Genomic DNA, 54708 nt, shown 5'->3' with positions numbered 1-54708 from the left:
GCGGGCGGCACGGATGCGCTGCAGGTACGCGGCAACCTGGCGCTGGTGGTCAAGGCGGGCACGCCGGCTCCGGTCATCGACCGGCTCTACAAGGAAGTGAAGGCCAGCGTTCAGGAAGCGGACTTTGCCGCGCGCCTGCAGACGCTTGCCTATGAGCCGGTCCTTTCCACCCCCGAGCAGGCCCGCCGCTTCCTGCAGGCGGAAACGATCCGCTACGGCGCCATTGCGCGCGCGGTCGATCTCGAATCCAACTGAACCCTTCACGCTGTCGGAGCCAGTCCATGCGTTTTGTCATTGCCCTGATGCGGCATGAAACCAATACCTTTTCGCCGATTACCACGCCATTGAGCGCGTTCAACCGCGGCAGCACCGCTGGCCCGCTCTACGGCGACGACGCGGTGCGTGCGTGCCAGGGCACCAACAGTGCCGCGGCCGCGTTCATCGACCTGGTACGCCGCCAGGGCGACGAGTTCGTGATGCCCCTGATGGCGAGCGCGGTGCCCAGTGGCATGGTGACCGCACAGGCATTCGAGTCGATGGCGGCCAGCATTGTCGAGGCGGTGCGCGCGGGCTGCGATGCCGTGATGCTGGACCTGCACGGCGCCATGGTGGCCGAGGGCTATCCGGATGCCGAAGGCGAACTGCTGGCACGCATCCGTGCCGCCGCGCCCGAGGTGCCGATCGCGGTATCGCTGGATTTCCACGCCAACTTCAGCGTTGCGCTGGTTGACAATGCGACCGTGATCGCCGGCTACTGCACCTATCCCCACGTGGACGTGTACGAGACCGGCGCACGCGCCGCCCGTACCCTGATGGCGGCGCTGCGAGGCGAGGCCCGCCCGGTCCTGTTGTGGCGCACGCTGCCGATGCTCACCCACATGCTGCGCCAGACCCCGCGCGCGCAACCCATGAAGGACATCATGGAGCGTGCGATGGCGGCCGAGCGCGATGGCGAGGTGCTCAACGCCTCGGTGTTCGGTGGCTTTCCGCTTGCCGATATCCCGCATACCGGACTGGCCGTGGTGATCGTGGCGGATGCCGCCAGGGTCGACGCAGGGCGGCGCCTGCTCGACGAGCTCTGCGGCATGGCGTGGGAACGCCGGGCTGATTTTGTTTTTCCGATCGAGCCGATGGAGGAATCCATCGCGCGCGCCAAGACGCTCACGCAGGGCCCGGTCGTGCTGGTCGACCATGGCGATAACTGCGGCGCAGGCGGGCCGACGGATGAAATGACGGTGCTGGGCGAAGTCCTGCGCCAGGAGCTCGAAGGCGTGGTCGCCGGGCCGTTCTGGGACCCGGGCGCCGTGGCGGAACTGATTGCCGCCGGCGTCGGGCAGTCCGTCACGCTGGATGTGGGCGGCAAGACCGACATGCCCGCGCTGGACCTGAAGGGCCGTCCGCTGCGGCTGAGCGGCCGGGTGCAGTGCATTACCGACGGCAACTACCAGGTCACCGGCCCGATGTTCACAGGCATGAAGCTGAGCCTGGGCCGCACCGTGGTGCTGGATGTCGCCGGCACGCTGGTCGTGATCTGCGAGAAGCCGCAGGAGCCGTTCGATACCGGCGTGTTCACGCACGCAGGCATCGACTTGTCGCGCCGCAGATACATCCTGATCAAGTCGCGCCAGCACTTCCGCGCCGGGTTCGAGCCGATCGCCAGCGAGATCGTGCTGGTGGCCGGCCCCGGAGTCTGCAGCTCTGACTACAGCCAGTTCCCGTTCCGCAACCTGCGCCGGCCGATCTATCCGCTGGAAGCACATACCGTGCTCGAGGCTGCCTGAGCGCATCCGCCGCCGTCAACCGGAGTGACCGTATGACCTATTCGACCCCCTTGCGACGGCTGGCCGCCGCGCTGGCATTGGCCCTGGGTGCCAATGCCGTTCCTGCCAAGGCTGCCCCCGCCAGCGGCGACGCGCCCGTGCGCATCGTCGTCGGCTTCGCGGCCGGTGGCGCGCTGGACATCTTCGCGCGCACGCTTGCTGAAAAGCTGCGTGTTTCGCTCGACACGCCCGTCCTGGTCGAGAACCGCCCCGGCGCATCGGCGCGGCTGGCACTGGAGAACGTCAAACGCGCGCCGCCGGACGGCAAGACGGTGCTGATCTCGCCCGCGCCGCCGTTCACCATCTTTCCGCTGACCTACAAGCGCCTGGCCTATGACCCCGACAAGGACCTGGTTCCGGTCGCCTACCTGGCCGATGTGCCGCTGGTGGCGTCCGCCAGCGTCAACCAGCCCTATCGGACCATGCCGGAATACCTGGCATGGGTGAAGCGCAACCCGGACAAGGGCGGCGTCGGGCTGGTCACGCTCGGCGGCAGCATTCATTTCGGCGTGCTGTCGCTCAGCAAGTCGATTGGCGTGCCGTTGCTGCCCACTGCCTATCGCGGCGCCGTCATGATGCTGACCGATGAGATCGGCGGCACGCTGCCGCTGGGTATCGATGCGGTGGGGGGCCAGATGGAGCTGTACCGGGCGGGCAAGATCCGTTTCCTCGGCGTCACCGGGACCCGCCGGTCGGCACTGCTGCCTGATGTGCCAACGCTGGCGGAGGCGGCCGCGCCGGGTTTCGAGGCGGCGTCCGGCTGGTACTCGGCCTTTGTGCCGGCGGGGACGCCGCCGGCTGCGGTAGCGAGGATCGAGAAGGCGCTGCTCGACGCCATCAAGGATCCCGTGGTGCGCGACAAGATGTCGGCGCTGGGCATGGAGATGAACGGCAAGCCGGGGGATGCCCTGCGCAAGCTCATCCAGGCGCAGCGCACGCAGTGGGGCCCGGTGGTCGCGGCCTCGGGCTTTACGGCCAGCGAATGAGGCCGGCCGTCCAGGCGGGGGTGGCGCGGGTATCGCTTGCTGCCTACCCTGTCTGCACAGGGCTGTGCCGCAACAGCTGCCCGACCCGCTCGCGCAGCATCGGCAGCACTTCGCCCTCAAACCAGGGATGCTGCTTGAACCACGGCTGGTTGCGCGGTGACGGATGCGGCAACGGCACGAAGCCGGGCGCGTAGTCCTTCCATGCCCTGACGGTCTCGGTCAGCGTCGGCTTGCGGCGCGCCCCGAGGAAATGGCGCTGCGCGTACTGGCCGACCAGCAAGGTCAGCTCGATCGACGGCAGTTCCGCCAGCAGCCGGTCGAGCCACAGTGGCGCGCATTCGCGGCGCGGCGGGTTGTCGCCGCTCTTGCCGCGTCCGGGATAGCAGAACCCCATCGGGATGATCGCGAACTGCGATTCGTCGAGGAAGGTGGCGGTATCGACCCCAAGCCACTGCCGCAGGCGCTCGCCGCTTGCATCGTTCCAGGGGATGCCGGTTTCATGCACGCGTATCCCCGGCGCCTGGCCGACGATCAGGATGCGCGCCTCGGCCCCGACGCGCACGATCGGGCGCGGGCCGAGCGGCAGGTGTGGCGCACAGGCGCGGCAAGCCCGTACTTCGGTCAGCAGGGTATCGAGCGAGGAGCGTTGGCTTCCCTCAGGCGTTGGCTTGGATTTCCGCATAGCTCATGCCGTCTGGAAACTCATCCGCTTTGCCTGCGAGATCGACATGGCCGCCACTTGCACATGCGGGGCCAGCTTGGCCTGGGCGGTCTCCAGCGTCCAGCGCGTGGACGGGACGGAGATATTGATGGCGCCCACCGGCAGGCCGCGGTGGTCGGTGATTGCTGCTGCGACGGAGATGTCGCCGACCACGGTCTGGTTCATGGCCACGGCATAGCCGCGTTCACCGGCCTCGCGGATCGCCGTCATCAGCTTGTCGGGGTCGGTTTCAGTGAACGGCGTGATGGGGTTCAGTGCGGTCGCCCGCACCACCTCCAGGCGCTGCGCTTCGGGCAGCTTCGACAGGATCGCAATCCCGGACGCGGTGTACACGGCCGGGAGCCGGTACCCGACCCCGAAATCGACGTTGATCAGGTGCTGCCCGGGGAAGCGGGCCAGGAACACGATCTCGTGCCCGTCGAGTTCCTGCAGGTTGGCGGTTTCCCCCAGCGTGCGGCTGATATCGAGCAGGTAGGGCGATGCGCGCTCGACCAGGTCGTTGGAGCGCAGGTAGTTGTACGACAGGCCCAGTGCCTTCGGCGCAAGCCCATACATCGCCGAATCGGGCAGGCGCCGGATGTAGCCCAGCTGTTCCAGGGTGTGCACCAGCCGCTGGGTGGCGCTGCGGTCGAGATCGGCCGCCCGTGCGATCTCCGCCATCGACATCAGGCGGCGGTCCGGGCCGTGGAAGGCTTCCAGCACCTGGAAGGCCTTTTCCACCGAACCGACGAACAGGGACGAACGCTCGCGCCTTGTGCGCAGCCCGTTGCCTTCATTACCTGAATCCACACAACCTCCTGCTCGTCCTTGTCATTGTTTTCATGGCTTACAGTGCGGCCAGCCGCGCGGCATGGTCGTCCGAGAGCGCGGCAGTGTCCAGCCTGGCGGCCTGCGGAACGCCGAGCAGCCGCAGCGTGGTCTCGAATTCTCCACGCAGGATGGCCAGCACTTCCGCCACGCCGCGGGGACCGCGCGCCGCCAGCCCGTAAAGCGGTGCGCGCCCCACCAGCACGCCGCGGGCGCCCATTGCCAGCGCCTTGGCGATGTCGGCGCCGCGGCGCACGCCGCCATCGACGAATACGTGCATCCTGCCCGCCGCCGCGACGATGGCGGGCAGCATCTCGACTGCGCTGGGCGCGCCTTCCAGCTGGCGGCCGCCGTGGTTGCTGACCACGATGCCGTCCAGGCCCTGGCGGGCGGCGATTTCCGCGTCGGCCGGCGTAAGGATACCCTTGATGATGACGGGCCCGTGCCAGTGCCGGCGCAGCCAGGCGATGTCGTCCCAGCACAGCGACATGTCCATCTGCCGGCTCAATCCCGCCGCCTGCGCCTTCAGGTCGTTGGCCATCCCGCTGCTGCGGGCCAGGTTGACCAGCTGCGGCGAGCCGCCCTGGCGCAGCATGCGCAGGCACCAGCGCGGATGGGCCGCCAGGTCGGCCAGCAGCCGCGGCGTCCACGGCACCGGCATGCGAAAGCCGTTGCGGATGTCATGGTCGCGCTTGCCGTGCACCATGGTGTCGACGGTCAGCATCAGCGTGCTGAAGCCGGCGGCGCGTGCGCGCGCCATCATGTTTTCGGCGATGGCGCGGTCGCGCTGCACGTAGAGCTGCAGCCACAGGTCGCCGTCAGTGGCGGCGCGCACGTCTTCGATCAGCGAGGTCGATGCCGTCGACATCACGAAGGGCAGGCCCTCGGCGTGTGCGGCCCGTGCCAGCGCCTCTTCGGCCTTCGGCCAGTACAGTCCGTTCAGCCCCGTGGGGCCCACCAGCAACGGCAGGCGGTACTTGCGGCCGAAGATCTCCATGCCGGGATCGATCTCCGTGACGTCGCGCAGCACGCGCGGCCGGAACAGCAGTGCCTGGTATGCGGCCAGGTTGCGTGCCAGCGTGCGCCCGTCCTCCGCGCCTCCCTCCAGATAGTCGAAGGCGAAGCGCGACAGCCGGCGCCGCGCCAGGTCCCGATAGTCCTTGATGGCCGGCAGCATGATCGTCGGCGCCTCAGGCGAGGGCGGCCTCGGCTTGCAGCCGCTGCGTCAGTTCGGCACGCAGCTGTGCCTGCAGCCCGGGCGCCGGCGCTACCAGCGGTGCCAGCACCTTCGGCGCGGTCACGCCCACCAGGTCGAGCACGGATTTCAGCGGCCCCGGATTGGTTTCGGAGAAGGCCAGGTCCAGCAACGGAATCAGCTCGCGGTGCAGGCGTACCGCTTCAGCGGTATTGCCGGCCACGCCGAGCTCATAGATGGCACGCCAGGTGCGCGGCAGCACGGAGGCGGTCACGACCACGCCACCCCTGGCACCCGCCGCCATGTGCAGCGGGAACAGGCTGTCCTCGCCGCTGAACACGCTGAAGCTGTCGTCGACACCCGCCACCACCTTGAGGAAGTGGTACATGTCGGTGTTGCAGGCTTTCATGCCGATGATGTTTTCGTGGCGCGACAGCTCGTGCAGCACCTCGGGCGCGATCGCGATCCGCGTGCGGTAGGGGATCTCGTAGATCATGACCGGCACCGGCGAGGCGTCGGCATAGCGCAGGAAGTAGTCGCGGATGCCTTGCTGGGTCGGCGAGGTGTAATAGGGCGTCAGCACCATCAGGGCAGAGGCGCCAACGCCGGCAAAGGCCTTGCCCGCATCCAGCGCATCGTGGAACCCTGGGTCGAGCACGCCGGGAATGACGGGAACCTGGCCAGCCGCTGCTTCGACGCAAAGGGCCGCCATGCGGACGCGCTCCTCGCGCGAGAGGGCACCGTATTCGCCGGTGCCGCCCAGCGGCACCACGCCGGCAACGCCGTTGGCCAGCAGGTAGGCCATCAGCTTGCGCGTGGCGTCCTGGTCGATCCTGTCGTCGGCCGTCACGGGCGTCGGGATGGCGGGGAAGATGCCGCGCAGGTCGGCGGCGGTAAGCTTGTTGTTCATGGATAGGGTTCTCAGCGCCCGGCGCTCTTGCGGCGCAAGCGCTCGGCGCAGGTGATCAGGATGGTAACGAAGACGAACAGGCAGGTAGACACCGCGGCAATCACCGGTGAAAGCTGCAGCGTCACCTCGTCCCAGAACTGCTTGGGCAGGGTGGCGCTCAGTCCGCCAGAGGCAAACAGGGCGATCGTCAGCTCGTCGAACGAGGTGGCGAAGGCGAACAGGAAGGACGAGAACAGGCCGGCGGCGAGGATCGGCAGCGTCACGTAGCGCAGCGTCTGCCAGGGCCTGGCGCCCAGGCTTTGCGCCGCCAGGTCGAGCCGCGTGTCGTAGTTGCGCAGCACCGCCATCATCGTCATGACGACATAGGGCACGGCAATCACGGTGTGGCCGATCATCAGGCCGAGCGAGGTGCCGACCAGCCCGACCCTGGCGAAGAAGTAGAACATCCCCACCGCGATGATCATGCGCGGGATGATGATCGGCGACAGCACGAACGCCAGCAGCAGCGACTTGCCCCGCATCTGCGAGCGCGCCAGCAGGAACGCCACCGGCGTGCCGACCAGCAGCGCCAGCACCGCGGCGCCAAGGCCGACCAGCAGCGAGCGCAGCCCGGCCTGCATCCACAGCGGCGACGCGAGCATGTCCTGGTAGTGCTGCAGCGTGAAGCCGCGCGGCGGCCAGTTCAGGCCCGACTTGTCGGCGAACGACAGCGGGATCATCAGCAGCGCCGGCACGCTCAGGAACAGCAGCACCATCAGCACGATCGTGCGCAGCGGCAGCGAGTCGCCCGGCTGCGGCTCGCGCCGGCCGCGCGGCACCAGTGCCAGCAGCTTGTCGCTGACCGCTCCCAGTGCGCCCAGCACGCTGTCGCCGAGCCGATGCAGCACGCCATCGTGCGCGGCGGCGGAGCGGGTGCGTTGCTCCGCTCCGCCTGCCATCGACGAGAGCCCGAGCACCTTGTCATACAGGGCGAACACCGCCAGCACGACCAGCAGCAGCAACACCGAGATCGAGCCGGCGAAGCCCCAGTTCATGGTCTGCTGCACCTGGTCGATGATCAGCTGGGCGACCATGATCTCTTTGCGTCCGCCCAGCAGCGCTGGCACGATAAAGAAGCCGACGGCGGTGACGAACACCATGATGGCGCCAGCCGCCACGCCCGGCATCGAGAGCGGGAAGTAGACGCGCCAGAACGCCGTGCCAGGCCGTGCCCCAAGCGTAAGCGCCGCGCGCGGGAGGTTGCGGTCGATGTTCTCCATCACCGACAGCATGGTCAGCACCGCCAGCGGCATCAGCGCGTGCACCATCGCCACCAGCACGGCGCCGAGGCTGTACAGCAGGTTGGACGGCGCGTCCTGGATGCCCGCGGCGCTCAGCAACTGGTTGACCACGCCGTTGCGGCCCAGCATCACGATCCAGGCAAAGGCGCGCACCAGGAAGCTGGTCCAGAACGACAGCAGCACCCAGAACAGCCACTTTGCCTTCCTGTCCTTCGACAGCGAGGAGATCAGGTAGGCCACCGGATAGCCGGCGACCACGGAGAGCAGCGTGGTCCAGAGCGAGATCTTCAGCGTGATCAGCATCACGTCGACGTAGACCGACGACGCAAACAGCTGGCGGTACTTGGCCAGCGTGAAGGCACCGTCGCTGTAGACGCTCAGCAGCAGCAGCTGGCCGACCGGGTAGACCAGCAGCACCACGAACAGGAGCACCAGCGGCGCGGCCAGCAAGGCGGGCCGCAGCCAGGGTAGGGGTCGGCGTTGCAGGGCGACGGCGGTCATAGGGAATCCGGGACGGCGACAGCGTCGCTGCGCTGCCAGGTGAGCGTGACTTGCTGCCCGACCGCGTGCCGGGAAGCGCCCATCGAGGTGGGGTAAGACAGCACCACCGGGGCCTGGCCGGCGGCATCGGATTCCACGTACAGCTTGGTCAGGCTGCCGGTGATCATGCTGTCAAGCACTTTGCCGCTGACCGCATTGGCGGCGGTGACGCCGTTGGCCATGGCGATGTTCTGCGGCCGCACCATGACCCGCACCTTGCCCCCGGCGGCCACCGGCGCATTGGTGACCGCGTGGGCGACGGCGCCCCCCTGTGCCAGCGCCACCTCCACGTGGTCGCCGCGCACTTCCGTGACCGTGCCCTCGAACAGGTTCGATTCGCCCAGGAAGTCGGCCACGAACAGCGTGCGCGGGCGGAAGTACAGGTCCGACGGCGTGCCTAGCTGCTCGATCTTGCCGCCGTTCATCAGGCAGATGCGGTCAGACATCGTCATCGCCTCTTCCTGGTCGTGGGTGACATAGACGATGGTCGTGCCCAGCTCGCGGTGGATGCGCTTGATCTCCAGCTGCATGTGGTCGCGCAGCTTCTTGTCCAGGGCGCCCAGCGGTTCATCCATCAGGATGATCGACGGCTTGTAGACCAGGCAGCGGGCCAGCGCGATGCGCTGCTGCTGGCCGCCCGAGAGTTCCTTCGGGAAGCGCGCCGCGACGTGGGGCAGGCGGACCATTTCCAGTGCTTCCAGTGCCTGGCGCCTCGCCGTGGCCGCGTCGACCCGGCGCATCTTCAGCGGGAAGGCGATGTTCTCCGCGATCGTCATGTGCGGGAACAGCGCGTAGTTCTGGAACACCATGCCGATATCGCGCTCGTAGGGGGCGCCATAGGTCACGTCCTTGCCATTGATCAACAGCTGGCCGCCGTCCGGCACGGCCAGCCCGGCGATCAGGCTGAGCAGCGTGGTCTTGCCCGAGCCCGAAGGGCCCAGGAGGGTAAGGAATTCCCCCTCGGCCACTTCAAGGTCGGTCGGGGCCAGCGCGACGAAGTCGCCATAACGCTTGGTCAGCCCGGAAATCTTGAGTTTGAAATTCGGCATCGTGTCGTTGCTGGTGGTGTCTGGAGAAGAGGTTCAGATCACTTGAGGATCCAGCCGTTGAACTTCTCCATCACCGCGGCCTGGTTGTCGAGCCAGTACTTGGCGTTGATCTGCACGCCCGACTTGATGTTGTCGGGGTGGGTCGGGCAGTTCTTCGCGACCTCGGGCTTGATGTACTTGAAGGCATCCGGCTGGGTCACGCCTGCCGGGAAGTACTCCACCAGCGAGGCCATGCGCTTGGGGTCGGACGCGAACTTGATGAATTCGCGGCAGGCTTGCGCATTCGGCGTGCCGGCCAGGATGGACCAGTTGTCCACGCCCCACAGGTTCTGGTTCCAGACGATGCCGACCTGGGCGCCGGAGGCGGCCGCGCTCTGTGCGCGCGACACCCAGGTGGCCACCATGTCGACCTCGCCGGACTTGAGCATCTGCTCTACCTGGGCGCCGGAGTTCCACCACACGTCAACGCTGGCCTTGATCTTCTCCAGGTTGGCGAGGGCCTGGTCGACATTGAGCGGGTAGAGCGCGGAGGTCGCGGTGCCGGCGGCCATCAGCGACTCTTCCAGCGTGTCGAACGGGTGCTTGCGCAGGGCGCGGCGGCCGGGGAAATCCTTGACGTTCCAGAAGTCGGCCCACGACGACGGTGCCTTGCGGCCCTTGAAGGCGTCGGTGCGATAGGCGAGAACCGTGCTGTAGACGTTGGTGCCCACGCCATAGGGCGACATGAAATGCGCCGGAATGGTCTTGACGGTGGCGTCGCCCTCCAGGCCGTGCTTCTCCAGGTAGACCTTGCCGCCCTGCGTCAGCAGCAGGATGGCCGGCTGGCTGATCTTGGCCATGTCCCAGGTGTAGTTCCTGGTCTCGACCATGCTGCGGATCTGCGCCACCGGTTCGGCGTTGGCCTGCACGCCCACGACCTCGATGCCGGTCTTCTCGGTGAACGGCTTGTAGTACACCGCGCTGTAGGCCTTGGTGTAGATGCCGCCGTCGTCGCGCACCACGATGCGCTTGGACTGCGCGCGCGCGTACTGGAGCACGGCGGGCGCGGCAAGCGTGCCAAGGCCGGCAGCGGCGACCTTGAGCGCACGCCGGCGAGAAGAGTTGATGGGGCTGTGGTCGTTCATGCGAGCTCCTTGATTGCCGTTATTGCTGGGAAGGTGGGGACGGCAGCAGCCGGCCGGGGTTGAACAGGTCGCGCGGGTCGAGCATGCGCTTGATGCCGTGCATCATGGCGATCTCGACCGCCGGCTTGAACTGCGCCATTTCCTCGGTCAGGACCTGGCCGATGCCATGTTCCGCGCTGAAGGTGCCGCCCAGTTCGTAGGCCACCTGGTCGATGGCGTGCTTGATGCGGGCGGCCACGGCATCGCGCGCTGGCAGCGCTTGCCACTGCGGGAAAGGCACCAGCGGGATGAAGTGGACGTTGCCATCGCCCAGGTGGGCAACGACGATGATCGGCAAATCCGGCAGGACCGCATGCGCCGCCGCGGTGGCGCGCTCAATGAACTGCGGCACCGCCGAGACCGGCACGGCGCAATCGGTGTTCAGGCCCAGGCCCGCCTTCTTGTTGCCTTCGGAGACGCTATGCCGCACCTGCCACATGGCTTCGCGCTGCGCGCCGCTGGCGGCCACCACGGCATCGTCGACCAGGCCTTCGGCCACGCCTTGCTCCAGCACTTCCTGCAGCACCTCGTCGAGCAGCTCGCGCCGGCCGGTGTCGGCAAGTTCCACCAGCACGTGCCAGGGATGGCTGGCAGGCAACGGCGCACGGCGGCCGGGCACGTGATCGAGCACGATCTGCAACTGCACGTGATTGAGCATTTCAAACGCGGACAGGGTGGCGCCACAGCGCTGCTGGAAGCGTCCCAGCATCTCCAGCGCCGCCTGCGGCGTGCGCACCGCCAGCCACGCCATGGCGTGCGCGGTGGGCAGCGGATGCAGCTTGAGCGTGGCGGCGGTGATCACGCCGAGCGTGCCTTCGGAGCCGATGAACAGGTGCTTGAGATCGAGGCCGGTGTTGTTCTTGCGCAAGCGGTACAGGCCGTTCCAGACCTGGCCGTCAGGCAGGACCACTTCAAGGCCGAGCACGTTGTCGCGGGTGTTGCCATAGCGCAGCACGCCGGTGCCGCCCGCATTGGTGGCGATGTTGCCGCCGATCTGGCAGGAGCCTTCGGCGCCCAGGCTCACGGGGTAGAGACGCCCCTGTTCCGCCGCCGCCTGCTGGATCGCGGCCAGCACGCAGCCTGCCTCGACTTCCATCGAGTTGTTGGCCGCATCGATGGCGCGGATGCGCCGCATGCGTGCCAGGCTGATGACGATGGGCGGCGTGCCGTCCGGGGCCGGCACCGCGCCGCCGCACAGGCTGGTATTGCCGCCTTGCGGCAGCACGGGCACGTTGGCCTGGACCGCGGCCTGCACCACCGCGGCGACTTGCGCGGTGGAGGCCGGCAGCACCACGCACAGCGCCGGGCCCTTATAGCGGCCGCGCCAGTCCTCGACGTAGGCGGCTACGTCCGCGGGTTCGGTGAGAACCGCATCGGGTCCCAACAGGTCTTTCAGCTTCAATACAAGTGACATCGCCTTGTGCCCTCGTGCTCGATTGAAGCCATACTAGTCGATTGTCATGAGCATAGGTATAGGTGAAATCCACATATCAGTAATCGCAATGCGATTATTCCGTCGATCGACGGGCAAGGGGCTGCAGACCAGATGTCGGGGGTTCCTTGTGCGAACGGCCTTCCGTGACAGCGGCCCGGCGGCGTGCCGTCCTACAATCTGATCCTGTCCTGACAACGAGGCTCACCATGTTCACCGCCTGTCCCACAGAAAGAAGCCGTGTCATTGCCGATCGCGTCGAGCGCTTTGTCCGCGACGTCGTGATGCCCTATGAGCGCGACGTGCGCTGCGAAGCCCATGGCCCGACGGCCGGGTTGGTCGCCGAGCTTCGCGACCTGGCGCGCGCGGCCGGCGTCATGACGCCACATATCCTGGCCGACGGCTCTCACCTGACCCAGCTCGAAACCGCGGCCGTGCTCAAACGCTCGGGCTTGTCGCCCCTCGGGCCGGTCGCGGTCAACACCATGGCCCCGGACGAGGGGAATATGTTCCTGCTGGGCAAGGTCGCCACGGAGGCACAGCAGCAGCGCTTCCTTGCACCGCTGGTCAGCGGCGAGGCCCGCTCCGCATTCTTCATGACCGAACCGGCGGAAGAAGGCGGGGCCGGTTCCGACCCGTCGATGCTCCAGACCACCGCGGTCAGGGACGGCGGCGAATGGGTGATCCGCGGCCGCAAGAAGTTCATCACCGGAGCGGAAGGGGCCAGCGTCGGCATCCTGATGGCGCGCACCGGCGATGGTGAGCGCGCGCAGGCCACCATGTTCCTGGTCGACCTGCCGCATCCGGCGATCCGCATCGAGCGCCTGCTCGACACCATCGACAGTTCCATGCCGGGCGGGCATGCACAGGTCCTGATCGACGGCCTGCGCGTGCCGCAGGACCAGGTGCTGGGCGAGGTGGACGAGGGCTTCCGTTATGCGCAGGTTCGCTTGTCGCCGGCGCGGCTGTCGCATTGCATGCGCTGGTTCGGGGGTGTGGCGCGTGCCGACGAGATCGCGCGAGCCTACGCCACCACGCGCAAGGCTTTCGGCAAGCTGCTGATCGACCACGAGGGCGTGGGCTTCATGCTGGCCGAGAACCTGATCGACCTGCAGCAGGCCGCGCTGATGATCGACTGGTGCGCCGGGGTGCTCGACGGCGGCTCCCTGGGTACCGCGGAGAGTTCGATGGCCAAGGTGGCCGTGTCCGATGCCTTGTTCCGCGTGGCCGACCGCTGCGTGCAGATCCTCGGCGGCATCGGGGTTTCGCGCGACACCATTGTCGAACAGGTCTTCCGTGAAGTGCGTGCGTTTCGCATCTACGACGGCCCGACCGAGGTCCACAAGTGGTCGCTGGCAAAGAAGATCAAGCGCGATACCCTGGCAGCATCGCATCATGGCTGAGCGCCGCCCTGGCGCCGGGCCTGCCTGAGCGGGCCCGCCAGGTGCCATCGCGCCCATCCCCGATCCAGCGCGCCCTGGCCGTGCTGCGCGCGCTGTCCGATCCGGAAGTGCGCCGCATGAGCGACGTGGCGCGCGCCACCGGGCTCGATCCGGCCACGGCTTCGCGCATGCTCGAGCTGCTGGTGCAGGAGGGGTTCGCCACGCGCGACCAGGCGCGCCGCTACGGCATCGGGCCCGAGATCTTCCAGCTGGCAGACGTGGCGCAGCGGCGCGTGGACTTGCGCAAGCTGGCGCGTCCGGCACTGGAACGGCTGGTGGAGGCGTTCGAGGATACCGCCGTGCTGACCGAGGCCAGCCGTGGCGAGGCCGTGTGCACCGACCTGGAACCCGGCACATATGCGATACGGGCGAACTACGTGACGGTCGGCACGCGCCGGCCGCTCGGCGTGGGCGCCGGCAGCCTGGCGGTGCTGGCATGGCTGCCCGCGCCCGAGCGCGCGCGCCGGCTGCAGCAGACCACGCGCAAGCTTGGCAAGCACCCGCGGCTCGATGCGGCGTGCATCGCCGCGGAAATCGAGGCCGCCCGCGCGCGCGGGCATGTGCTGTTTCTCGATTGGGTGGTCGACGGCATGGGCGGCATCGCGGTGCCGATTCTCGACTATGAGGGCCGGCCGATCGGTGCCTTGAGCGTGGCGGCGACGAGTGCGCGCATCCGCTCGCGCGAGGCCGCGCTGGCGCGCAAGCTCAAGCAAGAGGCGCGGCGCATCACCAGCGCCTGGACGCGCACCGTGATACCGCCGCGGGCCGACGCATGCACGGACGGCCGGCGTGCCAGGGGGCGCCAGTCCGGCGGCGGCTGACGCCTACCCTGGCGAGCCTATGACGCCGGCCCGCGCAGCAGGCCGGCCAGCGCGTCAGGTATCTCGACTTCGAAACGCAGCACGGCACTGGCCAGCGCCTTGCCGTAGTTGTCGATCGCGAGGCTGCGCGACACACCGCCGCCGAGCGCGCCCTCCGCGACGAAGTTGAGCACCTGCAGCCCATCCACTTCATGGCGCGTGACCGCGCCCGTGAGCAGCGTGCCGTACAGCGCCTTGAACGCGGGTGCCGTCAGCTGGGCCTTGATATGCGGGTAGAACTCCGGCGCGTAGGCGATGACCGCCGTGTTCGAAGTATTGCCCTTGTCGCCGGAGCGGCTGTGTGCGAGACGTCGCAGTGGTACACGCATGGCGAATCCTCAGAGATAGTGGACCTGGGAGGTGATCAATGCGCGCGGCACCAGCGCCGACCAGACGCCGATGATCTCGCGCGTGCGCTCCTGGTGCGGCACGCGCTTGCCGGTGGAGGCCAGGCCGCAGACCGCCATGCTGTCGATCTCGCGGCCGACCTTGGCGGCTTCTTCGCGCGTGCGGGTGCGCGCGGCGACGCGGACCGCGATTTCGTTGGGCTCGCAGGCAGGCTCGGGCGAGGCCGCGCCGTGCACGGCGTTGACGCCGAGGAAGTCGATGCGCACCTCATCCGCCTGCAACCTTGCCATGGCAAAGCGCGCTTGGAGGATGCGTTTGGCCAGCCTGGCCTTTTCCAGGCAACCCGGTCCCGCGTAGAAGAACATGTCTTCGCCGATATGCCCTTCGGTGCAGCCCAGCGACACCTTGAGCGTATCGGTGCGCGGCTGCCCGCTCACGCCGCTGATGCGCACGCGGTCCGGCCCCACCTGTTCGAGCACCGCGGTCGAGAAGTCGACCACCACGTCCGGCGTGATGTAGCGGCGCGGGTCGTGGACTTCATAGAACATCTGCTCCTTGACCGTCTGCAGGTCGATGCGCCCGCCGCTGCCATCCACCTTGCCGATCACGGCGCTGCCGTCGGCCTCCACCTCGGCGATCGGGAAAGCCAGGTTCCATGGTTCCGGCACATCCTTGTAGCCGGGGTCGCCGAAATATCCCCCCGTCACCTGCGCGCCGCACTCGAGCAGATGGCCGATGGCGCTGCCGCGCGCAAGCCGTGTCACATCGTCCGGCGACCAGCCGAAATGATGGATCATCGGCGCGAGGAACAGCGACGGGTCGGCCACGCGCCCGGTGATCACGATCTGCGCGCCCGCGCGCAACGCGGCGACGATCGGCTCGGCGCCTTCGTATGGTTCGGCGCTGATCAGGGTTTCACGCAGCGAGGAAACCGGTGCGCCGCTTTCCAGCAGGGTGAGATCCAGCTCGCAGATGCTCCCGGTCAGGTCCGTGGTGGTGACCGCGGCGATCCTGACACCGGGCAGGCCCAGTTCCTCGCAGAGCTCGGCCACGCGCCGGGCAGCGCCGAGCGGATGAATCCAGCCCTGGTTGCTGATGATGCGCGTGCCATTGGCGATGCACGGGGGCAGCACTGCGCGCATGCGTTCGTCGAGATAGGTGTCGTAGCCGGCGAAGGCCGGGTCGCGCCGCTTGCGCACCTGCGCGGCAGATACCGTGGCCTCGGCCATGGTCTCGAAGCACAGGTAGTCGAGCTTGCCCAGGCGCGCCGAACGCTCGGCCGGCTCGACGCGGTCGCCCCACCAGCCCGATCCCGAGCCGATGCGAAGGGTGTTGGTCTTGGTCATGGTTGTCCTGTGTCAGGGGTTGGCGCTGCCGGGCGGTGTCATTGCGGCTTGATGCCGGCGGTCTGGATCACGCGCGACCATTTTTCCGTATCGCTCCTGATCTGCGCCGCGAACGCGGCGGAGCCTTCGCCGCCCGGCTCGGCACCAAGCTGTTCGATGCGCTTGCGCACGTCAGGCGTGGCCAGCACCTTGTCCACGGCCTGCTGGAGCTGGCGCACGCGCTCGGGCGGCGTGCCGGCCGGCGCGAGCAGCCCGAACCAGGAATTGACTTCATAGCCCGGCAGCCCCGACTCGCGCACGGTCGGCACGGAAGGCAGCACCGATGCCCGCCTGGCACTGGTGACCGCCAGCGCCGTCACCTTGCCAGCCTGGATCTGGGCGAGCGCGGACGGCAGGTTGTCGAACATCAGGTTGACCTGGCCCGCGAGCAGGTCCGTCATGGCGGGGGCGGCCCCTTTGTACGGCACGTGCTGCATGCTGACGCCCGCCATCATGTTCAGCAACTCGCCTGACAGGTGGGGCGACCCGCCGGTGCTGGTCGAGGCATAGTTGATCTTGCCCGGCTCGCGCCTGGCCAGCGTCACCAGTTCGCCCACCGACCTGGCGTTCAGCGTGCTGTTGACAAGCAGCACGTTGGGGGAATTGGCGACCAGCGTCACGGGCACGAAGTCCCGGGTGCTGTCATACGGCATGCGCGGGTAGATGAACTGGTTGGTCACCTGCGTGCCCAACGTGCCCATCAGTAGCGTATAGCCGTCAGCCGCACTGCGCGCCACGGCCTCGGCGCCGATGTTGCCGCCCGCGCCCGGGCGGTTGTCGACCACGATCTGCTGGCCCAGCGCCTCGCCGGCCTTCTGCGCAACCAGGCGCGCCAGGATGTCAGTGGTGCCGCCGGGCGTGAAGGGCACCACCAGCCGGATCGGACGCGAAGGAAAGGCCTCTGCCGCGCAGGCCGGTGCGGACCAGGCGCACAAGGCAGGCAGGGTGGCGAGCGCCGCAACTACGGCGCGCCGCTGGCGGGAATGACGCTGCATCGGGTTGTCTCCTGGGCGCGAGGCGGTGCGCGCGCATCTGGTTTCGTCGAGGGAAACTCTGTGTGGGAGATCTTAGGGAGCGGTACGAAACAGCGTCAAACGAATGCCGCATATTTTCACTGGATGAAAATTTCAGGCGGTTTCAGGCGGTTTCAGGCGGACCAGCTCCGTGGGCGCGTGGCTATGGAGCGCTGAACATGAAGCTTCGACCTGCTGCCGGAAGATGCGCCATGGTGGCAGGCGGATGCCGTCATCTGCAAGAGTGACCAGCGCAGCAAGCTTGTGTCGTCCATCGCCATGCTGGCCCGGGAGACCTGCGACTTCGGGCAGATGTTCCAGACCAGGTGATCGGCCGGCCTGCGTTCGGCCTGGCCGTATGGCCCGTTCGATAAATCCGGATTGCCCTCCGGTGCCGCTATCCCCCACTCTAGCCCTGTTTGATAAACCGACCGGCGCGACACGATAAGCGCGCCGGCGACATGGAGACGGTGCTATGTGCGTTCAAGCAAGCAGGGCCATGCTGGCCGGTATGAAGTGGGTCACGGGCGGGGCGCTCGGCCTGGCGCTTTCCGCGGGGGCGTTGGCAGCGGATGCCTATCCGTCCAAGCCGATTACGCTGGTGGTGCCGTTCTCGGCCGGAGGCCCGACCGATGTGGTGTCCCGGGCGCTTGGGCAGGCCATGTCGAAGGATCTGGGGCAGAGCGTTGTCGTGGAAAACAAGCTCGGCGCCGGCGGCACCGTGGCTGCCGCATTTGTGGCGCGGGCGCAGCGCGACGGCTACACCATCCTGATCCACCACAACGGCATGGCGACGGCGCCGGCGCTGTACAAGAAGCTCTCCTTCAGCCCTTTGAAGGACTTCGAGTACATCGGGCAGGTGGCGGATGTGCCGATGACGCTGCTGGGCCGCAAGGACCTGCCGCCGGCCAACGCGGCCGAGCTGATCAAGTACGTGCAGCAGAACAAGGAGAAGGTCTCGCTGGCCAATGCCGGCCTTGGCGCGGTTTCGCAGCTTTGCGGCCTGCTGTTCGAGGAGGCAGTCAAAGTCAAGATGACCTCCATTCCCTACCAGGGCACCGGCCCCGCGCTGACGGCATTGCTGGGCGGGCAGGTGGACCTGCTGTGCGACCAGACCACCTCGACGCTGCCGCATATCAACGCCAACCGGGTCAAGCTGTATGGCGTGACGACACCGAGCCGCATCAAGGCGCTGCCCAATGCGCCGACGTTGCAGGAAGGCGGCCTGAAGGGCTTCTCGATGAAGGTCTGGCACGGGATCTATGCGCCCAAGGGCACGCCGCCCGAGGTCACTGCCAGGCTGACCAAGGCGCTGCAGCAGGCACTGAAGGATCCTGCCGTGGCCAAGCGGCTTGACGACCTGGGTGCGGAGGTTGTTCCGGTAGACAAGCAGACGCCGGAAGGGCTGCGCACCTGGCTCCAGGCGGAAAGCGACAAGTGGCAGCCGTTGCTGAAGACGATGAAGGTGGAGGCCGACTGACATCCTGCAGGCGGCAAGCGCGGCAGCGCTTGCGTTCCGTTGGACCCTGAATGTACGCCGCGTGGCGATGGCTGCGCGGCGTACTTGCGTTTACGCGGCGCCCGCTGAGCAAGCTTCGGGTTAACACCGCAGTAGAAGCCCCAGGCATGCCGGCCCTTGATAGCAGCAGCGGAATTTTCTATTTCACCGTCGCCACGGTTGCTCGCTACCATCGTCTCAAAGGGTGTTGACGCGCAATGCGCCACCCAACCAAAACTATCTAACTGGAAGAGACATGAAACGCTTGCTTGCCCAAGTGGGGATCGGTGCGCTCATTTCGTTCAGCGCGCACGCCCAGGCTGCTTACCCTGACCATCCCGTCCGCCTGGTCGTAGGCTTCGCCGCCGGCGGCAGCACCGACGTGGTGGCGCGCATCGTGGCGAACAAGCTCGGCGCCTTGCTCGGGCAGCCGCTCGTGGTGGAAAACAAGGCGGGTGCCGGCGGCACCATTGCGACCGATGTGGTGGCCAAGAGTCCGGCGGATGGCTACACGCTGTTGTTCGGCACCAGTTCCCACGCCATCAACGCCACGCTTTACAAGAAGCTGCCGTATGACCCCGTCAATGCGCTGGTGCCGGTATCTGTGGTCGCGGGGGTGCCGATGGTGCTGGCGGTCAATCCTTCGGTAAAGGCGAACACGGCGAAGGAACTGGTCGAGGACATCAAGAAGAATCCTGGCAAGTACAGCTACGGTTCGGCAGGGAAGGGTAGCGCCGTCCATATGGCGGTCGAGTTGCTGCAATTCCAGGAGCACCTGAAGCTCACCCACGTTCCGTTCCGTGGCGCCAGCCAGGCGATCCAGTCGGTGATTTCCGGCGACGTCCAGCTCATCACCGATGCCGTGTCGACGGCTGCGCCCATGATCCAGTCCGGCCGCCTGAAGGCGCTCGCGGTCACGACTGCCACGCGTTCCAGCGTGCTGCCGGACGTGCCGACGATGAAGGAAGCGGGCTACGCCAATTATGAAACGTCGCTGTGGAATATGGTGATGGTGCCAAAGGGCACGCCGGCCCCGGTCATTGAAAAGCTGAGCGCTGCCTTGCAGACGGCTGTCAAGGACCCGGAGGTGCGTCAGCGCATGGAAAAGATCGGCGTGCAGCCCATCGTCGATTCCACCCCGGACAAGGCGGGCAAGTTTGTCCAGGCTGAGACGCGCCGGTGGGCCGAGGTCATCAAGGCCGCCAACATCGAACTGGACTGAACTGCCGCTGGCACCGTATCAGGCGCTGATCCAGGATGCACCGGGCCATGCGCCGTCGAGCACCAGCCGCTTCATCAATGCCACCAGCTCGGCGGAGACGAAGCTGGCTGCGGGTGTCAGCCTGCGGGTGGCCGCGTGCGCCAGCACGATGCGGCGCGACAGGTTGGGCGACACGATGGGTGCGCCGGCAAGGATGCCTTCCTCCATCTCCTCAGACACGGCGGAGCTGGGGAGCACGGTGTGGCCGAAGCCCTTGGCAACCAGGTTTTTCTGAACGGCCAGGGAGTTGGTCTCGACGGCGATCGTGGGGCTGAAGCCGGCGACCGCGCAGGCATGCTCGACCACGCTGCGCAGCCCGTGCGGGGCATTAGGCAGGATCAGCGGCAGGTCGCGGAAGCTCTCGACGGTTTGTTCCTCGCCTGGCGCAAGCGTGCCAGCGGGTCCCACCAGGTAGAGCTGTTCATCGAGCAGTGCTTCGGCGTGCAGGCCGGGAGAACTCTTGGTGTCGTAGAGCAGGGCGACCTCCACGTCGCCAGCCTCGAGCCACTGCAGCAGGTTCCCCGCGTAGCCGACGTTGAGACGTACCACCAGTTGCGGATGCCTGGCCTTCACCGTGGCAACCAGCTCCGCTGCCAGCAGTTCGCAAGTGCTTGGGAGTAGCCCGATGACCGCAGTGCCTGAAATCGCGCCAGACGCCGGCTTGATCTCCGCCTTGGCCCGATCGAGTTCCTGCAGCGCCCTGCGGCCGTATTCGACCAGCGTGCGGCCGGCGTCGGTCAGGACCATGCCATGGCGCTCGCGTTCGAAAAGTTCGACGCCGAGTTCCTCCTCGAGCAGGCGCACGTGCCGGGAAACCGCCGGCTGCACGATGCGCAGGAGTTCGGCCGCCTTGGTGGCGCTGCCGGTCTCGGCGATGGCTAACAGGGCGCGAAGCTGCTTGATGTCCATATCTGTAGAGGCCCCGGCCGGCATTCAACTTCGTGATTGCAGGCATCAATTAATTGTATTTCATGGTTCCAGCTAGTCAACTCTATGATAGCAAACGTTGTCCCCCGCTTTCCCCCTTTCATAACTTGCGCACCATGACGACAAACAACTCAGAGTCTCTTGCCTGGCAAGAGGACATCTTTCAGGTCCTTAAACAGAACGGCATCCGCCAGGTGGCCTACGTGCCCGACGCCGGCCACTCGCATGTCATCCGACGCGCCAAGGCCGACCCCGAAATCCGCGACGTGGTGCTCACCACCGAAGAAGAAGGCGTGGGCGTCGTCAGCGGCGCCTGGCTGGGCGGCGAACGCGCTGTGCTGCTGATGCAGAGCAGCGGCGTCGGCAACTGCGTGAACATGTTCTCGCTGCTGGAGAGCTGCAAGTTCCCGTTCTTCACCCTGGTGACCATGCGCGGCGAGTACGCCGAGTTCAATCCCTGGCAGAACCCGATGGGCCTGGCCACCCAGCGCGCGCTGGAGTTGATGGGCATCACGGTCTATCGCGTGAACTCGCCGGAAGAAGCCGCCGAGCTGGTCGACGCCGGTCTGGTTTCCGCCTTCGATGCTGGCAACCGCGTTGCCGTTCTCCTGTCCCAGAGCCTTATCGGCCGTAAAAAGTGGATGCGCTGATCCTATGACTACCTCTACCTCCAAGCCCGGCATCGACCGCCGCAAGTTCGTTGCCGAACTGCTGAAGCAATTTCCCGACGCGCTCCTGGTATCGGGCCTCGGTTCGCCTTCGTACGACGTGTTTGCCGCTGGCGACCGTCCCGGCAATTTCTATCTGTGGGGCGCGATGGGCGCTTCCACCTCGCTGGCGCTCGGCCTTGCCATCGCACAACCTGAGAAGACCGTGATCGCCATCACCGGCGACGGCGAGCAGCTGATGGGCATCGGCAGCCTGGCCACCGCGGCGGCGCAACAGCAGAAGAACCTGAACATCGTGATTCTCGATAACGGCCACTTCGGCGAGACCGGCATGCAGCAGAGCCACACCAGCCTGGGGACCAACCTGGCCCAGGTGGCGAAGGCGGTCGGCGTGCCGACGACGCTCGAGATCTCCGATATCGATGAGCTGGGCAAGCTCGCGCAAGCCATCAGGCAGGCAGACGGCATGACCGTGGCGCAGGTCTACATCTCGACCGACGAGCCGCAGCGGGCCCTGCCGCCGCGCGACGGCACCTTCGTCAAGAACCGCTTCCGCGAGCATCTCGGCTTCGCACCGTTCTGATCTGCCAACACCAACACGGACAGCATCGCGCCATGAAGCAGTATCAAATGTTCATCGACGGCACCTTCGTCAATGCAAGCGACGGTCGCTGGTTTGAAACCCGGAATCCCTTTACCGGCAAGACCTGGGCCGAAGTGGCCCGCGGCACCGCAGCGGATATCGACCGCGCCGTGCAGGCGGCCGACCAGGCGTTCCGCTCGGGCCCCTGGTCGGAGATGACTGCGACGCAACGTGGCTCCTTGCTGCGCAAGCTCGGTGACCTGATCGCAAGGGACGCCGAGCGGCTGGCCGAGTTCGAGGTGCAGGACAACGGCAAGCTGCTGGCGGAGATGGGCGCGCAGCTCAAGTACCTGCCGCAGTGGTTCTATTACTTCGGCGGGCTGGCCGACAAGATCGAAGGCACGGTCATTCCGCTCGACAAGAAGGGCTACTTCAACTACACCCGGCGCGAACCGCTGGGGGTGGTGGCCGCCATCACGCCGTGGAACTCGCCGCTGATGCTGCTGGCGTGGAAGATCGCGCCGGCTCTCGCGGCGGGATGTACCGTGGTGGTGAAACCGTCGGAGTTCACCTCGGTGTCGGCGCTCGAGCTTGCGCTGCTGTTCGAGGAAGCCGGCTTTCCCGCGGGCGTATTCAACGTCGTGACCGGGTTTGGCACCGAGGTGGGCTCGCCGCTGGTGACGCATCCGCTGGTCAAGAAGGTGACCTTCACCGGTTCGGACGCCACCGGGCGCGTGATCAACCAGCAGTGTGCGGCGCAGTTCAAGCACGTGAGCCTGGAGCTCGGCGGCAAGTCGCCGAACATCGTTTTCAACGATGCCAACCTGGATGACGCCGTCAACGGCGCCGTCTCCGGCATCTTCGCCGCGAGCGGCCAGACCTGTATCGCCGGTTCACGGCTGCTGCTGCAGGAAGACATCCACGATGTCTTTGTCGAAAAGCTGCTGGCACTGGCCGGCACGGCAAAGCTCGGCAACCCGATGAATGCCTCCACGCAGGTGGGGCCCGTCACGACGCCCGCGCAGTATGAAAAGGTGCTGTCGTATATCCAGATCGCGCAGGAGGAAGGGGCGCAGCTGCTGCTCGGCGGCAAGCCGGCGTCCTGCGGAGACGGATGGTTTGTCGAGCCGACCATCTTTGCCGGGGTCTCGCCCAAGATGCGCATCGCGCAGGAGGAGGTGTTCGGACCGGTGCTGTCCATCCTGAAGTTCAGGGACGAAGCCGAAGCCATCGCGATTGCCAATGACAGTTGCTATGGGCTTGGCGCCGGGGTCTGGACCTCGGATATCGGCCGCGCCTTCCGCATGTCGGAGAAGATCCAGGCCGGCACGGTATGGGTCAACACCTATCGCGCCGTCAGCTTCATGTCGCCGTTCGGCGGCTACAAGGACTCGGGCCTCGGCCGGGAAAACGGTATTGCCGCGATCGAGTCGTACCTGCAGACCAAGAGTGTGTGGATCAACACCGGGGCTGCCACGGGCAATCCGTTCACGATCCGCTGATTGTGTCTTGCCGAAGGCTGTGGCGGGGGAGCAAACCGGTAGCGGTTTGAAACGCATTATGACAGCGCGTTGTCAGGGCTCCCGCCCGCTGCCTGCGCCACCTCGATCAGTTCATCGATCAACGCCTTCGCGCACCCCGGCAGCCCTTCCAGTTCCCGCACGATCACCGCCCGCTCCCGGATCGCCCACGGTTCGTGCAGCTCGATGATCTCGATTTTCATCGTCTGCCGGTGGCGCAACGCGGCCGATAACGGCACCACGCCAATGCCGACGCCTGCCTCGATCATCCGGCACATCGCTTCAAAGCTGCGGATCTGGATGCGGATCTGCAGCTTGCGCCGCTGGTCGCGGACCAGCTCGGTAAGAAAGGCATGCAGGGTGCTGCCTTCATGCAGGCTGACATGCTCGTAGTCGAGCGTGTCTTCAAAAGCGAGGTTCGGCTTCTGCGTCAGCGGATGGCCGACCGGTGTGGCCAGGACCAGCTTGTCGGTACTGAAATGGATGACCTCCAGACCTTTCGAGGTCACCGGTCCGGAGATGATGCCAAGGTCCGCGCTGCCGTCCAGCACGCCGCGGATGATATCCCGCGTCAGGCGTTCCTGCAGGTCGACGGTGACGGCGGGGCGCTCTGACATAAAGCGCGCCAGCACCTCCGGCATGAACTCCGTCACCGCAGTGGTGTTCGCGAAGATGCGGATATGACCGACCGAGTCCTTGGCGTATTCCTCGAACTCGCTCTTGACATGCTCGAACTGGCGCTCGATCACCCGGGTATGCCGCAGCAGGCGCTCGCCGGCAGGGGTCAGGGCAAGGCCCTTGCTTTCCCGATAGAAGAGACGGGTGCCTAGCTGGTCCTCCAGCGCCTTGAGCCGCGCGCTCGCTGCGGCGGGCGAGAGAAATGCCTTGCGCGCCCCACGCGACAGGTTTTCCTCCTCGGCGATGCGTGCAAACAGCCTCAGGTCGGCAAAGTCAAAATGCATAAGTGCTCCTTCCGCTGAACTTTACCAAGGCGTCAGATATGTCGCAAACCAGCAAGTCTTCAGTGTTTTCGGCGCAGACGAACGGCTGCTTCGAGAAAACGAGATTTACCCAAGCCTGCGTCGCTGCGAGACTTGCTCAGAGGCGAATTGCATCGCCGACAGAATTCCCGTCGTTCGTTGCCGCCATGGCAGTTCGACCGCAATCTTCCCCGAAAAGGCTGCTATGCGTCCCCTCGATGGCATTACCGTGGTTTCCCTGGAGCATGCAATCGCTGCGCCGTTCTGTACCCGCCAGCTCGCCGACCTGGGCGCGCGCGTGATCAAGGTCGAGCGGCCCAGGGTCGGCGACTTTGCCCGCGGCTATGACGAGCGGGTGGATGGCATGTCATCGCACTTCGCCTGGACCAACCGCTCCAAGGAAAGCCTGGCGCTGGACCTGAAACACCAGCAAGCGCCGGCCATCCTGCAGAAGATCCTCGACAAGGCGGACGTGCTGGTGCAGAACCTGGCACCGGGCGCCGCCGACCGGCTGGGCCTGTCCTACGAAGCGCTGTCGCAGCGCTACCCGGGCATCGTCGTCTGCGATATCTCCGGCTATGGCAACGACGGCCCCTACCGGGACAAGAAGGCCTATGACCTGCTGATCCAGGCGGAGTCCGGCTTCGTCTCCATCACCGGCACGCCGGAGAGCCCGTCCAAGGCAGGCTGCTCGATCGCGGATATTGCCGCCGGCATGTATGCGTACACCAATATCCTGGCGGCGCTGCTGCAGCGCGGCAAGACGGGCAAGGGCGCCCATATCGACGTATCGATGCTGGAAAGCATGGTCGAGTGGATGAGCTACCCCCTTTACTACGCCTTCGACGGCGCCACGCCGCCGCCGCGCGCCGGCGCCTCGCACGCGACCATCTTCCCCTATGGCCCGTTCACGGCCTTCGACGGCAAGACCATCATCCTCGGCCTGCAGAACGAGCGCGAGTGGGAGGCCTTCTGCCGGGTCGTGCTGGAACGGCCGGAGCTCGCCACCGACGCGCGCTTCGTCACCAACTCCCTGCGCGCCAGGAGCCGCGAGGCGCTGACGCAGATCATCACCGACGTCTTCTCCGCACTGACCATCGACCAGGTGGTCGCTAGCCTGGAGCGCGCCCAGATCGCCAACGCCCGCATGAACGATATGCGCGATGTCTGGAACCACCCGCAGCTCAAGGCACGCGAGCGGTGGACGTCGGTCAGCTCACCCGTGGGCGTGATTCCCGCACTGTTGCCGCCCGGCCTGCCGAATGCCTTCGAGCCGCGCATGGACGCGATCCCGGCCCTGGGCGAACACAGCGAAGGCCTCCTGCGCGAACTCGGCTACACCGCCGACGACGTGTCGCGCCTGCGTACCGAAGGCGCCATCTGATCCCCCGGCCGGACCGCGGCCGTTCCTGTTCCGCCTCTTCGCGGTCACCTGAGGGCCGGAGGAGGCGCTCGCCCATCTGCCAGACAGTGCTCCCATGACCACCACCGCCATCGCCCGTTCCTGCCTCTTCGTTCCCGCCAACCGGCCGGAGCGCTTTGCCAAGGCCCACGCAGCGGGCGCCGATCGCGTCATCCTGGACCTGGAGGATGCCGTGTCCGAGAGTGACAAGGACCGCGCCAGGCAACTGCTGGCGGACTACCTGGACGCCGGCGGCACCGGCCTGGTCCGCATCAACGCCACGCAGACGCGCTGGTTCGAGGATGACATGCGCGCCTGCCTCCGTGATCGCGCGTGCTGCGGACCTGCTGAAGCAGGCCGGTTGAGGCACCGAACACTGCATTCGGAAATGCGGCAGGCCCCCAATGCTTTCTGTCGAAGCGAATGGCTCGTTCCGAACTTTCGAATTGGAAGCAGCGGCGGCACCGTGCATAGTGGACGTCAGGCAATCAGACCACAGAGAGACGTGATGGACGTTGTGAAGTTGAAGGAATGGGTTGGGAAGACGACCGAAAGCCAGGACGAGGTGACAGCGTTTCCCGTCAAGGCACTCGCGGCGACGCTCGACTACGATGCCCCGGCGCCCGTACGCGGCGATGCCATTGCACCGCTCTGGCACTGGCTCTATTTCCTGCCGCTGCACCGGCAATCCGAGATCGGTTCCGATGGCCACGCCAGCCGCGGCGGCTTCCTGCCGCCAGTGCCGCTGCCGCGCCGCATGTGGGCTGGCGGCCGTCTGTGGTTCCACCAGCCGCTGCGTATCGGCGATGCCGCCTCCAAGGTGTCGCGCATCCTCGATGTCAGTGCCAAATCCGGACGCAGCGGCTCGCTCGCCTTTGTGACGGTCGAGCACCAGTACTACGGCGGCAACGGACTCGCGGTTACCGAAGAACACGACATCGTCTACCGCGAGAACGCATCGCCGAACGCGCCCACACCGGAACCGGTGCCGGCGCCGACGGGCGAAGAATGGGTGCACGAGGTGGCGACCGACCCGGTGCTGCTGTTCCGCTTTTCCGCGCTGACCTTCAACGGCCATCGCATCCATTACGACAAGCAGTACGTGACCGCGGTCGAGCACTACCCGGACCTGATCGTCCACGGTCCGCTGCAGGCGATGCTGCTGCTCGAACTGGTGCGCAAGAACCTGCCGGATGCAGTGGTCAAGAGCTTCTCGTTCCGAGGCGTGCGGCCGACCTTCGTGCCCCAGCGCATTTTTGTCTGTGGCAAGCGCAGCGAGGACGGCAAGACCGTCGAGCTGTGGATCCGCCATGAAGACGGCGCCCTCGCGATGAGCGCGACGGCTGAACTGAACTAACCCCAAAAGTTGTTGGAGACAAGGCTGTGCAGAACAGAATCGATGAATACCAGGAAATCCGTGAAGCCGTGCGCGACCTGTGCGGCCAGTTCTCGTCGGAGTACTTCCGAAAGGTTGACGAAGTGCGGGGCTATCCCGAGGAATTCGTTAACGCGCTGACCCAGGCCGGCTGGTTGGCCGCGCTGATCCCGGAGGAGTATGGCGGCTCGGGCCTGGGCCTGACCCAGGCGTCCGTCATCATGGAAGAAATCAATCGTGCCGGCGGCAACTCTGGCGCCTGCCACGGCCAGATGTACAACATGGGCACGCTGCTGCGCCACGGTTCCACCGAACAGAAGAAGCTGTACCTGCCCAAGATCGCCAGCGGCGAACTGCGCCTGCAATCGATGGCGGTGACCGAGCCGACCACCGGCACTGACACTACCAAAATCAAGACCACTGCCGTGCGCAAGGGCGACAAGTATGTCGTGAACGGCCAGAAGGTGTGGATCTCGCGCGTCCAGCATTCGGACCTGATGATCCTGCTGGCCCGCACCACGCCGCTGGCCGAGTGCAAGAAGAAGTCCGAAGGCATGTCGATCTTCCTGGTGGACCTGCGCGAGGCCTTCGGCAAGGGGCTGACGGTGCAGCCCATCATCAACATGGTCAACCACGAGACCAATGAGCTGTTCTTCGACAACCTGGAGATTCCGGCGGAGAACCTGATCGGCGAGGAAGGCAAGGGCTTCAAATACATCCTGGATGGCCTCAACGCCGAACGCACCCTGATCGCCGCCGAGTGCATCGGCGACGGCTACTGGTTTATCGACAAGGTGACCAAGTACGTCAACGAGCGCATCGTCTTCGGCCGGCCGATCGGCCAGAACCAGGGCGTGCAGTTCCCTATCGCCAGGGCCTTCGTCAACGTGGAAGCGGCCAACCTGATGCGGTTCAAGGCCGCGAAGCTGTTCGACGCGCACCAGCCCTGCGGCGCCGAAGCCAATATGGCGAAGCTGCTGGCCGCGGACGCGTCGTGGGAAGCGGCCAACGCCTGCCTGCAATATCACGGCGGCTTTGGCTTCGCGGCGGAGTACGACGTCGAGCGCAAGTTCCGCGAGACCCGGCTCTACCAGGTGGCGCCGATTTCGACCAACCTGATTCTTTCCTACGTCGGCGAGCATATCCTGGGGATGCCGCGGTCGTTCTGAGGGTTTGCTTCAGTGGCCTCTGGCCTCTCATGACCCCTCACGGAGTCCGCATTACCGATTGTGTGCTCCCTTTCCCGCTTGCGGGAGAGCGGTGGGTGAGGGCCAGGGATGGCACGAAGTCGAGTTCCAGGGGCCGCGTTGCCTGGTGTAGACCGCGTCTCGCAGGGTAGATTTGGCCCAAGGTGCGCAGATTTCGCACGCGGCAGTACAACCGTCGCCTCTATGAGTGCTGGTGGCGCGCCAGTTGCACGCCTGGAACGACATTTGCGTGGGATTTTTTTACCCGCCGGCAGATGGCGGGCCCTGAACAGCCGCCGCGGACATTGCATCTGCCATGGCCCGTGCCGGATGACCGCGGCTGTCATGGAGACGACCATGCCAAGGGCATCGAGCATAGCCCAAGCCAGGGCAGACAAGAGAGCAGGCAAGTCGCCGACCACCCAGGCCGGCCATTTCGTTCGTGACGAGATTGAAGCCGTGCGCAAGGGTAAGCACGGCGTGCGCTCGGCCAAGCAGGCCATAGCGATCGGCTTATCGGAGGCGCGCCGCGCCGGCGTCGATGTGCCGCCGAAGAAGGGCGCGACCAAGGCGGAAACCAAGTCCGCCGCCGCCAAGGCTGCGCCGCGCCGCGCGAGTTCAGAAAGCACGGCCAAGCGCTCCGAGGCAGCGCTCAAGGCACTCAAGCGCGAGAGCACCGCCGGCGCTTCTCCCAAGGCGCTGTCCGCCCAGGCCAAGAGCGCGGCAAGCAAGCGCACCGCGACCGATCGCTCGGCTGCGGCGAAGAAGGCGGCGAGCACCAAGGGTGCTGCCGGTCGCTCCGAAGCGGCCCGCAAGGCCGCTCGCACGCGTGCGGCAAAGAAGGAGTCAGCGCGTTAGCCAACCAGCGTACCGCTGTCGGCAAGCTGCGCGCCTGGCACGCGGCGCTCTCCGGCGTTCACCGCACTGAACCGACACGGAGGTAAGCCACCCACTCTCACTGTGCGGTCGAGCAGCGAGTAGGTCTCTTCGGCCAGGGGCTGGCGTAGAATCTGCCAGTGCGCCCTCGGAGCGCGGAACGCCGGGGACACCGGCTTCGATCATGGCGCGTTTGGCGCTGACCTTGTCGCCTACGCGCCGGATCGAAGCCGCCGTAGGCCCGATGCATACCAACCCGTCCCTTCCAACGGCTTCGGCAAAATCGGGGCGCTCTCGGACAAGAACCCATACCCGGGATGCGATGGTCTTTCACGTCGTGTGTCCGAGGCTTCCCCCGCGGAATAAGCTTCTTCGCCCCCCTGAATTGAGAGCCACAGATGCAATTGCCCCGCAAGCTGTTTCCCATGGCCGCCCTGCTGGCCTCACTTGCTGCCGTCGGCCAGGCGTCCGCGGCGCCCTACCCGGATCATCCTGTCGAACTCGTGGTGCCAAGCACGGCTGGCGGTGGTACCGACACGGTTGCGCGGGCCTTCAGCGAAGCCATGCGAAAGTATCTGCCGCAGCCGCTGACCGTGGTGAACAAGCCGGGTGCCAGCGGCGCAATCGGCATGACGGAAGTGGCCCGCGCCAAGCCCGATGGCTACAAGCTTGGCATCATCATCGCCGAAGCCGTGATCGTCCCGCATCTCGGGCCGACCACCCTCGACGCCGCCGCGCTGGTGCCGATCGCGCGCCTGAATGCCGATCCGTCCGCGATCACGGTCAAGGCCGACTCGCGCTGGAGCACCATCGAGGCGTTCCTGGAATTCGCCAAGGCGCACCCGGGGGAGGTGCAGGTCGGGAACTCCGGCCCGGGCTCGATCTGGCACCTGGCGGCGACGGCGCTGGAGGACAAGGCGCACGTCAGGTTCAATCATGTGCCGTTCTCCGGTGCGGCGCCGGCCCTGGTGGCGTTGATGGGCGGGCATATCGACGCGGTGGCCGTCAGTCCCGCCGAAGTATCGGCCTATGTGGCCGCAGGCAAGGTGAAGACGCTCGCGGTGATGGCCGGACAGCGGGTCAGGGGCTTCGAGAACGTTCCGACGCTGCGTGAGCGCGGTATCGATCTCTCGATCGGCACATGGCGCGGACTGGCCGCGCCCAAAGGCACGCCATCTGAAGTGCTCGAAACCCTTGCGGCCGCCAGCCGCAAGGCGGTGGCGGATCCTGTCTTCGTGGCGGCGCTGGGCCGGCAGAACCTTGGGATTGCCTATGCCGACGCCGTGACCTTCAAGGCGATGATCGCGGCAGACAACGCGGTGATGAAGGCACTGGTTGCCAGGACCAACCTGCGCAAGTGAGGCAGCGCGTCCGCATCAGGCGGCTGCCCGGGCGGCGAAGGCCGCGAGGTCGAAGCGCGCGGCGGGCTGCCGCCCGGCGAGCGCGTCCAGCAGGTTGCGCGTGGCGAGTTCGGCCATGGCGCGCCGGGTCTCATGCGTGGCCGAGCCGATATGGGGCAGGGCCGTCACCCTGGGATGGCTGCGCAGCGGTGAATCCTGCGGCAGGGGCTCGGTGGCGAAGACGTCCAGCCCGGCGGCGCGCAGGTGGCCGCTGTCGAGCGCCGCAAGCAGCGCGTCTTCCTGCACGATCTGGCCGCGCGCGCCGTTGACGAAGATGGCGCCCGGCTTCATCAGCGCGAACTCGCGGCGGCCCATCAGGCCGCGCGTGCTGTCGGTCAGGGGCAGCGTGACGGCGACGATATCGGCGCGCCGCAAGGCATTGTCGAGTTCCGTGCGGGCTGCGCGTCCCGCCAGGTCGGACGGTTCCGCTGCGGTCTCGTTGACATAGAGCACCTCCATGCCGAAGCCGAGCGCCGCGCGGCGTGCCACGGCCTGGCCGATGCGCCCGAAGCCCAGGATCGCCAGGATCTTGCCGTGCACGTCCCAGCCGAACAGGTTTTCACCGATATTGGCAGTCCAGCGGCCTTCGCTCACGTGGGCCGCCAGTTCGACCAGCCGACGGCTCGTGGCCATGATGAGCGCGAAGACGGTGTCGGCGGTGGTCTCGGTGAGTACGCCGGGCGTGTGGCACAGGGTGATGCCGCGCCGGTGCAGGCAGGGGAGGTCGTAGTTGTCGACCCCCACCGAAATACTCGAGATCACCTCCAACTGGCCCGCTTCGGCCAGTTCCGCCGCGCTCAGCTTCACGCTGGAGCCGATCAGGCCGTGGGCGTTGGCCAGCGCGGCGCGGAAGGCAGGCCGTTGTGCCGGCTGGCGCGGGTCGGCCACGATCACATCGTGTTCCGACTCGATCCTGGCGAGCAGGTCGTCAGGAATCGGGCGGAACACCAGGACATTCTTGCGCATGGGTAATCCTTGCAGTGGCATCACAACATGGCGGCCGCCAGCTGGGCATGGGTCGGCAGGCCTTCGGTATCGCCGCGCACCTGCACCGCGCGGGCGCCGATCCAGGCGCCGCGCCGGACGGCATCGGCCACCGGGCGGCCCTCCAGCAGCGCGCTGATCACGCCCACGGCAAAGCCATCGCCGGCGCCAACGGTGTCGACGACACGCTCGACGCTGAATGCCTCGACATGGCCGGTGCCGGCCTCGCCATCGAAGTAGGCGCCGTCGGCGCCCAGCTTCACCACCACCAGCCTGGCGCCGCGCGCGCGGTAGAAGGCGGCAATGCGTTCCGGCTCGGCGTGGCCGGTGAGGAAGTGGCCCTCTTCGATGCCGGGCAGCACCCAGTCGCACTGCTGCGCCAGGTCGTTCAGCGTCTCCCGCATCAACTCGGGCGAGGCCCACAGCGTGGGCCGCAGGTTGGGATCGAAAGAGATCGTGCGGCCGGCGGCCTGCATGGTGGCGATGGCCTGGCGCGTGGCAGCCTGCGTGCCTGCGGCCAGCGCGGGGAACACGCCGGTGACGTGCAGGTGCCGCGAGCGCCGCAGCCACCTGCCGTCCAGGTGCTCCGGGTTCATGCGGCTGGCCGCCGAGCCGCGGCGGTGGTATTCGACGGGCGGATCGCTGCCGTCGTCGACCCGGCCCTTGAACTGGAAACCGGTGCGCTCACCGGGCTCGCACACCACCTGGCTGCAATCCACGCCTTCGCGCTGCATTTCACCGAGCAGGTAGCGGGCCATCGAGTCGTCGCCCAGGCGGCTGGCCCATCCGACCTTCAGGCCCAGGCGCGACAGGCCGATGGCCACGTTGGTCTCGGCACCGGCGGTGCGCTTGTGGAAGGTCTGTGCGCCTTCGAGCGGCCCGGCTTCGCCGGCGACCAGCATCAGCATCGCCTCGCCCAGCGTGACCACGTCAAGATCGGTGCTCATGCGGGGACCTCCACCGAGCGCAGCAGTTCGACATGATGGCGCGTGACCTGCACCAGGTCTTCGCCTTGCAGGGGGAATTCGATCGCACGCGCAACGTGCGTGGGCAGGCGGCGCAAGACGCTGCGCCAGGGTGCCGCCGACTGGTCCAGCGGCACCGCGATCCATTTGGCGGGCGTGCGCTGCACGCCTTTGCAGTGCACGTAGCCGACGCCGGCGCCGAAGACCTGCGCGGCGTCGAGCGGGTCTTCGCCGGTCCAGTGCCAGTTGCCCATGTCGAAGGTCATCGGCACGTTCTCGCCGAGCGCCATGATACGCGCGAAGAAATCGCGCAGCGGCGGCACGGTGCCGGCCTGGGCGGTCTGGTCGTTTTCCACGACGAGTTCGATGCCATCGTGCCGCAGCCAGGGAAGCAGTGCTTCCAGTGCCGTGCCTTGCCGATAGCCGCCAAGCGACATCTTGACCCGGGTCGCACCGAGCGCCAGCGCGGTCGTGAAGGCACGGTCGAGCGCGGCGGCATCGAGGCTGCCGGCTTCGCTCCAGAGGCCTTCCGGGCTGGACCAGACCACGCTCAGCCCATGCTGCCGCGCGACCTCGCGCTGTTCAATGACTTCATCCTTGTGCCCGCGCTGGAGTTCGCCGCGGAATTCCACGCCGTCCGCGCCGGCTGCCGCGGCAATCCGCGCCAGCGCGGCCTGTCCGTCGCGCAGGGCGAGGTCGGCGCCATAGGCTGTCAACGAGATCAGCACCGGCGGGCGCGAAGCACCATCTGCTTGCCACTGGCTCATTTCAGTGCTCCCGCGCCGAGGAATTGCAGCAGTTCCGGTGTCCGCGGCTGCGCGAATAGCGCCTTCGATGGCCCCGCCTCGTGGACCTTGCCCTGGTGCATGAAGATGGTGGTATGCGCCATGCGGCGCGCGAACTCCATTTCATGCGTGACCAGCACCATGGTCATGCCGGAGGCGGCCAGGTTCTCCATGACCCGAAGCACTTCCGCCGTCAGCTCGGGGTCGAGCGCGGAGGTGACCTCGTCGAACAGCATTACCTTGGGCTCCATCGCCAGCGAACGGGCGATGGCCACGCGCTGCTGCTGGCCGCCCGAGAGCTGCTCGGGGTAGCAGTCCTTCTTGTCGAGCAGGCCGACCTGGGTCAGCACCTGGTCGACGATGCCGTCGATCTTGCCGGCTGCCATCTTCTTCACGATGGACGGCGCCAGCGCGATGTTCTCGCCCACGGTCAGGTGCGGAAACAAGTTGTAGCTCTGGAACACCATGCCCACGTCGCGGCGCAGGTCGAGCAGGCGCTTGCGGTCGTGATCCAGCTTGTGTCCGGCGACGGTGATATTGCCGGCGTTGATCGTCTCCAGGCCGTTCAGGCAACGCAGCATGGTGCTCTTGCCGGAGCCGCTGCGGCCGATGATGGCGACCACCTGGCCCGGCTCGATCGCAAACGAAACGCCCTTCAGGACTTCGACGGCGCCATACGACTTGTGCACGCCTTGTGCTTCAACGATTGACATGGAGCCTCCTTTCCATGCGCCGGGCTGCCGCCGACAGCGGGAAGCAGAGCGCGAAGTAGATAAGTGCGACGACGACGAAGACCGCGAAGGGCTGGAAGGTCGCGTTGTTGATCAGCTGGCCGGCGCGGGTCAGTTCGATGACGCCGATGATGGAAGTGATCGAGGTGTTCTTGACCAGCTGGACCGAGAACCCGACCGTGGGCGGCAAGGCCAGCCGCACGGCCTGCGGCAGCACCACGTAGCGCAGCTGCTGCCAGCGGGTGAGGGCAAGCGCTTCGCTGGCCTCCCACTGTCCTTGCGGCACGGCCTCGATGCAGCCGCGCCAGATCTCGCCAAGGTAGGCGCTGGCGTAGATCGACATCGCCAGCATGGCCGCGACCATCGGCGACAGCTTGAGCCCGAGCACGGAGAGTCCGTAGTAGCTCAGGAACAGCACGATCAGCACCGGCGTGCCTTGCACGACCTGGATATAGGCCGTGCTGGCCAGGCGCAGCAGCGGGCTTCCGGAGGTACGCGCCAGTGCCACCAGAAAACCGGCCAGCGTGCCGCCGACGAAGGCGAGCAAGGTCACCCACAGCGTCCAGCGTGCCGCCAGCAGCAGCATTTCAAGATGATTCCAGGAGAACTCGGTGATCATTTCGCGCTCCCAGCAACCGCTGCCGTCAGTTCCGTTTGCGCCAGCGGCACGATCCGGGCCGTGCGGGCCAGCTTTCGTGCGCGCGCCACCACGCGGCGCCGCTTGAACACCAGGTTGCCGATCAGGCCGAACATGGCGCGCAGCAGCAGTGCCAGCCCGATGTAGATGAACATGACCAGGATGTAGCTCTCGAAGGTGCGGAAAGTCTGCGAATCGACCTGGCTGGCGACCGCGGTCAGCTCTTCCACCGAGATCGTCGACACCACGCTCGAGGTCAGCATCATCAGCGTGAACTGGCTGGTCAGGGCCGGATAGACCTTCTCGAAGGCCGGCACCAGGGCGACGTGGCGGATCAGCTGCCAGCGTGTCATGCCCAGCGCGGCGGCGGCCTCAAGTTGCGAGCGGTGAACCGCCTGCAGGCCGGCCCGGATGATCTCCGTCGAGTAGGCGCCGAGGTTGACAGTCATCGCGATCACCGCGGCGGTGACGGCATCGATCTGCAGGCCCACGGTCGGCAAGCCGAAGAAGATGATGAAGAGCTGGATCAGGAAGGGCGTGTTGCGGATGGCTTCGACATATGCCCTGGTGGCACGCTGCAGCCACGGACCGCCAAAAGCGGCGGCAATCGCGCCGGCGGTGCCGACCACGGTGCCAAGCAGGATCGAGCCGAAGCTGAGCGCCAGCGTCATCGCCGCGCCTTCCGCGAAGCGGTCCAGCTGCGACAGCACCGGGGTCCATTCGAATTGGTAGTTCATGCGGGTCTCCTGGCACGCCGGCTGGCGCCGGCGCGCAACCTCAGACGGCCTGGTTCAGAACGCTTGCAGCGTGGGCAGCGCCTTGCCGGTCCACTTCTGCGCAATGGCGTCGAGTTCGCCGTTCAGCTTGACGTAGGAGATGGTGGTGTTGAGCCACTGGCGCAGCTCGAAGGCGTCGCGGCGCACGGCCATCGAATTGGGTTGCACCGAGAACGCGAACTTGGCGTCGAACTTGCCGGCGCCGCGCGCCTTCATGATCTCGTTGCCGGTGGTATTGGGCAGGGCAATGGCTTCGACCTGGTTGCTGATCAGCGCCTGCGCGCAGGTGGCATCGTCCTCGAAGCGGACGATGTTCATGCCGGGCACGGCCAGCCGGGTCAGCGCGGTGTCCTGTGTGGTGCCGCGCGTCACGCCGACCTTCTTCTTCCCGAGCTCAGTCAGCTTGGCGTACTTGGCGGCGACGGGCGCAAAGATGGTCAGCTCGAACGCGCTGTAGGGCGCGCTGAACATGATGGCCCGCGCCCGCTCGGGCGTCGGCGCCAGCGTCGCCACCAGGAAATCGACCTTGCCGGCCTCCAGCGCCGGAATCCGGCTGGGTGAGGTGAGCGGGACGATATCGACCGGAACGCCCAGGTACTTGCCGAGCAGGTTGGCCACGTCGACGTCATAGCCGGCGGGTTTGCCGGTGGCGTCCGTGGTGCCGAAGGGCGGGGCGCCGGTCACCACGCCGATGGTGACCTTGCCCTTCTTGACGATCTCGGCGACGGTCTGCGCCTGGGCGGTGAAAGCGGCGCTGGTCAGGACCAGCAGAGTCAGCACGGGCGCGGCTACGCGGCGCAACAAGCGTTGGACGTTCATTTATGTCTCCTGCACGTATATGGGTGTGTCGCTGGCGTCGCAGCGTTTCGGCAAGCACCGTCTTGAAACCGGTTTCAGGATTATAGGAAACCGGTTTCAGAGATCCAACAGTGGAAACCCTTACGGGCGAAAAATGCGTTTGGCGGATGCGGAAACAGGCACGTCAGGCACCTGCTGGACGTGCCAGGCGGGTGCAGGCGTGGATCAGGCGGGCACGGCGGACGCCGGTGGGGAAGGGCTCTGCAATCAGGCGCGGCGCGTGGATCCGCGCGTGACCAAGGTGCCGGGCAACAGCACCCGGCGCGGCGGCAGTTGCGCGCCTTGCAGGCGCTCGATCAGGCAGTTGGTGGCGACGCGCCCGATATCGTCGGTGGGCTGGGAAATGGCGCTGAGGCCGGGGCCGACCAATGCCGCCCATTCCGGATCATCGAAGCCGATCAGGCCCAGGTCGGTGCCAAGCTGCCAACCCAGTCTGGCGGCCGATGCGGCCACGCGCAGCGAGATCACTGCGTTGGCCGCCAGCACCGCAACGGGTGCCTGTCCGGCGCCACGGCGCAGGGCGCGCAGCGCTTCATCGAGGGCCTCGTCGTCACCCCGCTGGGCTTCAAAAACGGTCCCGCCAACCGTGTCCGCGTGTTCGGCGACAAAGGCCTGGAACGCGCGCGCGCGCTCGTTGCGCGAGCTGATGGCCTTGATCGGCTCGCTGATGAACAGCAGGCGCCGATAGCCGGCTTCGACCAGGTGGCCGGCGGCTTCCTGGACGGCGGTCTGGTTGTCCAGGGCCACCAGGTCGACTTCGGCATCGCCGACCTTGCGGTCGACCAGTACCACTGGCTTGCCCAACTGCGCCGCATCGGCCAGGGCGCCGGCATCGTGGCCCAGCGTGTGCAGGATAAAGCCTTCGACCCGGTAGGCGGACAGCGAGCGGATGGCTTCGCGCTCAAGTTGCTCGTCATTGCCGAGGTTGAACAGCATCACCATATAGCCGGCGTCGCGGCAGGCCTTCTCGACGCCGCGCAGCACGGCCACCGAGAACGAATTGGAGACATCCGCGACCACCAGCCCGATCAGGCGCGACTTGCCGCGCTTGAGCCCCTGCGCCATCGGGCTGGGGCTGTAGCCGAGCGCGCGGATGGCCGCGGCGACGCGCGCCTCCACGTCCGCGGACAACTGCTCGCCGCCCCGGTTCAGGTAGCGCGATACGGTTGCCTTGGAGACGCCCGCATAGTCGGCAACGTCCTGGATGGTGAGCTTCTCTGCAGGTTTCTGGTCGGACACAGGTCGGGTAACTGGGCGCGGCATAGGATTCGGGTCTCGGTGAAACCAGTTTCACGATTATGCCTCGGGCGTGTCGGGATGTGCCAGCATCCGGGTTTTTACGCGTCCAAACGTCAGAACGTTCCATGGAACGCGACTGCGGCGGACAGAGGGTCCGCCTTGGCTCTGGAAAATGACCTGCCCGATTGCCTCGGGCAGGTCACGGTGTCCGTCAGGCCAGCCTGGTTTCGACGTGGATGTTGCCGTGCAGGGCCTTCGAGTACGGGCAGGTCCGGTGCGCGGTATCCACCAGCGCCTGGGCCACTTCACGGTCAATGCCGGGGATGTGGACATTGAGCCGGGCCTGCAGCAGATAGGCCTCGCCAGCCGTGCCCAGGTCAACCTCGGCGTCGACCGAGAGCTCGGCCGGCAGCTTCACTTTCATCTTGCCGGCGGCCAGGCCGATCGCGCCGATAAAGCACGCCGACCATCCCGCGGCGAGCAATTGCTCCGGGTTCGTGCCCGGGCCTTTGGTGCCCGGCGAGGACAGTTGAAGCTTCAGCCGGCCGTCGTCGCTGTGGGCTTCGCCGTCGCGTCCGCCTGCAGTGATGTGGACTTTGCCGGTGTACAGCACTTTTTCGATACGGGTCATGATGCGTTCCTTGTTTATTCAGAAAGTCGGGGCTCAGGCGTAGGCGCCGTCAAGATAGGGATCGACACTGCGCGCCGGGTCCGCCGAAACGCCGGTGCGGTCCAGGCCGGACAGGGTGCGCGCGCCGTCGTAGTACGGATCCACGTTGCGCGCACCGTCCGTGAACGGGTCGACTGCGCGCGCGCCATCGCTGTATGGGCTGCGTGCCTCCTGCACGGAGCGGGCACCGTCGGTGAACGGGTCCCGCGCGCCCGCTTGGGACGGTGCGGCGGCCTGCGCGCCGGCAGCGGCGGCAACCAGGGCGATGGCGAAGACAAAACGCTTGGCGATGTTGTGGGTAGTCATGATCGTCTTCCTTAAAGGTTTGGGTTCGGTATTGCGCGGCAGGGACTGGCTTGGTTGATGTTCGCCGCCGGGCCACGGAATGCATTTAAGGCGATCGATGTATCTGCCCCGTAGCGCGTGAGGGGTGTGTCTGTCGGAACACGTATCGTTGTGGCAGCGTGATACAGACGGGTACAAATCCATGCGCGAACGGGTTGGGGAGCCGCATCGGCAAAGAACTGGGACAGGCCTATGCGCCACATTCGACGCCTCTGCCTGCACCTAGGGTTTCTCCCGAGAATCGCCCGTACTCCCTTGTTTTGATTGTGATTCTGGTAGCACGGCAGCCGTTGCAGGTCGCGATGGTGACGAATTTCCGCCTTGACCATCCGTCCGAACCGTCGATAATGCAAACGTTTGCAAAGGAGATCAGACATGAAAACTTCCAGCGAGCGGCAGGCGCCACAAGGCGAGCGCCTGGCGCTGATCGAGGATGAACACTCGGTGACAGGCGTGGTCCAGGCGGCCATGGCCAATACGACGAATCCCCGCTTGCGCTTCATCATGGATTCCCTGGTGCGGCACCTCCACGGCTTCCTGTCCGAGGTGCGGCTGTCCGACGAGGAATTCGAGCTTGCCCTGGGGTATATCGCCAGTCTCGGCCATGCGACCAATGCCAAGCACAACGAGGTTGTCCTGGCTGCCGACGTGCTGGGGCTGTCGACGCTGGTGACAGCCATGAACAACAGCACCAGGGACGGGCGCACGCCCGGCGCGCTGCTCGGCCCGTTCTATCGCGCCAACGCGCCGCGCTATGACTGCGGTGACTGCGTGGTGCAGGACGATGCGCCTGGCTTGCCGCTGCTGGTCAGCGGCACCGTGCGGGCGACCGATGGCACGCCGCTGCCAGGCGCGCTGGTCGAGATCTGGCAGGCGTCGCCGGTGGGACTGTATGACAACCAGGATCCGACGCAACCCGACCGCAACCTGCGCGGCTGCTTCCATACCGATGAAAGCGGCGGCTATCACTTCCGCACGGTACGGCCTGCAGGGTATCCGGTGCCGACCCACGGCCCGGTAGGCACGTTGCTGGCCGCACAGCAGCGCCATCCGTACCGGCCGGCGCATATCCATTTCATCGTTGCGGCGCCGGGCTACCGCACGCTCGTGACCCAGGTGTTTGCCGACACGCCGGAAAAGCTGGAATCCGATGTCACGTTCGGCGTGCAACGGCAACTGGTTGGCGATCTCCGGCTACACCACCATGGCCGCAGCCCGTGGGGCGATTTGCCGGCACCGTTCTACACGCTGGCGTTCGATTTCACGCTGGAGCCCGGCGAGCAGACCTTCCCGAAGCCGCCGATCGACTGACGACCCGATCGACTTACCCTGACCCATTCCCAAAAGAACCATGAGTGCTAATTCTCTTTCCGGCAAGGTGGCCGTGATCCTCGGCGGCACCGGTGCGATCGGCTTTGCCGCCGGTGAAACGCTGGCGCGCCTTGGCGCGAGCGTGGTGCTGACCGGGCGCGACGCCGACAAGGCGGCCAGTGCCGCGGCGGCCTTGCCGGCCGGCAACCATCTTGCCGCCGTGGCCGAGGTTGCCGACAGCGCCTCGCTGCGCGCGCTGGCCGACGAGGTCATCCATCACTACGGCCGCGTCGATATCCTGGTGAACACCGCAGGCTTTACGCGGGCGATCCCGCACGCCGACCTGGACGCGCTGGACGATGCGCTGATCGATGAACTGTTTGCCGTCAACTGGCGCGGGCAGTTTGCCGCGATCCGTGCGTTCGCGCCGCACCTGCGCGCCAATGGCGACGGGCTGGTGGTCAATGTCGGGTCCATCGCCGGCCGTACGGGGCAGGGCAGCAACGTTGCGTACTGCGCTGCCAAGGCCGGGCTCGATGTCATGGCGATGTCGCTCGGGCGCGCGCTGGCGCCGCAAATCCGCGTGCTGAACGTTTCACCAGGCGTGGTCGATACCGCTTTCGTGCCGGGACGCGACAGCGGTTTCAACGAGCGCGCCGCCAGGTCGACGCCGCTAAAACGTGTTGGCCAGGCACAGGACGTGGCCGATGCCATCGCGGCCTGCGCGACCTCACTGCGCTTTGCCACCGGCACCACCATCGTCGTGGACGGCGGCCGCCAGCTCGGATAGGCCAGGCCCCGCATGTCCACCCAACCACATTTCCACCACTGACCTTCGCTCATGCACGCACGCAAGACCATCATCACCTGCGCGGTGACCGGCAATATCGTCACCCCGGAGCAGCACCCCGGCTTGCCGGTGACGCCGGCCCAGATTGCCGACGCCGCGCTGGAAGCCGCCGAGGCCGGCGCAGCTGCCGCCCACATCCACGTGCGCGACCCCGAAACCGGACGGCCGTCGATGTCGCTCGACTACTACGCCGATGTCATCGACCGCATCCGCAAGCGCAACCGCTCGCTGATCATCAACCTCACCACCGGACCCGGCGGCCGCTTCGTGCCGAGCGAGGACGAGCCGCGCGTGGCGGCGCCGGGCACCACGCTGCTGCATCCCGCGAAGCGCGTCGAACACATCGCGGCGCTGCGCCCGGACGTCTGCTCGCTCGACCTGAACACCATGAACTCCGGTGGCGACGTGGTCATCAACACGCCCACCAACGTACGCAAGATGGCCGGCGTGATCCGCGCGGCCGGCGTCATGCCCGAGCTGGAGATCTTCGATTCCGGCGACCTCAACATGGCGCTCGACTTCATCCGTGAGGGTGTGCTGGACGGCCCCGGCCTGTGGACCCTGGTGCTTGGCGTGAAGTACGGCTTTGCGCCCACGCCGGAAACCATCTTCTACGCGCGCAACATGCTGCCCGCCGGCGCCCACTGGTCGGCCTTCGGCATCGGCCGCGCGGAGTTCCCGATCGTGGCCCAGGCATGGCTCGCAGGCGGACACGTGCGCGTCGGCATGGAAGACAACATCTATCTGGAGAAGGGCGTGCTGGCGCCGAGCAACGCCGCGCTGGTCGCCAAGGCGCGCGACATCGTCAGGTCGCTTGGCGGCGAGGTTGCCTCGGCGGCCGAGGCCCGGCGCACGCTTGGCCTGCGCGAGGCCTGATCCCGGCCATACCGAACGAAATATTTGAGGAAGGAAGCACCATGAACACCATTCGAGTCAGCGAGAAAGCCGCCAATATCGATGCCCTGCAGCTCGAGCTGCTCGGCGTGCCGCGCCCGGAAGCGGCGGCGGGTCAGGTCATCATCGAAGTGGCCAGCGCCGGCGTGAACCCGAGCGACGTGAAGGCAACGCTCGGCCTGATGCCGCATGCGGTCTGGCCGCGCACGCCAGGCCGCGACTATGCAGGCCTGGTGGTCGACGGTCCCTCCGAACTGCTGGGCCAGCAGGTCTGGGGCAGCGGCGGCGAACTCGGCATCCGCCGCGACGGCACGCATGGCAAGTACCTGCGCATCCAGGCCAGCGCCGTGCGCGCCAAGCCGGCGTCGGTGTCGCTGCTGGAAGCCGGCGCCGTGGGTGTGCCGTTCATTACCGCCTATGAAGGGCTGCGCCGCGCGGGCATGCCGCAGGCTGGCAGCACCGTGCTGGTGTGTGGCGGCAATGGCAAGGTGGGGCAGGCAACGATCCAGATCGCCACTGCGCTCGGCGCGCGCGTCTTTGCCGTGGAGCGCACCGCGGAGGCGTATCGTGGCCATGCCAGCGGCGACGTGCGCATGATCGATGCCAGCAGCGAATCCATTGCCGCGGTGGTGCGCGAAGAGACCGACGGGCACGGTGCGGACATCGTCTACAACACAGTGGGAAGCCCCTACTTCGAACAGGCCAACCAGGCCATGGCGATTGGCGCGGCGCAGATCTTCATCTCGACCATCGAGAAGCCGGTGCCGTTCGACATCTTCGCCTTCTATCGTGGCCAGCACACCTATGTGGGCGTCGACACCCTTGCGCTGGACAGCAACGCGTGCGCGGGCATCCTTGACCAGCTCGCACCGATGTTTGCCTCGGGTGCGCTGCGGCCGTTCCCGGTCCTTTCCGACTACACCTATGCGCTCTCCGATGCCAAGGAGGCCTACCGGGCGGTCCTGCAGGGCGCGACCGAACGCGTGGTGCTGAAGCCATGAACACGACCCGGTTCGCACAGGCGCCGGCCTATTTCCCGGCCAACCACGAAGGCATGCATTGCCTGCGCCTGCAAGGGCATGAAGCGGGACCGTCCGAAGCCTTGTGGATGGGGGTCTCGGTGCTGCTGCCGGGCGGCCATACGTCGATGGATGCCTCGCCCGTGGAAAAGCACTACGTCGTGCTGGAAGGCGAAGTCTGCATCGCCACGCCCGACGAGCGCGTGACGCTGGGCCAGTTCGATTCCGTGCGCCTGGCGCCGGGCGAAGCGCGGCAGGTGTCGAACCCGGGCAATCGGCCGGCGATGCTGCTGCTGGCGATGCCGTATCCCAAGCGCTGATTTTCTCGGGCCGGACTGCAAACGATTGCAAAAAAATCGGGCAGACGGCCCGGCCACAACAACCACGACAAACCAGGGGAGACAAATGAAATCCATCGGAAAGCGCAGCCATCTGCTCATGCTGGCCATGGCCGCAGCCTGTGGCGGCGAGGCCTGCGCGCAGTCAGCCGTGACGCTGTACGGGCGCATCAATACGGCACTGGAGTATTCCTATGCCAACACCGCGACCGACGGCACCCGCCTTGGCGGCGTGGGGCGCCTGACCAACAACCGCTCGGTCTTCGGCATGCGCGGCGAAGAAGGCCTGGGCGGCAGCCTGAAAGCCATCTGGCAGATCGAAAGCAATTTTTCGCTCGATACCGGCCAGGGCCAGGTGGCCGGGCGCAATACGCGGGTGGGGTTGCAGGGCGATGCCGGCACGCTGTTCCTGGGGCATTGGCAGACCCCGTACACCGAATCGACCACCGCCTACGATCCGTACTATCCGACCACCGCCGGCTATATGGCGCTGATCGGCAACGGCTCCACCTCCAGCTCCGACAACGTCCAGGACACCAGCTCGTTCGACCGCCGGCAGAAGAACATCATCGTCTACAAGTCGCCGTCGTTCGCCGGCTTCAGCGGGGCCGCGGCGTGGGGCGTGAACGAGGAGAAGACCACCATACCGCGCAATCCCGGCTTGTATTCGTTCTCGGCCGCCTACGACAACGGCCCGCTCAATGTGGTGCTGGCCTATGAAGTCCACCAGCACTACCAGACCGCCGGCCGCAACGACGATGCGATGAAGGCGGGCGTCTCGTACAAGTTCCCCACCACCACGGTGGCGCTGCTCTATGAACGGCTCCACTACCGCACCGCGACCGGCGACCTGACCCGCAACGGGTACTACGCCTCGCTGGTGCAGAAGCTCGGGCCGGGCAGCGTGCGCGTCGGCTTTGGCCTTGCCAGCAATGGCGCGGGCAATGCGACCGAGACCGTGGGCTTCTTCCGCAGCGGCGCGGAAACGGGCGCCACGCAGGTCACGGTCGGCTACGACTATCCGCTGTCCAAGCGCACTGCGCTGTATGCGTACTACAGCCGCATCAACAACAAGCGCAATGCGATCTACGACTTTGCCATCAATGAACTGGGCGTGAGCGCGGGTGCTGACCCGCAGACGGTCGCGCTTGGCATGCGGCACTTCTTCTGATGTGAGGAGACACAGAATGATCCGATCCATCCAAGGCACGGTGCTGGCGCTGGCGTCATCGCTCATGCTGGCGGCCGCACCCGCCGCCCACGCGCAGCCGCAATATCCCGGCAAGCCGATCCGGCTGGTGGTGCCGTTCTCGGCGGGCAGCGCCACCGACATCCTGGCGCGCATCATCGGCAGCAAGATGGGCGAGGGCGGCAGCTACCAGGTGATTGTCGACAACCGCCCCGGCGCCGGCGGCACCCTGGGCGCCACCGGCGTGGCCAAGGCGGCGCCGGACGGCTACACGCTGATCCTGGTTTCGGTCGGGCACGCCATCAACGCCACGCTGTATCCCAAGCTCTCGTATGACACGGTGAAGGACTTCGCGCCGGTCTCGCTGGTGGCCACGGTCCCCAATGTGCTGGTGGTCAATGCCGCCAGCAAGTACAAGTCGGTGCGGGACGTCGTCAACGCCGCCAAGGCGACGCCAGGCGCGCTGAACTTCGACTCGGCGGGTTCCGGCAGCTCAACCCACCTGAGCGGCGAGATGTTCAAGATGCAGGCCGGCATCGACATCGTCCATATCCCGTACAAGGGCACGGGCGAAGCGCTGACCGACGTCATGGCTGGCCGGGGCGACATGATGTTCGCGCCCAGCGTATCGGCCATGCCGTTCGTCAGGCAAGGCAAGCTGCGGGCGCTGGCGGTCACCACGGCCAGGCGCGTCAGCGCGCTGCCGGAGATTCCCACGGTGGCGGAGTCCGGCTTCCCCGGCTACGCGTTCGACTCCTGGTTCGGCGTGCTGGCGCCCGCCGGCACCCCCAAGGAAATCGTCGATGCGCTCAATGCCGAGATCGGCAAGGCATTGGCCGCACCGGACGTGCGCGAGCGCCTGGCCGCCCAGGGCGCGGAGCCAAAGCGCTCGTCGCCGCAGGAGTTTGCTGCCTATATCCAGGCGGAGATCGGCAAGCTGGCGCCGGTGGTCAGGCAATCCGGCGTGCAAGCGGGGCAGTAGCGGCAGCCCGCGGGCGTGCGGCGACGGCGCGGGGCTGGCTTAGAATGGTGGTTTCCAACCCTCCCCGGGCTGCCGCCCCGCCAACTGCCGTCATGCCCGAGCGCAAGCGCCTCACCCTGAAAGACCTGGCTGCCGAGATCGACGTGCATTACTCGACCATCTCGCGAGTGATGAACCCGGCCACGCGGCACCTGGTGGCTGAGGACGTGGCGGCCCGCATCCTGGAGGTTGCCGAGGCGCGCGGCTTCCGCCCCAACCGCATCGCGGCGGGGCTGCGCACCCAGCGTTCGGGACTGGTGGGCGTGGTACTGCCCGATATTTCCAACCCGGTGTTTCCGCCTATCCTGGCCGGAATCGAATCGGTGCTGGCGCAGCAGGGCTACGTGCCGATCGTGGTCAATGCCGGTACCGACAAAAGCCGGCAGCGCTTTGTCATCGACCAGATGATCGGCCGGCAAGTCGAAGGACTGGTGCTTGCCACCGCGGAACGGGACGATCCGATACTCGCCTACTGCCTCAAGCAGCATATCCCCGTGGTCACGGTCAACCGGGGCGACGACACGGGCCGGGTGTCCTGCGTGGTGAGCGACAACCTGCTGGCCATGCGGCAGACGGTCGACCACCTGGTCGGCCTGGGCCACCGCCGCATCGGGCATATTGCCGGACCCGCCACGCTGTCGACCGGCTTCCTGCGTCGCGAGGGCTTCCTTCAGGCGGTCAAGCGCCACCGCCTGCGCCGCGGGGAATGGCAAGTCATGGAAGCCGCCAGCTATTCGCGCGAGGCCGGCCGGCTCGCATGCGAGCAGCTCTTCGCGGCCTTCCCGCAGGTGACCGCCATTGCCGCCGGCAATGACCTGGTGGCGATGGGCTGCTACGACTACCTGCGCGAGCACGGCATGCGTTGCCCCGATGACGTCTCGGTGGTGGGCCACAACGACATGCCTTTCGCCGACGCCCTGACGCCGCCGCTGACCACCGTGCGCATCGCCGTCCATGAAATGGGCGAGGAAGCAGCGCGGCTCCTGCTCAGGAAGATCGACATGCCAGCTTCCGATGCCGTCACCGTGCAACTGACGCCGCAGCTGATCGTGCGGGGTTCCACGGCTGCGCCGCGCGCAATGGAATAGAGTGAATCGCGGCGATGTGGGGTGTCAGGCGCGGGCGCCGTCGGCGCACGCAGTTACCGGGCAACGCCGTACCGGGCAGCGGGCTGGTCACGCGAAAGATTGGGGCCGAGCGCGGCGCGTGCTGCCTCGAACGTGTGCCAGTGGGCCACCTCGGGCAACGACGGCACGGTAATCACCTCGCCCTGGTCCAGCCCTGCCAGGGCCGCGTCGACCAGGTCGTCGCCGCTCATGACCATCGATTGCGGCAGGTTCTCGACCGGCTGGCCGGCGGTGTCCCAGAACTCGGTGCGGGTGGCCCCCGGCAGCACGGCCTGGATGCGCACGCCCTTGCCGGCAAGCTCATGCTGCAGCGACTGGGTAAAGGCCAGCACATACGCCTTGGAGCCGCCGTAGACACCGTTCAGGACCTCGGGCGCGACCGCCACGATCGAGGCGATATTGATGATCGTGCCCTGGCCGCGCGCGACGAAGGCCGGGGCGGCGGCGTAGGTGAGCCGGGTCAGGGCCGTGACGTTGAGCTCGATCATTGCCTGCATGGTGTCGACATCCGAATCCAGCAGCGGTGCAGCGCCGCCGAAGCCGGCGTTGTTGACCAGCGTGGTGATGCTCGCATCGGTGCGCAGGATCTCTTCGATGCGTCGCACTTCGGCGGCCTGGCCAAGGTCAGCGGTCACGATCTCGACCGAGCGGCCGGTATCGTCGGTAATCCGGCGGGCCAGTGCTTCCAGCCGCGCGCGGTTGCGCGCCACCAGGATCAGGTCGTGGCCCCTGCGCGCCAGGCGCTCCGCATAGATGGCGCCGATGCCGGACGAAGCACCGGTGATGAGGGCGGTGCCGGAATGGTTGTGCGTGGTCATGTCAAAGCTCCAGATTCAGTGGGAAGAGGATGTCCGTAGCGGTCGGCCTGGACCGGCCGGCTGCGTGAAACCAAGATTAGGAGCACAATGGCCATGACGCCAATGTCATAGATGCCACCTTTTCTGCCATGAGGAGTCCGAGATGCATCACGTGGCCCTTGCCCTCTATCCCGGCTTCCAGGCACTGAACCTCGCTGTCTCGACGGTGCTGGAGTTCGCCAACCGCTCGCTTGGAGAGCCGCTGTACAAGGTCCACCTGTTGTCCGAGCATGGCGGACCCGTGTTGAGCTCCGGTGGCTTTTCCGTCAATACCGAGCCGTTTGGCAAGCGCCGCTTCGATACCGTGCTGGTGGTGGGAGACAACGACGTGCTGCCCACGCCGCCCGCGCTGGTGAAGTTCCTGCAACGAGCGGCGCGGACGTCGCGGCGCATCGGTGCCACCTGCACCGGTGCCTTCAACCTGGCGGAGGCCGGGGTGCTGGATGGCCGCCGCGCCACCACGCACTGGTATTACGCGGAGCAGTTGCGGCGGCGCTTCCCGAACGTCGGCGTGGAAGAGGACCGCATCTTCATCATCGATGGCCCGGTCTGGACCTCGGCCGGGATGTCGGCCTGCATCGACCTGGCGCTGGCGCTGGTGGAGAAGGACGCGGGCGCTGCGGTTGCGCGCGATGTGGCGAAGTTGCTGGTCGTGTATCACCGGCGCGCCGGCGGGCAGTCACAGTTCTCGGCACTGCTGGACCTGGAACCGCGCTCGGACCGCATTCGTGCCGCGCTGGATTTCGCGCGGCAGAACCTGCAACAGGAACTCTCGGTAGAACAACTGGCGGATGCGGCGCACCTGAGCCCGCGGCAGTTCGCGCGCGCATTCCGTGACGAGACCGGGCAGACCCCCGCCAAGGCAGTGGAGCACCTGCGCGTGGAGGCGGCCAGGCTGATGATGGAAAGCGGCCGCCATGCCATCGATGTGGTGGCGCGGGATACCGGCTTCGGCGATCGCGAGCGCATGCGGCGTGCCTTCCTGCGGGCCTTCGGCCAACCGCCGCAGGCGATCCGGCGCATGGCGCGCGGCGACGAATTGCAGACTGCGTAGGGGCGGCCGTGGCGGTACAGAGGCATGCAAGCTGGCCGGACATCCGACTTGTTACCCCAGGTACCAATTCCTGTTCCGCGCCATGCCTTTATCCCAGGCCGGCGCGCACATAGAGTTGGTCGCATGACCCCCACCTGATTGGAGCCAGCATGTCTGTGCAAGAACGACTCGCAGCGCGCGGCCTGGTGCTGCCGCAGCCCCCGCAGCCCCTCGGCAGCTATACCGCGGTCAGCCAGGCCGGCGACCTGCTGTTCATCTCCGGGCAGTTGCCCTTGCAGGATGGCAAGGTGGTCTGGCAAGGCCAGGTCGGCAAGGACCTGGATGTCGGGCAGGGCAAGCGTGCCGCCGAGCTGGCGGCGCTCAACGTGCTGGCGCAGATCGATGCCTATCTGGGTGGCTTCGAGCGCCTGGACCACATCGTCCGCGTCGACGGGCACATTTCCAGCGCGCCCGGCTGGTACGGGCAGCCGGCGGTCCTCGATGGGGCCTCCGACCTGTTTGGCGAGGTGCTGGCAGAGAAGGCCGGCCACGCGCGAACCATTTCCTCGCACTTCCAGCAGCCGGCGAATGCGGCCGTGATCCTTGTGGTCATCGCCCAGATCCGGTCTGCATAAGCGCAGCGTGAGCCGTTACGCCGAGAATTTCTCGACCAGGAAGTCGACGAAGGCCCGTACCCGGCGCGAGACGTGGCGCGCGGACGGGTATAGCAGCACAAAGGGGCGTGTACTGCCGCCATAGTCCTTCAGCACCTCCACCAGTGTGCCGTCGCGCAGGTCCTGTTCCACCACGAAGCGGTAAGTCTGGAACAGGCCCGCGCCGGCGCGCACCAGCGTGGCCCCGCCCAGGATGTCTTCTGACGCCGCATACGAGCCGGTGGTCACGACATCCGTGTCCTCGCCGTTGACCTGGAACGTCCATGGGATCCGCCGGCCGCTGCTCGGGCGCTCGAACTGGATGCACTCATGCCTGAGCAGGTCTTCCAATGACTGCGGCGTGCCGGCACGCCGCAGATAGCCAGGCGTTGCCACCACCACCAGCTCAGCGTCTTCCAGCTTGCGCGCGATCAGGTTCGAGTCGTCCGGCGCACGCCCGCGCACCGACAGGTCATAGGTGTCATCGGCGAAGTCCACGTTGCGGTTGCTGATGTGCACGTCGATCTCGACTTCCGGGTAGCGCTCGCGGAATGCCGGCAGCACCGGCAGCACGCGATAGTGCGCGTAAGGGGTCGGCAGGCTGATCCGCAGGCGCCCCGCGGGGGCAGCCTGCTGGCCGCTGATCTGCCGCTCCGCGTCCACCAGCTGCGCCAGTGCGCCGCGGCTCTGCTCGAAATACACCCGGCCTTCGTCGGTCAGGCGGATCTGCCGCGTGGTCCGCACGAACAGCCGCACCCCCAGGCGCTCTTCCAGCCTTTGCACAGTGCGGCTGACTGCGGGCGGCGTCACGCCCGCGGCCACTGCCGCCGCGGTGAAGCTGCCCAGTTCCGCGGCCAGGCAGAACAGCTCGATGCTGCCAAGCTGAAGGTCATCGAATTGCCGTTTCATTGCTTTGCTTGCGACCGCAGGCCGCACCGGATCAAGCGATGTATCCATCATATGTGCGCCACCGGCAGAAGTCGATGTCCGGGCCGTGGCCAGCGCCGAAGTGACCGCGAGGCTGCGCGCGCCAGGCGCGCCGGAGGATTCGTCCCGCTCTATTTGTGCTTGCGGCGCAAGACTGTTTGTGCCGCCAGGGTCTTCGAATGCGAAGGGGAAATGCCTAGATTGGAACCCATCGGAGCCGCCGGCCCGATCGGCAAGCAAGCCGATTCCATCTACATCGAGGTTCAAGAAAATGAGCGCAGCACAGAAAGTCGTTGTCATCACGGGCGCATCGCAAGGCATTGGCGCTGAACTGGTCAAGGCGTTCCGGGAACGTGGCCATCGCGTTGTCGCCACGGCGCGCACCATCAAGCCGTCGGACGACCAGGAGATCCTGGCAGTCGCCGGCGATATCGCCGATCCGTCCACGGCGCGCCGCGTCATCGCCGAAGCCGTGGCAAGGTTCGGGCGCATCGACACCCTGGTCAACAACGCCGGCATCTTCATCGCCAAGCCGTTCACCAGCTATACCGACGAGGACTACGCGGCCGCCACCGGCATCAACCTGACGGGCTTCTTCCATATCACGCAGCTGGCCATCGCCGAAATGGAGAAGCACCGCAGCGGCCACGTGGTCAGCATCACCACCAGCCTGGTCGACCATGCGATCAGCGGGGTGCCGTCGGTGCTGGCCTCGCTGACCAAGGGGGGCCTGAACGCCGCGACCAAGTCGCTGGCCATCGAGTACGCCAGGACCGGCATCCGCGCGAATGCTGTCTCGCCCGGCATCATCAAGTCGCCGATGCATCCGCCCGAAACCCATGCGGGGCTGGGCGCCCTGCACCCGCTGGGTCATATGGGCGAGATGCGCGATATCGTCGATGCTGTCCTGTATCTCGACAACGCGCCGTTCGTCACCGGCGAGATCCTGCATGTAGACGGCGGCCAGAGCGCAGGGCATTGAGCGGACACCCCCGCGGCGCGCGCCGGCGCACCGCGGGTGGTTCCCGACGGCGCGATGGGGGAATACCCGTCGCGCCGTATTGCGTTAATCTTTCGGTGCCCGGCGCCGCGCCTGGCGGTTTTCAATCAATCTGCCAAGGTGACGCCGATGGACGCACACACCGACCACATCCTGATCGTCGATGACGACCGCGAAATTCGCGAACTGGTCTCAACCTACCTCACCAAGAACGGCTTGCGCGTTACCGTGGTGCCAGACGGGCGGCATATGCGCTCGTTCCTGGACGTCAACAGCGTCGACCTGATCGTGCTCGATGTGATGATGCCGGGCGACGATGGCCTGGTGCTGTGCCGAGAACTGCGGGTGGGCAAGCACAAGGCCACCCCGGTACTGATGCTGACCGCGCGCAGCGACGAGACCGACCGCATCGTCGGCCTGGAAATGGGCGCAGACGACTATCTTGCCAAGCCTTTCGCCGCACGCGAGCTGCTTGCCCGCATCAAGGCGGTGCTGCGGCGCACCCGGATGCTGCCGCCCAACCTGCAGATCACCGAGGCCGGGCAGCTGCTTGCATTTGGCGACTGGCAGCTGGACACCACGGCGCGCCACCTGATCGACCAGGATGGCGTCATCGTTGCGCTGAGCGGCGCGGAATACCGGCTGCTGCGCGTCTTTGTCGACCATCCGCAGCGCGTGCTTAACCGCGACCAGCTGCTCAGCCTGACGCAGGGCCGCGAAGCGGAAATGTTCGAACGCTCGATCGACCTGCTGGTCAGCCGCTTGCGCCAGCACCTCAGGGACGATGCGCGCGAGCCCCGCTACATCAAGACCGTGCGCAGCGAGGGCTATGTCTTCTCGACGCCCGTTGAGATCCGGGAGGCACGGCAGTGAATCTCCGTGCCTTGCCCTGGCCCCGTACGATGGGCTCGCGGCTGTTCCTGATCCTGCTGGCCGGGCTTATCGTCGCCCATGGCCTGTCGTTCGGCGTACTGTTTGCCGAGCGCTACATCACCGCGCGCCAGGTCATGCTCGGCACCCTGGAGACCGACGTCTCCACCTCGATCGCGATCCTGGACCGCCTGCCCGCGGCGGAGCGCCCGCAGTGGCTGCGACACGTGAACCGCGGCAATTACCAGTACATCCTGGGGCCGGGCCTGCCAGGCGTGCCGGAGATGTCGGCGCAGGCCACGGAAGTTGCCGACCGGATCATGGAAGCGAGCGGCGGCCGCTTCCCGGTCAGGGTCGAGTCCATCCCCGGCCAGGGCAAGCGCATGCAGGCCCACCTGACCCTCAGCGATGGCAGCCCGCTGACCATCGACGTGCATCCGAAACCGACCCCGGTGGCGCAATGGCTGCCTTATGTGCTGCTGATCCAGTTGCTGCTGCTGGTGCTGTGCTGCTGGCTCGCCGTGCGCCTGGCGATCCGCCCGCTGGTGGCGCTGGCCAATGCCGCCGACGCGCTCGACCCGAATGCCAGGACCCAGCCGCTGGGCGAGACCGGGCCCACCGAACTGGTACGCGCCGCGCGCGCATTCAATGCCATGCGCGAGCGCATTGGCCGCTTTGTCGAAGAGCGCGTGCAGATCCTGGCCGCGATCTCGCACGACCTGCAGACGCCGATCACGCGGATGAAGCTGCGCGCCGAAATGACCGAAGACTCTGAAGACAAGCGCAAGCTGGTGGACGACCTCAACGAGATCGAGACGCTGGTGAAGGAGGGGCTGGCCTACGCGCGCGCCACGCATGGCGATGGCGAGACGCCGTCGCGGATCGACATCGGGTCGTTCGTCGAGAGCCTGGTCTACGACTACCAGGACACCGGCAAGGCCGTCACCATCCTGCAGCGTGCCGTCGGCACCCTCGAGACCCGCCCGCACGCCTTGCGCCGCATCCTGACCAACCTGACCGACAACGCGCTCAAGTTCGGCGGCGCGGCGGAGCTGAGCGTGCAGCGTGAGGAAGGCGGCGCGGTGATCATCAGCGTGCTCGACCGCGGGCCCGGCATCCCGGCAGAGCAGCTCGAGTCTGTGCTGCAGCCGTTTGTCCGGCTCGAGGCATCGCGCAACCGGGAGACCGGCGGCACCGGCCTGGGCCTGGCGATTGCCCACCAGCTTGCGCTGGCGATCGGCGGCTCGCTGACGCTGCGCAATCGCGAGGGCGGCGGCCTGGAGGCGCGGCTCAGGGTGGGTTGAGCCGCCGCCCGCCACATTACCAGCCGCCCCCCAGCGCACGGAACGTTGCCACTGCCGCGCGCGCATTGTCGGCGCCCACACGTGCCTGCTGGTCGCGCGCGGCCAGCAGCAGGCGGTCTTCCTCCAGCACTTCGAACAGGCTGACCGCGCCGCCCTTGTAGGCGTCCTCGGCGGCGCCGCGCGAGCGCGCGTGGGCAGCCACTTCCACGGTCAGCTCCTTGCCCTGCAACTCCAGCTGGGTCAGCGTAATGATCGCGTTCTCCACGTCCTCGGTGGCGCGCAGCATGGCCTTGCGATAGGTGGCCAGGGCTTCGGCGTTGGCGCCCTTGGCCTGCGCCACTTCGGCGTCCACCCGGCCGAAGTCGAACAGCCGCCAGCGCAGTCCCGCGATCGCGGCGGGCTGGAAGGCGGACCCGGTGAACAGCTTGCCGGCGGAGAGGCTCTCGAAGCCGAGCAGCGCTGACAGCGACAGCTTCGGGTAGTACTCGGCAGTGGCCACGCCGATGCGGGCACTGGATGCCGCCAGCCGGCGCTCCGCGGCAATCACGTCCGGGCGGCGTTGCAGCAGGTTGGCCGGACCTTGCGCCACGGCGATCTGCGGCACGGCGGTGCGTTCGGTCGGCGTCAGGAGTTCGGCGGCATAGGTGCCTGGATGCGCGCCCATCAGTACATCGAGGCGGTTCAGTTGTGTCTCCAGCTCGATCTGCAGCGGCGGGATGGTCACGCGGGTCTGTGCCAGCTGTGCTTCCGCCTGGGCCCGTTCCCGCTCCGCGCCGATGCCATCAGCCAGGCGCAGCTGAACCAGCTCGAGCAGCTTGGCATTGGTCCGCACCTGCTGTTGCGCGATGGCGATGCGCTGCTGCGCGCCGCGCACGCGGAAATAGGCATCTGCCGCTTCGGCGGCCACCAGCACGCGCACGCCCATGTGCTCGGCTTCCGCGGCCTGGGCCTCCGCGCTGGCGGCCTCGGCACCGCGCCGCAGGCCGCCGGCCACGTCGATCTCCCAGCTTGCCCCCACGCCTGCGCTGTACACCGTCTTGTTGCGGTCAAAGCCCGGCGCGTTCTTGCCGAGGCTGCCCAAGGGTCCTTCCAGCGACTGGCGCCGCCTGGCCACGCTGCCGGACAACGATGCCTGCGGCAGCAGTTCGGCGCCGGCGTGGCTGGCCGCGGCGCGCGCCTGGTCGACCCGCGCAATGGCCGCCGCCAGGTCGAGGTTCTGCTCCAGCGCGCGCTGGATGACGCGCGTCAGCGCGGGATCGTCAAAGGCCAGCCACCAGCTGTCCAGTGACGGCGCCGGCTGCGTGGCCTCGCGGGCGTCCAGCGCCGCTGCGTGCGGATAGGCCGCGGGCATGTCCGAGGCCGGCGTTTGGTACTCGGGGCCGACCGCGCAGGCCACCAGGGTGGCCGCGGCGCTGGCCGCAAGCAGGGTGGGCAGGAGGCGTGCGATACCGGCGCGGGTGCGTCGGAGCGGGGGATGGAATCGACTTTGGGGCATGACGGACACCTTTCAACAGCGACGGATAAAGCACAAGCCAAAAACTAACTTGCATGATGATAGTTACTACTCTAGACTAACTTTCAAATTGATAGCAACCCCATTTTCGGAGGAAGCCCGTCATGCAGAGAAAGCCGCTTGCTAAAACCCCGTGCCCCGTCGCTCGCACGCTGGCCCGCGTCGCCGACAGCTGGAGCGTCCT

At 66.7% G+C, this 54708-nt stretch carries 55 protein-coding genes and 2 pseudogenes (2 of these 57 running past the window's edge); 30 read left to right on the top strand and 27 right to left on the bottom strand.

Annotation, left to right across the window (positions count from 1 at the left end; all coding sequences use genetic code 11):
• The 3 genes in view from AC3WLF_RS22590 to AC3WLF_RS22580 are tightly spaced (at most 32 nt apart) and all read left to right on the top strand, a layout consistent with a single transcriptional unit that may run on beyond the window.
• Positions 1-255, top strand: the 3' portion of a protein-coding gene (locus tag AC3WLF_RS22590; protein WP_492351379.1) for a Bug family tripartite tricarboxylate transporter substrate binding protein. 735 nt of this gene lie to the left of the window's left edge; only the last 255 of its 990 coding nucleotides appear in the window; its start codon lies beyond the left edge, outside the window; its stop codon occupies positions 253-255.
• A 26-nt stretch (positions 256-281) separates the two neighbouring features.
• Positions 282-1781: a M81 family metallopeptidase gene (locus tag AC3WLF_RS22585; RefSeq protein ID WP_492319461.1), complete on the top strand. Its 1500-nt coding sequence runs from the start codon at positions 282-284 to the stop codon at positions 1779-1781.
• A gap of 32 nt (positions 1782-1813) precedes the next feature.
• Positions 1814-2806, top strand: coding sequence for a tripartite tricarboxylate transporter substrate-binding protein (locus AC3WLF_RS22580; protein ID WP_492319462.1), 993 nt, complete (start codon positions 1814-1816; stop codon positions 2804-2806).
• A 43-nt stretch (positions 2807-2849) separates the two neighbouring features.
• Here AC3WLF_RS22580 and AC3WLF_RS22575 read toward each other — a convergent pair whose 3' ends face one another.
• The 8 genes from AC3WLF_RS22575 to AC3WLF_RS22540 are packed head-to-tail and all read right to left on the bottom strand — an operon-like array spanning position 2850 to position 11885.
• Complete coding sequence (locus tag AC3WLF_RS22575; RefSeq protein WP_492319463.1) at positions 2850-3488, bottom strand: uracil-DNA glycosylase family protein; 639 nt, start codon at positions 3486-3488, stop codon at positions 2850-2852.
• Positions 3489-3491: 3 nt separating this feature from the next.
• Positions 3492-4316, bottom strand: coding sequence for an IclR family transcriptional regulator (locus tag AC3WLF_RS22570; RefSeq protein WP_010810310.1), 825 nt, complete (start codon positions 4314-4316; stop codon positions 3492-3494).
• Positions 4317-4353: 37 nt separating this feature from the next.
• Positions 4354-5511 (bottom strand): alpha-hydroxy acid oxidase, encoded by a 1158-nt coding sequence (locus AC3WLF_RS22565; protein WP_492319464.1) that lies wholly within the window; start codon positions 5509-5511, stop codon positions 4354-4356.
• Between the two features lie 13 nt (positions 5512-5524).
• Complete coding sequence (gene dapA / locus AC3WLF_RS22560; protein WP_492319465.1) at positions 5525-6439, bottom strand: 4-hydroxy-tetrahydrodipicolinate synthase; 915 nt, start codon at positions 6437-6439, stop codon at positions 5525-5527.
• A gap of 11 nt (positions 6440-6450) precedes the next feature.
• The gene (locus AC3WLF_RS22555; RefSeq protein ID WP_492319466.1) at positions 6451-8220 is read right to left on the bottom strand and encodes an ABC transporter permease subunit; all 1770 of its coding nucleotides are present in this window, start codon (positions 8218-8220) and stop codon (positions 6451-6453) included.
• Positions 8217-9308: an ABC transporter ATP-binding protein gene (locus AC3WLF_RS22550; RefSeq protein WP_058696498.1), complete on the bottom strand. Its 1092-nt coding sequence runs from the start codon at positions 9306-9308 to the stop codon at positions 8217-8219. Before AC3WLF_RS22550 ends, AC3WLF_RS22555 begins: the two co-directional genes overlap by 4 nt.
• A gap of 38 nt (positions 9309-9346) precedes the next feature.
• A complete protein-coding gene (locus AC3WLF_RS22545; RefSeq protein WP_492319467.1) occupies positions 9347-10432 on the bottom strand; it encodes an ABC transporter substrate-binding protein in 1086 nt (361 codons plus the stop codon).
• Positions 10433-10451: 19 nt separating this feature from the next.
• The gene (locus tag AC3WLF_RS22540; protein WP_492358868.1) at positions 10452-11885 is read right to left on the bottom strand and encodes an FAD-binding oxidoreductase; all 1434 of its coding nucleotides are present in this window, start codon (positions 11883-11885) and stop codon (positions 10452-10454) included.
• Between the two features lie 227 nt (positions 11886-12112).
• On the opposite strand from AC3WLF_RS22540, the gene AC3WLF_RS22535 reads away from it, so the two are divergent.
• Both AC3WLF_RS22535 and AC3WLF_RS22530 read left to right on the top strand, forming a co-directional pair.
• Entirely contained in the window at positions 12113-13306 is a 1194-nt protein-coding gene (locus AC3WLF_RS22535) for an acyl-CoA dehydrogenase family protein (RefSeq protein ID WP_492319469.1), read from the top strand.
• A 41-nt stretch (positions 13307-13347) separates the two neighbouring features.
• Positions 13348-14166 (top strand): IclR family transcriptional regulator, encoded by an 819-nt coding sequence (locus AC3WLF_RS22530; protein WP_492319470.1) that lies wholly within the window; start codon positions 13348-13350, stop codon positions 14164-14166.
• Between the two features lie 17 nt (positions 14167-14183).
• Here AC3WLF_RS22530 and AC3WLF_RS22525 read toward each other — a convergent pair whose 3' ends face one another.
• Genes AC3WLF_RS22525 through AC3WLF_RS22515 form a run of 3 tightly spaced genes read right to left on the bottom strand, consistent with a single transcriptional unit; the run spans position 14184 to position 16933 of the window.
• Positions 14184-14534 carry an AtuA-related protein gene (locus AC3WLF_RS22525; RefSeq protein ID WP_492319471.1) on the bottom strand — a complete coding sequence of 117 codons (351 nt, stop codon included), beginning with the start codon at positions 14532-14534 and terminating at the stop codon, positions 14184-14186.
• A 9-nt stretch (positions 14535-14543) separates the two neighbouring features.
• Entirely contained in the window at positions 14544-15899 is a 1356-nt protein-coding gene (locus AC3WLF_RS22520) for an acyclic terpene utilization AtuA family protein (RefSeq protein WP_492319472.1), read from the bottom strand.
• A 38-nt stretch (positions 15900-15937) separates the two neighbouring features.
• Positions 15938-16933, bottom strand: a complete 996-nt coding sequence (locus AC3WLF_RS22515; protein ID WP_492319473.1) for a Bug family tripartite tricarboxylate transporter substrate binding protein — start codon at positions 16931-16933, stop codon at positions 15938-15940.
• Positions 16934-17450: 517 nt separating this feature from the next.
• On the opposite strand from AC3WLF_RS22515, the gene AC3WLF_RS22510 reads away from it, so the two are divergent.
• Both AC3WLF_RS22510 and AC3WLF_RS22505 read left to right on the top strand, forming a co-directional pair.
• The gene (locus tag AC3WLF_RS22510; RefSeq protein ID WP_492319474.1) at positions 17451-18431 is read left to right on the top strand and encodes a tripartite tricarboxylate transporter substrate-binding protein; all 981 of its coding nucleotides are present in this window, start codon (positions 17451-17453) and stop codon (positions 18429-18431) included.
• Between the two features lie 226 nt (positions 18432-18657).
• The gene (locus AC3WLF_RS22505; protein WP_492319475.1) at positions 18658-19671 is read left to right on the top strand and encodes a Bug family tripartite tricarboxylate transporter substrate binding protein; all 1014 of its coding nucleotides are present in this window, start codon (positions 18658-18660) and stop codon (positions 19669-19671) included.
• An 18-nt stretch (positions 19672-19689) separates the two neighbouring features.
• Here AC3WLF_RS22505 and AC3WLF_RS22500 read toward each other — a convergent pair whose 3' ends face one another.
• Positions 19690-20619: a LysR family transcriptional regulator gene (locus AC3WLF_RS22500; protein WP_492319476.1), complete on the bottom strand. Its 930-nt coding sequence runs from the start codon at positions 20617-20619 to the stop codon at positions 19690-19692.
• Between the two features lie 134 nt (positions 20620-20753).
• On the opposite strand from AC3WLF_RS22500, the gene AC3WLF_RS22495 reads away from it, so the two are divergent.
• Genes AC3WLF_RS22495 through AC3WLF_RS22485 form a run of 3 tightly spaced genes read left to right on the top strand, consistent with a single transcriptional unit; the run spans position 20754 to position 23390 of the window.
• Positions 20754-21287 carry a phosphonopyruvate decarboxylase gene (locus tag AC3WLF_RS22495; protein WP_492319608.1) on the top strand — a complete coding sequence of 178 codons (534 nt, stop codon included), beginning with the start codon at positions 20754-20756 and terminating at the stop codon, positions 21285-21287.
• Between the two features lie 4 nt (positions 21288-21291).
• Positions 21292-21888 carry a thiamine pyrophosphate-dependent enzyme gene (locus AC3WLF_RS22490; protein WP_492351374.1) on the top strand — a complete coding sequence of 199 codons (597 nt, stop codon included), beginning with the start codon at positions 21292-21294 and terminating at the stop codon, positions 21886-21888.
• Between the two features lie 32 nt (positions 21889-21920).
• Positions 21921-23390, top strand: coding sequence for an aldehyde dehydrogenase (locus AC3WLF_RS22485; RefSeq protein WP_492358867.1), 1470 nt, complete (start codon positions 21921-21923; stop codon positions 23388-23390).
• Positions 23391-23446: 56 nt separating this feature from the next.
• On the opposite strand, the gene AC3WLF_RS22480 is transcribed toward AC3WLF_RS22485, so the two are convergent.
• Entirely contained in the window at positions 23447-24370 is a 924-nt protein-coding gene (locus AC3WLF_RS22480) for a LysR family transcriptional regulator (RefSeq protein WP_492355976.1), read from the bottom strand.
• A 223-nt stretch (positions 24371-24593) separates the two neighbouring features.
• Here AC3WLF_RS22480 and AC3WLF_RS22475 point away from each other — a divergent pair, with 223 nt between their 5' ends.
• The 5 genes and pseudogenes from AC3WLF_RS22475 to AC3WLF_RS22455 all read left to right on the top strand — a co-directional run bounded on the left by AC3WLF_RS22475 (position 24594) and on the right by AC3WLF_RS22455 (position 29210).
• On the top strand, positions 24594-25772 hold the full coding sequence (locus AC3WLF_RS22475; protein WP_492358866.1) for a CaiB/BaiF CoA transferase family protein: 1179 nt from the start codon (positions 24594-24596) through the stop codon (positions 25770-25772).
• 94 nt (positions 25773-25866) lie between these two features.
• A pseudogene (locus tag AC3WLF_RS22470) lies at positions 25867-26103 on the top strand (aldolase/citrate lyase family protein); the annotation flags it as partial.
• A 195-nt stretch (positions 26104-26298) separates the two neighbouring features.
• Complete coding sequence (locus AC3WLF_RS22465) at positions 26299-27147, top strand: HTD2 family dehydratase (RefSeq protein ID WP_492319609.1); 849 nt, start codon at positions 26299-26301, stop codon at positions 27145-27147.
• 26 nt (positions 27148-27173) lie between these two features.
• The gene (locus AC3WLF_RS22460; RefSeq protein ID WP_492355977.1) at positions 27174-28334 is read left to right on the top strand and encodes an acyl-CoA dehydrogenase family protein; all 1161 of its coding nucleotides are present in this window, start codon (positions 27174-27176) and stop codon (positions 28332-28334) included.
• Positions 28335-28709: 375 nt separating this feature from the next.
• The gene (locus tag AC3WLF_RS22455; RefSeq protein ID WP_492319610.1) at positions 28710-29210 is read left to right on the top strand and encodes a DUF6496 domain-containing protein; all 501 of its coding nucleotides are present in this window, start codon (positions 28710-28712) and stop codon (positions 29208-29210) included.
• A gap of 150 nt (positions 29211-29360) precedes the next feature.
• Here AC3WLF_RS22455 and AC3WLF_RS22450 read toward each other — a convergent pair.
• Positions 29361-29590, bottom strand: a pseudogene (locus AC3WLF_RS22450) (biotin carboxylase N-terminal domain-containing protein); the annotation flags it as partial.
• A 36-nt stretch (positions 29591-29626) separates the two neighbouring features.
• On the opposite strand from AC3WLF_RS22450, the gene AC3WLF_RS22445 reads away from it, so the two are divergent.
• Positions 29627-30589 carry a tripartite tricarboxylate transporter substrate binding protein gene (locus AC3WLF_RS22445; RefSeq protein ID WP_492319482.1) on the top strand — a complete coding sequence of 321 codons (963 nt, stop codon included), beginning with the start codon at positions 29627-29629 and terminating at the stop codon, positions 30587-30589.
• A gap of 15 nt (positions 30590-30604) precedes the next feature.
• On the opposite strand, the gene AC3WLF_RS22440 is transcribed toward AC3WLF_RS22445, so the two are convergent.
• The 10 genes from AC3WLF_RS22440 to AC3WLF_RS22395 all read right to left on the bottom strand — a co-directional run bounded on the left by AC3WLF_RS22440 (position 30605) and on the right by AC3WLF_RS22395 (position 38579).
• Positions 30605-31594 (bottom strand): 2-hydroxyacid dehydrogenase, encoded by a 990-nt coding sequence (locus AC3WLF_RS22440; protein WP_492319483.1) that lies wholly within the window; start codon positions 31592-31594, stop codon positions 30605-30607.
• Positions 31595-31614: 20 nt separating this feature from the next.
• Positions 31615-32559, bottom strand: a complete 945-nt coding sequence (locus AC3WLF_RS22435; RefSeq protein WP_492355978.1) for a sugar kinase — start codon at positions 32557-32559, stop codon at positions 31615-31617.
• Positions 32556-33344, bottom strand: a complete 789-nt coding sequence (locus tag AC3WLF_RS22430) for a sugar phosphate isomerase/epimerase family protein (RefSeq protein ID WP_492319485.1) — start codon at positions 33342-33344, stop codon at positions 32556-32558. Before AC3WLF_RS22430 ends, AC3WLF_RS22435 begins: the two co-directional genes overlap by 4 nt.
• Entirely contained in the window at positions 33341-34075 is a 735-nt protein-coding gene (locus AC3WLF_RS22425) for an amino acid ABC transporter ATP-binding protein (RefSeq protein WP_492351369.1), read from the bottom strand. Before AC3WLF_RS22425 ends, AC3WLF_RS22430 begins: the two co-directional genes overlap by 4 nt.
• Complete coding sequence (locus AC3WLF_RS22420) at positions 34062-34712, bottom strand: amino acid ABC transporter permease (RefSeq protein ID WP_492340418.1); 651 nt, start codon at positions 34710-34712, stop codon at positions 34062-34064. Before AC3WLF_RS22420 ends, AC3WLF_RS22425 begins: the two co-directional genes overlap by 14 nt.
• On the bottom strand, positions 34709-35467 hold the full coding sequence (locus AC3WLF_RS22415; protein ID WP_492319488.1) for an amino acid ABC transporter permease: 759 nt from the start codon (positions 35465-35467) through the stop codon (positions 34709-34711). Before AC3WLF_RS22415 ends, AC3WLF_RS22420 begins: the two co-directional genes overlap by 4 nt.
• Before the next feature lie 54 nt (positions 35468-35521).
• Positions 35522-36325 (bottom strand): transporter substrate-binding domain-containing protein, encoded by an 804-nt coding sequence (locus tag AC3WLF_RS22410; RefSeq protein WP_492319489.1) that lies wholly within the window; start codon positions 36323-36325, stop codon positions 35522-35524.
• A gap of 246 nt (positions 36326-36571) precedes the next feature.
• Positions 36572-37627: a LacI family DNA-binding transcriptional regulator gene (locus tag AC3WLF_RS22405; RefSeq protein WP_492319490.1), complete on the bottom strand. Its 1056-nt coding sequence runs from the start codon at positions 37625-37627 to the stop codon at positions 36572-36574.
• A 187-nt stretch (positions 37628-37814) separates the two neighbouring features.
• A complete protein-coding gene (locus AC3WLF_RS22400; protein ID WP_492358865.1) occupies positions 37815-38234 on the bottom strand; it encodes an organic hydroperoxide resistance protein in 420 nt (139 codons plus the stop codon).
• Between the two features lie 33 nt (positions 38235-38267).
• Positions 38268-38579: a hydroxyquinol 1,2-dioxygenase gene (locus AC3WLF_RS22395; protein WP_492319497.1), complete on the bottom strand. Its 312-nt coding sequence runs from the start codon at positions 38577-38579 to the stop codon at positions 38268-38270.
• Positions 38580-38993: 414 nt separating this feature from the next.
• Between AC3WLF_RS22395 and AC3WLF_RS22390 the strand changes: the two genes are divergently transcribed.
• From AC3WLF_RS22390 to AC3WLF_RS22355, 8 genes are all read left to right on the top strand, one after another.
• Complete coding sequence (locus AC3WLF_RS22390; protein WP_492319498.1) at positions 38994-39929, top strand: dioxygenase family protein; 936 nt, start codon at positions 38994-38996, stop codon at positions 39927-39929.
• Between the two features lie 40 nt (positions 39930-39969).
• A complete protein-coding gene (locus tag AC3WLF_RS22385) occupies positions 39970-40719 on the top strand; it encodes an SDR family NAD(P)-dependent oxidoreductase (protein ID WP_492319499.1) in 750 nt (249 codons plus the stop codon).
• Between the two features lie 51 nt (positions 40720-40770).
• The gene (locus tag AC3WLF_RS22380; protein ID WP_492319500.1) at positions 40771-41655 is read left to right on the top strand and encodes a beta-keto acid cleavage family enzyme; all 885 of its coding nucleotides are present in this window, start codon (positions 40771-40773) and stop codon (positions 41653-41655) included.
• A 41-nt stretch (positions 41656-41696) separates the two neighbouring features.
• On the top strand, positions 41697-42674 hold the full coding sequence (locus AC3WLF_RS22375; RefSeq protein WP_492319501.1) for a quinone oxidoreductase family protein: 978 nt from the start codon (positions 41697-41699) through the stop codon (positions 42672-42674).
• The gene (locus AC3WLF_RS22370) at positions 42671-43012 is read left to right on the top strand and encodes a cupin domain-containing protein (RefSeq protein ID WP_492319502.1); all 342 of its coding nucleotides are present in this window, start codon (positions 42671-42673) and stop codon (positions 43010-43012) included. Before AC3WLF_RS22375 ends, AC3WLF_RS22370 begins: the two co-directional genes overlap by 4 nt.
• An 85-nt stretch (positions 43013-43097) precedes the next feature.
• The gene (locus AC3WLF_RS22365) at positions 43098-44201 is read left to right on the top strand and encodes a porin (protein ID WP_492351361.1); all 1104 of its coding nucleotides are present in this window, start codon (positions 43098-43100) and stop codon (positions 44199-44201) included.
• Between the two features lie 16 nt (positions 44202-44217).
• Positions 44218-45201 (top strand): tripartite tricarboxylate transporter substrate binding protein, encoded by a 984-nt coding sequence (locus AC3WLF_RS22360; RefSeq protein ID WP_492319504.1) that lies wholly within the window; start codon positions 44218-44220, stop codon positions 45199-45201.
• A gap of 92 nt (positions 45202-45293) precedes the next feature.
• A complete protein-coding gene (locus AC3WLF_RS22355) occupies positions 45294-46328 on the top strand; it encodes a LacI family DNA-binding transcriptional regulator (protein ID WP_492319505.1) in 1035 nt (344 codons plus the stop codon).
• A 53-nt stretch (positions 46329-46381) separates the two neighbouring features.
• On the opposite strand, the gene AC3WLF_RS22350 is transcribed toward AC3WLF_RS22355, so the two are convergent.
• Entirely contained in the window at positions 46382-47185 is an 804-nt protein-coding gene (locus AC3WLF_RS22350; RefSeq protein ID WP_492355986.1) for an SDR family NAD(P)-dependent oxidoreductase, read from the bottom strand.
• A 142-nt stretch (positions 47186-47327) separates the two neighbouring features.
• Here AC3WLF_RS22350 and AC3WLF_RS22345 point away from each other — a divergent pair, with 142 nt between their 5' ends.
• Together AC3WLF_RS22345 and AC3WLF_RS22340 are read left to right on the top strand one after the other, a co-directional pair.
• Entirely contained in the window at positions 47328-48278 is a 951-nt protein-coding gene (locus AC3WLF_RS22345; RefSeq protein ID WP_492319507.1) for a GlxA family transcriptional regulator, read from the top strand.
• A 149-nt stretch (positions 48279-48427) separates the two neighbouring features.
• Positions 48428-48892, top strand: a complete 465-nt coding sequence (locus tag AC3WLF_RS22340; RefSeq protein WP_492319508.1) for a RidA family protein — start codon at positions 48428-48430, stop codon at positions 48890-48892.
• Positions 48893-48907: 15 nt separating this feature from the next.
• On the opposite strand, the gene AC3WLF_RS22335 is transcribed toward AC3WLF_RS22340, so the two are convergent.
• Entirely contained in the window at positions 48908-49819 is a 912-nt protein-coding gene (locus AC3WLF_RS22335; protein ID WP_492319509.1) for a LysR family transcriptional regulator, read from the bottom strand.
• Between the two features lie 289 nt (positions 49820-50108).
• Between AC3WLF_RS22335 and AC3WLF_RS22330 the strand changes: the two genes are divergently transcribed.
• From AC3WLF_RS22330 to AC3WLF_RS22320, 3 genes are all read left to right on the top strand, one after another.
• Positions 50109-50819, top strand: coding sequence for an SDR family NAD(P)-dependent oxidoreductase (locus AC3WLF_RS22330; RefSeq protein WP_492358864.1), 711 nt, complete (start codon positions 50109-50111; stop codon positions 50817-50819).
• A gap of 147 nt (positions 50820-50966) precedes the next feature.
• Complete coding sequence (locus tag AC3WLF_RS22325; protein ID WP_492319511.1) at positions 50967-51710, top strand: response regulator; 744 nt, start codon at positions 50967-50969, stop codon at positions 51708-51710.
• Positions 51707-53011, top strand: coding sequence for a sensor histidine kinase (locus AC3WLF_RS22320; protein ID WP_492358863.1), 1305 nt, complete (start codon positions 51707-51709; stop codon positions 53009-53011). The genes AC3WLF_RS22325 and AC3WLF_RS22320 overlap by 4 nt, the downstream gene beginning before the upstream one ends.
• A gap of 16 nt (positions 53012-53027) precedes the next feature.
• Here AC3WLF_RS22320 and AC3WLF_RS22315 read toward each other — a convergent pair whose 3' ends face one another.
• A complete protein-coding gene (locus tag AC3WLF_RS22315) occupies positions 53028-54506 on the bottom strand; it encodes an efflux transporter outer membrane subunit (RefSeq protein WP_492358862.1) in 1479 nt (492 codons plus the stop codon).
• A gap of 122 nt (positions 54507-54628) precedes the next feature.
• On the opposite strand from AC3WLF_RS22315, the gene AC3WLF_RS22310 reads away from it, so the two are divergent.
• A protein-coding gene (locus AC3WLF_RS22310) for a winged helix-turn-helix transcriptional regulator (RefSeq protein WP_492319514.1) crosses the window boundary here: on the top strand, positions 54629-54708 show its 5' portion. Its footprint extends 409 nt past the window's final position; 80 of the gene's 489 nt are visible here — the first part of the coding sequence; its start codon is at positions 54629-54631; its stop codon lies beyond the right edge, outside the window.

The organism is Cupriavidus sp. FW306-01-F10A (assembly GCF_058782785.1).
Note: the sequence above shows the minus strand (reverse complement) of the source record. Positions and strands in the feature narration are given on the sequence as shown.

What these genes read in the sequence shown, in the direction of transcription:
- AC3WLF_RS22585 (WP_492319461.1), top strand. Translation starts at nt 282, where the DNA reads ATGCGTTTTGTCATTGCCCTGATGCGGCATGAAACCAATACCTTTTCG.
- AC3WLF_RS22580 (WP_492319462.1), top strand. Translation starts at nt 1,814, where the DNA reads ATGACCTATTCGACCCCCTTGCGACGGCTGGCCGCCGCGCTGGCATTG.
- AC3WLF_RS22575 (WP_492319463.1), bottom strand. Translation starts at nt 3,488, where the DNA reads ATGCGGAAATCCAAGCCAACGCCTGAGGGAAGCCAACGCTCCTCGCTC.
- AC3WLF_RS22565 (WP_492319464.1), bottom strand. Translation starts at nt 5,511, where the DNA reads ATGCTGCCGGCCATCAAGGACTATCGGGACCTGGCGCGGCGCCGGCTG.
- dapA (WP_492319465.1), bottom strand. Translation starts at nt 6,439, where the DNA reads ATGAACAACAAGCTTACCGCCGCCGACCTGCGCGGCATCTTCCCCGCC.
- AC3WLF_RS22555 (WP_492319466.1), bottom strand. Translation starts at nt 8,220, where the DNA reads ATGACCGCCGTCGCCCTGCAACGCCGACCCCTACCCTGGCTGCGGCCC.
- AC3WLF_RS22550 (WP_058696498.1), bottom strand. Translation starts at nt 9,308, where the DNA reads ATGCCGAATTTCAAACTCAAGATTTCCGGGCTGACCAAGCGTTATGGC.
- AC3WLF_RS22545 (WP_492319467.1), bottom strand. Translation starts at nt 10,432, where the DNA reads ATGAACGACCACAGCCCCATCAACTCTTCTCGCCGGCGTGCGCTCAAG.
- AC3WLF_RS22540 (WP_492358868.1), bottom strand. Translation starts at nt 11,885, where the DNA reads ATGTCACTTGTATTGAAGCTGAAAGACCTGTTGGGACCCGATGCGGTT.
- AC3WLF_RS22535 (WP_492319469.1), top strand. Translation starts at nt 12,113, where the DNA reads ATGTTCACCGCCTGTCCCACAGAAAGAAGCCGTGTCATTGCCGATCGC.
- AC3WLF_RS22525 (WP_492319471.1), bottom strand. Translation starts at nt 14,534, where the DNA reads ATGCGTGTACCACTGCGACGTCTCGCACACAGCCGCTCCGGCGACAAG.
- AC3WLF_RS22520 (WP_492319472.1), bottom strand. Translation starts at nt 15,899, where the DNA reads ATGACCAAGACCAACACCCTTCGCATCGGCTCGGGATCGGGCTGGTGG.
- AC3WLF_RS22515 (WP_492319473.1), bottom strand. Translation starts at nt 16,933, where the DNA reads ATGCAGCGTCATTCCCGCCAGCGGCGCGCCGTAGTTGCGGCGCTCGCC.
- AC3WLF_RS22510 (WP_492319474.1), top strand. Translation starts at nt 17,451, where the DNA reads ATGCTGGCCGGTATGAAGTGGGTCACGGGCGGGGCGCTCGGCCTGGCG.
- AC3WLF_RS22500 (WP_492319476.1), bottom strand. Translation starts at nt 20,619, where the DNA reads ATGGACATCAAGCAGCTTCGCGCCCTGTTAGCCATCGCCGAGACCGGC.
- AC3WLF_RS22495 (WP_492319608.1), top strand. Translation starts at nt 20,754, where the DNA reads ATGACGACAAACAACTCAGAGTCTCTTGCCTGGCAAGAGGACATCTTT.
- AC3WLF_RS22490 (WP_492351374.1), top strand. Translation starts at nt 21,292, where the DNA reads ATGACTACCTCTACCTCCAAGCCCGGCATCGACCGCCGCAAGTTCGTT.
- AC3WLF_RS22485 (WP_492358867.1), top strand. Translation starts at nt 21,921, where the DNA reads ATGAAGCAGTATCAAATGTTCATCGACGGCACCTTCGTCAATGCAAGC.
- AC3WLF_RS22480 (WP_492355976.1), bottom strand. Translation starts at nt 24,370, where the DNA reads ATGCATTTTGACTTTGCCGACCTGAGGCTGTTTGCACGCATCGCCGAG.
- AC3WLF_RS22475 (WP_492358866.1), top strand. Translation starts at nt 24,594, where the DNA reads ATGCGTCCCCTCGATGGCATTACCGTGGTTTCCCTGGAGCATGCAATC.
- AC3WLF_RS22465 (WP_492319609.1), top strand. Translation starts at nt 26,299, where the DNA reads ATGGACGTTGTGAAGTTGAAGGAATGGGTTGGGAAGACGACCGAAAGC.
- AC3WLF_RS22455 (WP_492319610.1), top strand. Translation starts at nt 28,710, where the DNA reads ATGCCAAGGGCATCGAGCATAGCCCAAGCCAGGGCAGACAAGAGAGCA.
- AC3WLF_RS22445 (WP_492319482.1), top strand. Translation starts at nt 29,627, where the DNA reads ATGCAATTGCCCCGCAAGCTGTTTCCCATGGCCGCCCTGCTGGCCTCA.
- AC3WLF_RS22440 (WP_492319483.1), bottom strand. Translation starts at nt 31,594, where the DNA reads ATGCGCAAGAATGTCCTGGTGTTCCGCCCGATTCCTGACGACCTGCTC.
- AC3WLF_RS22435 (WP_492355978.1), bottom strand. Translation starts at nt 32,559, where the DNA reads ATGAGCACCGATCTTGACGTGGTCACGCTGGGCGAGGCGATGCTGATG.
- AC3WLF_RS22430 (WP_492319485.1), bottom strand. Translation starts at nt 33,344, where the DNA reads ATGAGCCAGTGGCAAGCAGATGGTGCTTCGCGCCCGCCGGTGCTGATC.
- AC3WLF_RS22425 (WP_492351369.1), bottom strand. Translation starts at nt 34,075, where the DNA reads ATGTCAATCGTTGAAGCACAAGGCGTGCACAAGTCGTATGGCGCCGTC.
- AC3WLF_RS22420 (WP_492340418.1), bottom strand. Translation starts at nt 34,712, where the DNA reads ATGATCACCGAGTTCTCCTGGAATCATCTTGAAATGCTGCTGCTGGCG.
- AC3WLF_RS22415 (WP_492319488.1), bottom strand. Translation starts at nt 35,467, where the DNA reads ATGAACTACCAATTCGAATGGACCCCGGTGCTGTCGCAGCTGGACCGC.
- AC3WLF_RS22410 (WP_492319489.1), bottom strand. Translation starts at nt 36,325, where the DNA reads ATGAACGTCCAACGCTTGTTGCGCCGCGTAGCCGCGCCCGTGCTGACT.
- AC3WLF_RS22405 (WP_492319490.1), bottom strand. Translation starts at nt 37,627, where the DNA reads ATGCCGCGCCCAGTTACCCGACCTGTGTCCGACCAGAAACCTGCAGAG.
- AC3WLF_RS22400 (WP_492358865.1), bottom strand. Translation starts at nt 38,234, where the DNA reads ATGACCCGTATCGAAAAAGTGCTGTACACCGGCAAAGTCCACATCACT.
- AC3WLF_RS22395 (WP_492319497.1), bottom strand. Translation starts at nt 38,579, where the DNA reads ATGACTACCCACAACATCGCCAAGCGTTTTGTCTTCGCCATCGCCCTG.
- AC3WLF_RS22390 (WP_492319498.1), top strand. Translation starts at nt 38,994, where the DNA reads ATGAAAACTTCCAGCGAGCGGCAGGCGCCACAAGGCGAGCGCCTGGCG.
- AC3WLF_RS22385 (WP_492319499.1), top strand. Translation starts at nt 39,970, where the DNA reads ATGAGTGCTAATTCTCTTTCCGGCAAGGTGGCCGTGATCCTCGGCGGC.
- AC3WLF_RS22380 (WP_492319500.1), top strand. Translation starts at nt 40,771, where the DNA reads ATGCACGCACGCAAGACCATCATCACCTGCGCGGTGACCGGCAATATC.
- AC3WLF_RS22375 (WP_492319501.1), top strand. Translation starts at nt 41,697, where the DNA reads ATGAACACCATTCGAGTCAGCGAGAAAGCCGCCAATATCGATGCCCTG.
- AC3WLF_RS22370 (WP_492319502.1), top strand. Translation starts at nt 42,671, where the DNA reads ATGAACACGACCCGGTTCGCACAGGCGCCGGCCTATTTCCCGGCCAAC.
- AC3WLF_RS22365 (WP_492351361.1), top strand. Translation starts at nt 43,098, where the DNA reads ATGAAATCCATCGGAAAGCGCAGCCATCTGCTCATGCTGGCCATGGCC.
- AC3WLF_RS22360 (WP_492319504.1), top strand. Translation starts at nt 44,218, where the DNA reads ATGATCCGATCCATCCAAGGCACGGTGCTGGCGCTGGCGTCATCGCTC.
- AC3WLF_RS22355 (WP_492319505.1), top strand. Translation starts at nt 45,294, where the DNA reads ATGCCCGAGCGCAAGCGCCTCACCCTGAAAGACCTGGCTGCCGAGATC.
- AC3WLF_RS22350 (WP_492355986.1), bottom strand. Translation starts at nt 47,185, where the DNA reads ATGACCACGCACAACCATTCCGGCACCGCCCTCATCACCGGTGCTTCG.
- AC3WLF_RS22345 (WP_492319507.1), top strand. Translation starts at nt 47,328, where the DNA reads ATGCATCACGTGGCCCTTGCCCTCTATCCCGGCTTCCAGGCACTGAAC.
- AC3WLF_RS22340 (WP_492319508.1), top strand. Translation starts at nt 48,428, where the DNA reads ATGTCTGTGCAAGAACGACTCGCAGCGCGCGGCCTGGTGCTGCCGCAG.
- AC3WLF_RS22335 (WP_492319509.1), bottom strand. Translation starts at nt 49,819, where the DNA reads ATGAAACGGCAATTCGATGACCTTCAGCTTGGCAGCATCGAGCTGTTC.
- AC3WLF_RS22330 (WP_492358864.1), top strand. Translation starts at nt 50,109, where the DNA reads ATGAGCGCAGCACAGAAAGTCGTTGTCATCACGGGCGCATCGCAAGGC.
- AC3WLF_RS22325 (WP_492319511.1), top strand. Translation starts at nt 50,967, where the DNA reads ATGGACGCACACACCGACCACATCCTGATCGTCGATGACGACCGCGAA.
- AC3WLF_RS22315 (WP_492358862.1), bottom strand. Translation starts at nt 54,506, where the DNA reads ATGCCCCAAAGTCGATTCCATCCCCCGCTCCGACGCACCCGCGCCGGT.